Annotated in this window: 52 protein-coding genes and 1 tRNA gene; 35 read left to right on the top strand and 18 right to left on the bottom strand. The window is 32.0% G+C overall.

Annotation, left to right across the window (positions count from 1 at the left end; genetic code table 11):
- Positions 1-206: 206 nt before the first annotated feature.
- The 3 genes from K8Z87_RS11535 to rseP all read right to left on the bottom strand — a co-directional run bounded on the left by K8Z87_RS11535 (position 207) and on the right by rseP (position 2,058).
- Positions 207-280: transfer RNA gene (locus K8Z87_RS11535), tRNA-Asn, on the bottom strand.
- Positions 281-283: 3 nt separating this feature from the next.
- Complete coding sequence (locus K8Z87_RS11530; protein ID WP_227477716.1) at positions 284-568, bottom strand: GIY-YIG nuclease family protein; 285 nt, start codon at positions 566-568, stop codon at positions 284-286.
- Between the two features lie 149 nt (positions 569-717).
- The gene (gene rseP / locus K8Z87_RS11525) at positions 718-2,058 is read right to left on the bottom strand and encodes an RIP metalloprotease RseP (protein ID WP_227477715.1); all 1,341 of its coding nucleotides are present in this window, start codon (positions 2,056-2,058) and stop codon (positions 718-720) included.
- A gap of 200 nt (positions 2,059-2,258) precedes the next feature.
- Here rseP and K8Z87_RS11520 point away from each other — a divergent pair, with 200 nt between their 5' ends.
- The 4 genes from K8Z87_RS11520 (at position 2,259) to K8Z87_RS11505 (ending at position 5,543) form a co-directional block, all read left to right on the top strand.
- Positions 2,259-2,939, top strand: coding sequence for an SCO family protein (locus K8Z87_RS11520; protein WP_227477714.1), 681 nt, complete (start codon positions 2,259-2,261; stop codon positions 2,937-2,939).
- 89 nt (positions 2,940-3,028) lie between these two features.
- A complete protein-coding gene (locus K8Z87_RS11515; protein WP_227477713.1) occupies positions 3,029-3,265 on the top strand; it encodes a FeoA family protein in 237 nt (78 codons plus the stop codon).
- The gene (gene feoB / locus K8Z87_RS11510) at positions 3,258-5,351 is read left to right on the top strand and encodes a ferrous iron transport protein B (protein WP_227477712.1); all 2,094 of its coding nucleotides are present in this window, start codon (positions 3,258-3,260) and stop codon (positions 5,349-5,351) included. The genes K8Z87_RS11515 and feoB overlap by 8 nt, the downstream gene beginning before the upstream one ends.
- Before the next feature lie 54 nt (positions 5,352-5,405).
- Positions 5,406-5,543, top strand: coding sequence for a FeoB-associated Cys-rich membrane protein (locus tag K8Z87_RS11505; RefSeq protein WP_227477711.1), 138 nt, complete (start codon positions 5,406-5,408; stop codon positions 5,541-5,543).
- Positions 5,544-5,546: 3 nt separating this feature from the next.
- Here K8Z87_RS11505 and K8Z87_RS11500 read toward each other — a convergent pair whose 3' ends face one another.
- Positions 5,547-5,966: a hypothetical protein gene (locus tag K8Z87_RS11500; protein ID WP_227477710.1), complete on the bottom strand. Its 420-nt coding sequence runs from the start codon at positions 5,964-5,966 to the stop codon at positions 5,547-5,549.
- 124 nt (positions 5,967-6,090) lie between these two features.
- On the opposite strand from K8Z87_RS11500, the gene K8Z87_RS11495 reads away from it, so the two are divergent.
- The 7 genes from K8Z87_RS11495 (at position 6,091) to K8Z87_RS11465 (ending at position 12,019) form a co-directional block, all read left to right on the top strand.
- Positions 6,091-6,750: a metal-dependent transcriptional regulator gene (locus tag K8Z87_RS11495; protein WP_227477709.1), complete on the top strand. Its 660-nt coding sequence runs from the start codon at positions 6,091-6,093 to the stop codon at positions 6,748-6,750.
- A complete protein-coding gene (locus tag K8Z87_RS11490; RefSeq protein WP_227477708.1) occupies positions 6,737-7,534 on the top strand; it encodes a transporter in 798 nt (265 codons plus the stop codon). The genes K8Z87_RS11495 and K8Z87_RS11490 overlap by 14 nt, the downstream gene beginning before the upstream one ends.
- Before the next feature lie 10 nt (positions 7,535-7,544).
- Positions 7,545-8,453, top strand: a complete 909-nt coding sequence (locus K8Z87_RS11485; RefSeq protein ID WP_227477707.1) for a metal ABC transporter solute-binding protein, Zn/Mn family — start codon at positions 7,545-7,547, stop codon at positions 8,451-8,453.
- Positions 8,454-8,557: 104 nt separating this feature from the next.
- Positions 8,558-9,295, top strand: coding sequence for a metal ABC transporter ATP-binding protein (locus tag K8Z87_RS11480; RefSeq protein WP_227477719.1), 738 nt, complete (start codon positions 8,558-8,560; stop codon positions 9,293-9,295).
- A gap of 107 nt (positions 9,296-9,402) precedes the next feature.
- Positions 9,403-10,530, top strand: a complete 1,128-nt coding sequence (locus K8Z87_RS11475; RefSeq protein ID WP_227477706.1) for a metal ABC transporter permease — start codon at positions 9,403-9,405, stop codon at positions 10,528-10,530.
- The gene (locus K8Z87_RS11470; protein WP_227477705.1) at positions 10,523-11,683 is read left to right on the top strand and encodes a metal ABC transporter permease; all 1,161 of its coding nucleotides are present in this window, start codon (positions 10,523-10,525) and stop codon (positions 11,681-11,683) included. The genes K8Z87_RS11475 and K8Z87_RS11470 overlap by 8 nt, the downstream gene beginning before the upstream one ends.
- 186 nt (positions 11,684-11,869) lie before the next feature.
- The gene (locus K8Z87_RS11465; protein WP_227477704.1) at positions 11,870-12,019 is read left to right on the top strand and encodes a hypothetical protein; all 150 of its coding nucleotides are present in this window, start codon (positions 11,870-11,872) and stop codon (positions 12,017-12,019) included.
- Between the two features lie 2 nt (positions 12,020-12,021).
- On the opposite strand, the gene K8Z87_RS11460 is transcribed toward K8Z87_RS11465, so the two are convergent.
- Entirely contained in the window at positions 12,022-12,810 is a 789-nt protein-coding gene (locus K8Z87_RS11460; protein WP_227477703.1) for a TerB family tellurite resistance protein, read from the bottom strand.
- Between the two features lie 196 nt (positions 12,811-13,006).
- Here K8Z87_RS11460 and K8Z87_RS11455 point away from each other — a divergent pair, with 196 nt between their 5' ends.
- The 4 genes from K8Z87_RS11455 (at position 13,007) to K8Z87_RS11440 (ending at position 15,890) form a co-directional block, all read left to right on the top strand.
- A complete protein-coding gene (locus tag K8Z87_RS11455) occupies positions 13,007-13,417 on the top strand; it encodes a BrxA/BrxB family bacilliredoxin (protein WP_227477702.1) in 411 nt (136 codons plus the stop codon).
- A gap of 72 nt (positions 13,418-13,489) precedes the next feature.
- On the top strand, positions 13,490-14,227 hold the full coding sequence (locus K8Z87_RS11450) for a lysophospholipid acyltransferase family protein (RefSeq protein ID WP_227477701.1): 738 nt from the start codon (positions 13,490-13,492) through the stop codon (positions 14,225-14,227).
- 9 nt (positions 14,228-14,236) lie between these two features.
- Entirely contained in the window at positions 14,237-15,220 is a 984-nt protein-coding gene (locus tag K8Z87_RS11445; RefSeq protein ID WP_227477700.1) for an acyl-ACP desaturase, read from the top strand.
- A gap of 13 nt (positions 15,221-15,233) precedes the next feature.
- Positions 15,234-15,890, top strand: coding sequence for an HD domain-containing protein (locus K8Z87_RS11440; protein ID WP_227477699.1), 657 nt, complete (start codon positions 15,234-15,236; stop codon positions 15,888-15,890).
- A gap of 103 nt (positions 15,891-15,993) precedes the next feature.
- Here K8Z87_RS11440 and K8Z87_RS11435 read toward each other — a convergent pair whose 3' ends face one another.
- The 8 genes from K8Z87_RS11435 to hemH all read right to left on the bottom strand — a co-directional run bounded on the left by K8Z87_RS11435 (position 15,994) and on the right by hemH (position 26,928).
- Complete coding sequence (locus K8Z87_RS11435) at positions 15,994-17,067, bottom strand: PA0069 family radical SAM protein (protein ID WP_227477698.1); 1,074 nt, start codon at positions 17,065-17,067, stop codon at positions 15,994-15,996.
- A 118-nt stretch (positions 17,068-17,185) separates the two neighbouring features.
- Positions 17,186-17,746 (bottom strand): hypothetical protein, encoded by a 561-nt coding sequence (locus K8Z87_RS11430; RefSeq protein ID WP_227477697.1) that lies wholly within the window; start codon positions 17,744-17,746, stop codon positions 17,186-17,188.
- Positions 17,747-17,935: 189 nt separating this feature from the next.
- A complete protein-coding gene (locus K8Z87_RS11425; protein ID WP_227477696.1) occupies positions 17,936-18,718 on the bottom strand; it encodes an enoyl-CoA hydratase/isomerase family protein in 783 nt (260 codons plus the stop codon).
- 55 nt (positions 18,719-18,773) lie between these two features.
- On the bottom strand, positions 18,774-20,228 hold the full coding sequence (locus tag K8Z87_RS11420) for a sensor histidine kinase (RefSeq protein WP_227477695.1): 1,455 nt from the start codon (positions 20,226-20,228) through the stop codon (positions 18,774-18,776).
- Between the two features lie 355 nt (positions 20,229-20,583).
- The gene (locus K8Z87_RS11415; RefSeq protein WP_227477694.1) at positions 20,584-21,135 is read right to left on the bottom strand and encodes a CopD family protein; all 552 of its coding nucleotides are present in this window, start codon (positions 21,133-21,135) and stop codon (positions 20,584-20,586) included.
- Complete coding sequence (locus K8Z87_RS11410) at positions 21,135-24,221, bottom strand: WD40/YVTN/BNR-like repeat-containing protein (RefSeq protein ID WP_227477718.1); 3,087 nt, start codon at positions 24,219-24,221, stop codon at positions 21,135-21,137. Before K8Z87_RS11410 ends, K8Z87_RS11415 begins: the two co-directional genes overlap by 1 nt.
- 320 nt (positions 24,222-24,541) lie before the next feature.
- Positions 24,542-25,888 (bottom strand): MATE family efflux transporter, encoded by a 1,347-nt coding sequence (locus tag K8Z87_RS11405; RefSeq protein WP_227477693.1) that lies wholly within the window; start codon positions 25,886-25,888, stop codon positions 24,542-24,544.
- A gap of 2 nt (positions 25,889-25,890) precedes the next feature.
- Positions 25,891-26,928 carry a ferrochelatase gene (gene hemH / locus K8Z87_RS11400; protein ID WP_227477692.1) on the bottom strand — a complete coding sequence of 346 codons (1,038 nt, stop codon included), beginning with the start codon at positions 26,926-26,928 and terminating at the stop codon, positions 25,891-25,893.
- 520 nt (positions 26,929-27,448) lie between these two features.
- Between hemH and K8Z87_RS11395 the strand changes: the two genes are divergently transcribed.
- From K8Z87_RS11395 to K8Z87_RS11375, 5 genes are all read left to right on the top strand, one after another.
- Positions 27,449-28,576 (top strand): hypothetical protein, encoded by a 1,128-nt coding sequence (locus K8Z87_RS11395; protein WP_227477691.1) that lies wholly within the window; start codon positions 27,449-27,451, stop codon positions 28,574-28,576.
- Positions 28,577-28,603: 27 nt separating this feature from the next.
- Positions 28,604-29,209, top strand: a complete 606-nt coding sequence (locus tag K8Z87_RS11390; protein WP_227477690.1) for a hypothetical protein — start codon at positions 28,604-28,606, stop codon at positions 29,207-29,209.
- Positions 29,210-29,612: 403 nt separating this feature from the next.
- The gene (locus tag K8Z87_RS11385; protein ID WP_227477689.1) at positions 29,613-30,410 is read left to right on the top strand and encodes a GLPGLI family protein; all 798 of its coding nucleotides are present in this window, start codon (positions 29,613-29,615) and stop codon (positions 30,408-30,410) included.
- Complete coding sequence (locus tag K8Z87_RS11380; protein ID WP_227477688.1) at positions 30,407-31,219, top strand: GLPGLI family protein; 813 nt, start codon at positions 30,407-30,409, stop codon at positions 31,217-31,219. The genes K8Z87_RS11385 and K8Z87_RS11380 overlap by 4 nt, the downstream gene beginning before the upstream one ends.
- A complete protein-coding gene (locus K8Z87_RS11375) occupies positions 31,216-33,846 on the top strand; it encodes a TonB-dependent receptor (protein ID WP_227477687.1) in 2,631 nt (876 codons plus the stop codon). The genes K8Z87_RS11380 and K8Z87_RS11375 overlap by 4 nt, the downstream gene beginning before the upstream one ends.
- Before the next feature lie 8 nt (positions 33,847-33,854).
- On the opposite strand, the gene K8Z87_RS11370 is transcribed toward K8Z87_RS11375, so the two are convergent.
- Complete coding sequence (locus K8Z87_RS11370) at positions 33,855-34,754, bottom strand: AraC family transcriptional regulator (RefSeq protein ID WP_227477686.1); 900 nt, start codon at positions 34,752-34,754, stop codon at positions 33,855-33,857.
- Positions 34,755-34,953: 199 nt separating this feature from the next.
- Between K8Z87_RS11370 and hemA the strand changes: the two genes are divergently transcribed.
- From hemA to hemB, 7 genes are all read left to right on the top strand, one after another.
- Positions 34,954-36,204, top strand: coding sequence for a glutamyl-tRNA reductase (gene hemA, locus K8Z87_RS11365; protein ID WP_227477685.1), 1,251 nt, complete (start codon positions 34,954-34,956; stop codon positions 36,202-36,204).
- On the top strand, positions 36,197-37,771 hold the full coding sequence (hemC, locus tag K8Z87_RS11360) for a hydroxymethylbilane synthase (protein ID WP_227477684.1): 1,575 nt from the start codon (positions 36,197-36,199) through the stop codon (positions 37,769-37,771). Before hemA ends, hemC begins: the two co-directional genes overlap by 8 nt.
- Before the next feature lie 88 nt (positions 37,772-37,859).
- A complete protein-coding gene (hemE, locus tag K8Z87_RS11355; RefSeq protein ID WP_227477683.1) occupies positions 37,860-38,885 on the top strand; it encodes a uroporphyrinogen decarboxylase in 1,026 nt (341 codons plus the stop codon).
- Positions 38,886-38,969: 84 nt separating this feature from the next.
- Positions 38,970-39,752, top strand: a complete 783-nt coding sequence (locus K8Z87_RS11350) for an EI24 domain-containing protein (RefSeq protein ID WP_227477682.1) — start codon at positions 38,970-38,972, stop codon at positions 39,750-39,752.
- 3 nt (positions 39,753-39,755) lie between these two features.
- Positions 39,756-40,295, top strand: a complete 540-nt coding sequence (locus K8Z87_RS11345) for a GNAT family N-acetyltransferase (protein ID WP_227477681.1) — start codon at positions 39,756-39,758, stop codon at positions 40,293-40,295.
- Between the two features lie 663 nt (positions 40,296-40,958).
- On the top strand, positions 40,959-41,861 hold the full coding sequence (hemF, locus tag K8Z87_RS11340) for an oxygen-dependent coproporphyrinogen oxidase (RefSeq protein WP_227477717.1): 903 nt from the start codon (positions 40,959-40,961) through the stop codon (positions 41,859-41,861).
- A 63-nt stretch (positions 41,862-41,924) separates the two neighbouring features.
- Positions 41,925-42,917, top strand: coding sequence for a porphobilinogen synthase (hemB, locus tag K8Z87_RS11335; RefSeq protein ID WP_227477680.1), 993 nt, complete (start codon positions 41,925-41,927; stop codon positions 42,915-42,917).
- A gap of 94 nt (positions 42,918-43,011) precedes the next feature.
- On the opposite strand, the gene K8Z87_RS11330 is transcribed toward hemB, so the two are convergent.
- The 3 genes from K8Z87_RS11330 to K8Z87_RS14025 all read right to left on the bottom strand — a co-directional run bounded on the left by K8Z87_RS11330 (position 43,012) and on the right by K8Z87_RS14025 (position 43,827).
- Positions 43,012-43,188, bottom strand: a complete 177-nt coding sequence (locus K8Z87_RS11330) for a hypothetical protein (RefSeq protein ID WP_227477679.1) — start codon at positions 43,186-43,188, stop codon at positions 43,012-43,014.
- Between the two features lie 67 nt (positions 43,189-43,255).
- Entirely contained in the window at positions 43,256-43,777 is a 522-nt protein-coding gene (locus K8Z87_RS11325) for a ferritin (RefSeq protein ID WP_227477678.1), read from the bottom strand.
- A complete protein-coding gene (locus K8Z87_RS14025; RefSeq protein WP_407704201.1) occupies positions 43,759-43,827 on the bottom strand; it encodes a hypothetical protein in 69 nt (22 codons plus the stop codon). The genes K8Z87_RS11325 and K8Z87_RS14025 overlap by 19 nt, the downstream gene beginning before the upstream one ends.
- A gap of 135 nt (positions 43,828-43,962) precedes the next feature.
- Here K8Z87_RS14025 and K8Z87_RS11320 point away from each other — a divergent pair, with 135 nt between their 5' ends.
- The 8 genes from K8Z87_RS11320 (at position 43,963) to K8Z87_RS11285 (ending at position 51,670) form a co-directional block, all read left to right on the top strand.
- The gene (locus K8Z87_RS11320) at positions 43,963-45,363 is read left to right on the top strand and encodes a sensor histidine kinase (protein WP_227477677.1); all 1,401 of its coding nucleotides are present in this window, start codon (positions 43,963-43,965) and stop codon (positions 45,361-45,363) included.
- Positions 45,364-46,062 (top strand): response regulator transcription factor, encoded by a 699-nt coding sequence (locus K8Z87_RS11315; protein WP_227477676.1) that lies wholly within the window; start codon positions 45,364-45,366, stop codon positions 46,060-46,062.
- Between the two features lie 100 nt (positions 46,063-46,162).
- Complete coding sequence (locus K8Z87_RS11310; RefSeq protein ID WP_227477675.1) at positions 46,163-47,125, top strand: alpha/beta hydrolase family protein; 963 nt, start codon at positions 46,163-46,165, stop codon at positions 47,123-47,125.
- Positions 47,126-47,229: 104 nt separating this feature from the next.
- Complete coding sequence (locus K8Z87_RS11305) at positions 47,230-48,048, top strand: hypothetical protein (protein WP_227477674.1); 819 nt, start codon at positions 47,230-47,232, stop codon at positions 48,046-48,048.
- Positions 48,049-48,178: 130 nt separating this feature from the next.
- Positions 48,179-49,297: a CNNM domain-containing protein gene (locus K8Z87_RS11300; RefSeq protein WP_227477673.1), complete on the top strand. Its 1,119-nt coding sequence runs from the start codon at positions 48,179-48,181 to the stop codon at positions 49,295-49,297.
- A complete protein-coding gene (locus tag K8Z87_RS11295; protein ID WP_227477672.1) occupies positions 49,297-49,770 on the top strand; it encodes a methylated-DNA--[protein]-cysteine S-methyltransferase in 474 nt (157 codons plus the stop codon). The genes K8Z87_RS11300 and K8Z87_RS11295 overlap by 1 nt, the downstream gene beginning before the upstream one ends.
- 32 nt (positions 49,771-49,802) lie before the next feature.
- Positions 49,803-50,945, top strand: coding sequence for a serine hydrolase domain-containing protein (locus K8Z87_RS11290; protein ID WP_227477671.1), 1,143 nt, complete (start codon positions 49,803-49,805; stop codon positions 50,943-50,945).
- An 11-nt stretch (positions 50,946-50,956) separates the two neighbouring features.
- Entirely contained in the window at positions 50,957-51,670 is a 714-nt protein-coding gene (locus K8Z87_RS11285) for a 3'-5' exonuclease (protein WP_227477670.1), read from the top strand.
- 60 nt (positions 51,671-51,730) lie between these two features.
- Here K8Z87_RS11285 and K8Z87_RS11280 read toward each other — a convergent pair.
- The coding region (locus K8Z87_RS11280) for an immunoglobulin-like domain-containing protein (RefSeq protein WP_227477669.1) at positions 51,731-53,300 on the bottom strand (1,570 nt) is incomplete at its 5' end.

Here is a 53,300-nt window from a genome sequence, read left to right as displayed (position 1 = left end):
TTTACTCTCTGAACAAGACAAACTAAAATGGAAGAAAGAATTTAAAGGGTTCTTTATTATATCTATGGAATAAACTTTTAAAATTCCTTATAAGGAATGATTTATTTTAAAAATGCTTTGGACGTAGAAGGGCTACGCTCAATATAAACTTCTCGCCCAATTCTTTCCACAAAAAAACCCAACACTTTCGTGTCAGGTTTTATTTGCTCCTCTTCTTGGGCTCGAACCAAGGACCCTCTGATTAACAGTCAGATGCTCTAACCAACTGAGCTAAAGAGGAAGGTTAATTATATTTATTTTTAAGCTTCTCGATAATTTCAGGATACTTTTTTAAGTTCTGAATATATCTTTTGCTTTTCATTTTCTTTATATGTGTTTCTATTTTTCTAGCTTGTGTTCTTGAATTACATTCAATTTTATAATACAAAATCCAATCTTTTGTTTGTTTTGTATAGCCTGTTTCATAGAAACTCTCATTGTGTTGTTTAATTCTACTTTCAATATCTATTGTCTCTCCTATATAGAACGAATCAATAGTTTTAGAATAAATGATATAAACACAATACATTTCAAAATTTAAAGAACTTCTTTTACTCTAACCTCCCGATAGTTATCGGGATGAGCTAAAGAGGAAAATTTTTTCGCTTTAGCGAGCGCAAATATAAAATATTTTTTTAATCCTAACCAAACGATACTATACTTTTTTAGAACAATTGTTTAATTAGTTATCGCCTTAAAAATATCATTACCATTAGCAAATAATACTAAAGCTATTAAAATAAAGAATCCTATAACTTGTGCACGCTCTAAAAACTTTTCGCTAGGCTTACGTCCAGATACCATTTCAAACAGTAAAAACATAACGTGTCCACCATCTAACGCCGGTATTGGCAATAGATTAAGAATAGCTAACATTATAGATAAAAATGCCGTTATACCCCAAAAATAAGACCAGCTCCATACACTCGGAAACTGATCATATATGGCTTTAAAACCTCCTAAGCCTTTCACAGCTTCAGTTTTAGGCGTAAAAATTGCTTTTAGCTGAGCTCCATAATTTACTATGGTTTTTACAAATTTGTCTGCGCCAGCACCAAAGCTTTCTCCAAAAGTATATTCTCTTCTTATAACATCGTAATACCCTAGCTCTTGAAACTTATTAGGGTTAATCGATCTAAATACTCCTACAGTTCCATCGTTACCTACTTTTAATGCTCTAGATAGAGTTTCATCTCCTCTAAGCACGTCTACATTTACTGTTTGACCCTTGTAGTTTTTTAATTCATTTTTAAATTGATCAAAAAATGGTAACTCTTTCCCGTTTATACCTGTTATAATATCATCTTTAATTAAGTCTGCAGATTTGTTTAAGGAAGTATCTGCCACTTTACTTACTATAAATGGGTAACGGTATTCAAACAAATCTTTATTCCCTGAACTTGATAATTGCCCTAAAAAGTTATCAGGTAAATCAATGACTTGTTGAGATCCGTTACGTTCTATGGTTATAGTCTCAGCAGAAATAATATACTGACCTATTTCAGAATCATTTTCTATAGAATTATCATTAATGGCTATAACTTTATCTCCTGTTTTAAAACCTAGATCAACCAAAACAGGGTTTTCAATCCAATAACCACCTTTTAAGCTATCTATTTTAATATCTGTATCACCATAAATGAACGACATAAAAACATAAATAACATAAGCTAATATAAAATTCACCGTAACACCACCAAGCATTATAATAAGGCGTTGCCATGCTGGTTTAGAACGAAACTCCCAAGGTTGTGGCGGTTGAGCCATTTGCTCCTTATCCATACTCTCATCAATCATCCCAGCTATTTTAACATAACCTCCTAACGGTAACCAACCAATACCATATACTGTTTCTCCTATTTTCTTTTTAAACAGTGAATATTTTACATCAAAAAAGAGATAAAATTTTTCAACTTTAGTTTTAAATAGTTTTGCAGGTATAAAATGTCCTAACTCATGCAGCACAATAAGCAAGGATAAACTAAGTAAAAATTGAGATATCTTTATTACAAATTCCATGTATTCATTTTCAAATTTCGATTGACAAAAGTAAGCTTTTCAATGCATTTAGAAAACAGTAATGTCTCTATTCATCATTTTTTTAACTTGGTTTTAATGTGCTTTATATTAAATACTTAAAATGCCTTGTAATTACTGTTAAAAATAACGTTGTAATTATAGATTCATTGTAACTTTGCAGCTCTATAAATTGTCTGTTTATGTCATTTTTAGCATTTTTTAAAGGTTATAAATATTTTGCCATTGCATTCTCTGTATTATGTGTTGTAATTATTGCTGTTATTTATACTATTTTAAATGTAGAACAACCATTACCTATATTTCAACCTGAGATGGTTAATGATGAAATGGTTGACGAAACTATTAGGCACAAAAGCAAGTACCATACTATTTCTGATTTTAGCTTAACAAATCAAAACGGAGAAACGATAACTCAAGAGACTTATAAAGATAAAATATACGTTGCTGATTTTTTCTTTACGACATGCCAAACGATATGTCCTATTATGACAGATCACATGTATCAAATACAAAAAGAAATTATGGACGATGATGAGGTAATGCTATTATCGCACTCCGTAACTCCGACTGTAGATAGTGTCCCTGTTTTAAAATCATATGCTAAACTCAAAGGGGTTAACGATACTAAATGGAATTTGGTTACAGGTAATAAAAAACAAATTTATGAGCTTGCCCGTAAAAGTTACTTAGCTGTAAAAACGGCTGGTAATGGAGATACTTATGATATGATACATACCGAAAACTTTATGCTCATCGATAAAAAACGACAAATTAGAGGCTTCTATGATGGTACTAATCCTGAAGATATTGATCGCCTTCTAGATGATATTGAAACTTTAAAATCTTTTGGAGGGTTTTAACAAAACTTTACTTTAAAAAAAAGCTCCTGCCTTTCTCTTACTGAATAATTTCGTTTATTTTTGCTTCTTTAAAATCAGTCTAAATAAAGATGGGATTAACAATTGCCGATTTAAAAAAAGGAGAACGTGGAATAATTACTGATATTTCCTCTAATGATATTCCTCTAAAACTCTTAGAAATGGGTTGTTTACCTGGCAACGAAGTGCAGTTAGTTCAAGTAGCTCCTTTTGCAGATCCCATGTACCTCAATATAAACGGAAGCCACCTAGCCATAAGAAGAGAGACTGCCGCATTAGTATTAATTGATAAGTTATTAAATGAGTAAACAGATTAATGTTGCTTTAATTGGTAACCCTAATACAGGAAAAACGTCAGTGTTTAATGCGCTTACTGGCTTAAATCAAACCGTTGGTAATTATCCCGGTATTACTGTTGAGAAAAAAGAAGGACTTTGCAAGTTGCCTCGTGGTGTAAAAGCACATATTCTAGATTTACCTGGAACCTATAGCCTTAATGCGTCATCTTTAGACGAAAATGTTGTTATTGAACTTTTACTTAACAAAAACGATAAGGATTTTCCAGATGTTGTAGTATTAGTTAGTGATGTGGAAAATCTTAAGCGAAATTTATTGCTTTTTACACAAATAAAAGATTTAGAAATCCCTACTATTCTGGCAATAAACATGTCAGATGTAATGAAAAACAAAGGTATTTCTTTAAACATTCCTGAGCTTGAAAGACAATTAAACACCAAAATTGCATTAATCAGTACACGAAAAAACACAGGTATTGATGACTTAAAACACCTTATTTCAAATTATAGAGATCTTTCAATTGAACCCTGTTTAAATGCTTCAACAATTGATGTTGAATATTTTGAACGTTTACAAAAAGCATTTCCAAACCAACAACTCTACAAACTTTGGCTAGTCATTACTCAAGATGTAAATTTTGGGAAAATGACACGTCAAGAGATGGACGTGTTTCAGTTTAAAACAAAATCTGAAGTCGAATTAAAACGTCTTCAACAAAAAGAAACGATAAAGCGCTACCAGTTTATTAATGGAGTTTTAAAAGAAGGACTAACAATTGACGCTTCTAAAGCTACAGGATTACGCGCAAAATTCGATCGTGTTTTAACGCATAAGATTTGGGGTTATGTTATTTTCTTTGCTATTCTATTAACTATTTTTCAGGCCATTTACGATTGGGCAACTGTGCCCATGGATTTTATAGATGCGCAGTTTGCTAATCTATCGGAATGGGTAAAACACACTTTACCATCTGGTGTATTAACAGATCTTATTGCCGAAGGTATTATTGCTGGTATTGGTGGTGTGGTTATTTTTATTCCACAGATTGCATTTCTATTTCTGTTCATTGCCATTTTAGAAGAAAGCGGTTATATGAGCCGAGTTGTATTTCTTATGGATCGTATTATGCGTCGATTTGGCTTGAGTGGTAAAAGTGTTGTGCCTTTAATTTCTGGTACGGCTTGTGCTATTCCGGCTATTATGGCCACGCGTAATATTGAAAACTGGAAAGAGCGTTTAATCACTATTCTTGTCACTCCATTTACAACCTGTTCTGCGAGATTACCTGTTTATATTATTATTATAGGTTTGGTGATTCCTAACAACTATTTTTTTGGATTAAGTTATCAAGCTTTGGCACTTATGCTCTTATATATTATAGGGTTTTTAATGGCCATATTTTCGGCTTACGTTTTAAATAAAATTCTAAAAACAAAAAGTAAATCTTTTTTCGTCATAGAAATGCCGAGCTACAAACTACCGCTTTTAAAAAATGTAGGCCTAACTGTACTTGAAAAAACAAAGACTTTTGTCTTTGAAGCTGGACGAATAATCTTAGCTATTTCTGTTATTATTTGGGGTCTTGCTTCTTACGGACCAGGAGAATCTTTTAATAATGCAGAAACCATTGTTGCTGCCGAAAATCCTGAATTAAGCGGAATAGCTCTAGACGATGCTATTGCTTCCCATAAACTAGAACATTCATTTATAGGTATAATAGGAAAAACTATAGAACCCGCAATAAAACCTTTAGGCTACGATTGGAAAATAGGGATTGGTATAGCAACCTCATTTGCTGCTCGCGAAGTCTTTGTTGGTACTTTGGCAACTATATATAGTGTTGGTAGCTCAGAAGAAGATGAAAATACCATACGAAATAGAATGGCATCAGAAGTTCATGCCGATGGCAGCAAAATTTTTACCTTTGCTTCTGGTATTTCCTTGCTATTATTTTATGCTTTTGCTATGCAGTGCATGAGTACTTTAGCCATTGTAAAACGCGAAACTAACAGTTGGAGATGGCCAATGATACAATTAGGAAGCATGACAGTCATTGCTTATTTAGCTGCTTTAGTTGCATTTCAATTTTTAAAATGATTATCTTGTTAATCCTTAAATGAAAGCAATTCTATCCATAACGACCAATATATTATGAATGATATTATTCAAACCATATTAGTAGTTCTTATTATTGGTTATGCCACTTGGTCTATAATCCGCAAATTCTTTTGGAAACCTAAGCGTAAAGCTTCTAAAAACTGTGGTAACGACGGTTGCGGTTGCCATTGAGTTTTATTCTTTATGATCTACAATAGAAATTTTAAGTTTATAATCCTGTTTTAAAATGACTTCTGTAGCCTTTGGATAAGGTTCTAAGTCAAAAGCAGTTATTTTTAAGTCTTCTGAATTATATAAATTTCCACTATTTGGCATATAACCTGAAGGAGTAAAGGTCAATTGTTGTTCTAAAATTCTTTTTCCTAAATAATAGACCTCAACATCGACATCTACCTCTCCTGTCCTAATACATGTAACTTCTTGTGGACACCTAGAGTCAACTCCAACTGAGGCCATTTTTATTTCAAAATCATTATATGTAAAATGCTCTTTTATAGAGATCTCATAAACTTTCCCTTTATCTAGTGATTGATATTCTTGTGCAGAAATAGTAACACAGAAAAAATATAATATGTTAAGTAATACGTTCTTCATACTTAAAAGACTTTAAATCTATATAAATGTCACAAAATATTCAATAAAATCAATCTAATATATATTTTTAGTTACATTTGCAAAATATTTAAGCAAGCTTAAAAATTAAATCAAGCAAATAAAAATGTCTGTAGCTATTGAGAATTTTGTAAAGGCCATTTACAATAACGAAAAACAAGATATTACCAATACCAAACCTGGCAATATTGCTAACAAATTAGGGATATCCAACGCTGCTGCCACTGATATGGCAAAAAAGTTAGCTGCTAAAGGTTTACTTAATTATGAAAAATATCAAGCGCTGCAATTAACAGATGCTGGTGAAAAAATGGCATTAAATATTGTCCGTAAACATCGGTTATGGGAAGCATTATTACATAAAATGTTTGATATGTCGCTTCATGAAATTCATCGTGAAGCTGAACTACTAGAACATGAAACTTCAGATTTTTTAGCCGAAAAAATTAGTGAATATCTCGGCCATCCAAAGTTTGATCCGCATGGAGATCCTATACCAAATGCCAATGGCGAAATTACCACCATAGATACTTCTATTGCATTAATAAATGCTGAAGAAAATAAAACTTATGTCATTTCTCGATTAATGAGTGAAGACAAAGAATTCTTTGAGTTTTGTGCTTTAAATGGCATAAAATATGGGAATAAGATTTCTATTGTCAAGCAATTTCAAAATTCTAAAATGACACAAATTATCATTAATACAAATACTATTATTCTAAACCAAGATTTTACCCAAATTATTTACGTCAATGAAATCAATTAAACTTTTAATAGTTGTAATCTCTTTTATTGCAAGCTTTTCGAGTTTTGCTCAAACTGATAATCAAGCAGATTTAGGCCCACTAATTACTGATCGACCAGATGCAACGGAATCGCCAACTGCTGTCCCTATCGGATTTTTTCAAGTAGAAACCGGGGCATTTTATGAGAGTTTTAAAGACAATAATATAGAGTTAAGCGACTTTACGTATAACACCATGTTAATTCGCTATGGTCTAATTAAAAATTTAGAATTACGTTTAGGCTGGGATTATACTAATAGCTCTGTAGAATTAAATGGTAATGAAATTTTTTCTGAAAGCACATTTTCACCCTTACTTCTCGGAGTAAAAGTTGGTATTGCTGAAGAGAAAGGATTCCTTCCTGAAGTTGGTTTATTATTGCATCTAAACTTACCTTTTACAGTAAAAGACGAATTTAGACCAGATAATACTGGTGTTAATTTTAGATTTTCTTTTGCACACACTTTAAATGAAAAATCGAGCTTATCTTATAACATCGGTGCTGCATGGGGAAATGATTCACCAGAAGCTACTTACCTATATACTCTAGCTTATGGCTATAGTATTACCGATAAAATTGGTGCTTATGTTGAGGTTTATGGCGATTTTCCTGAAAACAGTTCCGCCAATCATTTATGGGATGCTGGTCTCACGTATTTAGTATCCAACAGCGTGCAATTAGACGCTACAGTCGGAACTAGTTTTACTGAAGGACAAGACATACTACTAAGTGCTGGTATAAGTTTTAGAATTCCTAAAAAATAAAATTTAAAAAATGAAAAAAATACTAATTATAGTCCTACTTAGTTTAGTTTTTACTTGTAAAAACACAACCGAATCAAACGGAAAACCTAATGTTGTTACCACAACAAGTATGATTACTGATGTTGTAAAAAATATTGGTGGCGATGCCATTAATTTACAAGGCTTAATGGGAAGCGGTGTAGATCCACACTTATATAAAGCGAGTGAAGGAGATGTTTCAAAACTAGCCAATGCAGATCTCATTTTCTATAACGGACTTCACTTAGAAGGTAAACTCGTTGAAGTTTTTGAAAAAATGGAAAGCCAAAATATTACAACAAAAGCCATCGCTGAAGTTATTGATAAAAATACTTTAATAGGGTCTGACTATTTTCAAAGTAATTACGATCCTCATATTTGGTTTAATGTTGCCTATTGGAAACAAGCTGCTGAGTTTGTAACTAGCGAATTATCCACTTTAATTCCTGAGCAAAAAGTGTTGTTTAATACTAATTTAGAATCATACATAGCTAAACTCAATGCATTAGAAAACGAATTAAAAACAAAAATTGAAGAACTTCCTCAAGACAAAAGAATATTAGTTACCGCACATGATGCTTTTAATTATTTTGGAAAAGCATTTGGTTTTGAGGTCGTTGGATTACAAGGTTTATCTACAGCTACAGAAGCTGGTGTTCAAGATGTACAAAAATTAGCGGCTTTTATCATTGAAAAAAAAATCAAAGCTGTTTTTGTAGAAAGCTCTGTTCCTAAACGTACAATTGAAGCTTTACAAGCTGCAGTAACGTCTAAAGGTCATGATGTAACTATTGGAGGCACTTTATATTCTGATGCACTTGGCAATGCTGGCACAATTGAAGGCACGTATATAGGCATGTTTAAATATAATGTGAATACAATTGTAAATGCGTTGAAATGAATTAGCAGTTAGCAAAAAAACACATTTCGACATAGTCGAGAACTATTTACAGTAGTTTATTGAATAAAGAAGGTCTCTACTACACCTTAACAGACGAAACAATTATGAAAGATAAAATAGCAGTAAAAGTAGATGATTTAACTGTAGCATATAACTACAAACCTGTGCTTTGGGATATCGATTTAGAAATTCCCGAAGGTGTGCTTATGGCTATTGTTGGACCTAACGGAGCTGGTAAATCAACACTTATAAAATCTATTTTAGGGATTTTAGATCCTATAGCTGGTAGCATAAGCATCTACGACAAACCCTATGAAAAACAACGTGCGTTAGTAGCTTATGTTCCACAAAAAGGAAGCGTAGATTGGGATTTTCCGACTACTGCACTAGATGTTGTAATGATGGGAACTTACGGGAGTTTAGGTTGGATAAAACGTCCAGGTCAAAAACAGAAAAAAGCGGCGCTTGAAGCTTTAGAAAAAGTAGGCATGCTACCTTTTAAAGGTCGCCAAATCAGTCAACTTTCAGGTGGGCAACAACAACGTATATTTTTAGCTAGAGCATTGGTGCAAAACGCTTCCATTTATTTTATGGATGAGCCTTTTCAAGGAGTTGATGCTACCACCGAAATTGCAATCATTAATATTTTAAAAGAATTACGAAAAGCAGGAAAAACAGTTATTGTTGTTCATCACGATTTACAGACTGTACCCGAATATTTTGATTGGGTAACTTTTCTAAATGTAAAAAAGATTGCTACTGGTCCCGTAAAGGATATTTTTAATGATGATAATTTAACGAAAACCTACGGTATTAATTATAAAGTAAGTGTGCAAGAATAGCTTTTTAGTTAACAGTAAAAGCAGTCTCAGTATACAATAAATCTAATAATGTTACTTAGGATAAGATTTCTTCTCGATAGATATCGGGATTCACAGGAATAACAAAAATGGATATAAAAGAATACATACAACTAGTTTTTTCGGATTACACACTCCGAACCATTACGCTCGGCACAGCAATTCTAGGCGCTGTTTGTGGTATGCTAGGCAGCTTTGCTGTACTGAGAAAACAAAGTTTATTAGGTGATGCTATTTCGCACGCAGCACTTCCAGGTATTGCCATTGCGTTTTTAATTACTGGAGCCAAAGACAGCAATACACTTTTAATTGGAGCTTTAATCAGCGGGCTTATTGGTACATTTTGGATTAGAGGTATTATTACCAAAACACACTTAAAATCTGATACTGCCCTAGGTTTAATATTATCACTGTTTTTTGGTTTTGGAATGTTATTATTAACCTACATCCAAAAACAACCCAATGCCAATCAAGCAGGTTTAGACAAATACCTTTTTGGTCAGGCAGCAACATTATTAGAAAGTGATGTCTGGATGATGGCTATTGTTACAGGGATTTGCTTATTGATTATGCTTCTATTTTGGAAAGAATTTAAAATTCTATTATTTGATGCCGACTATACCAAAACCTTAGGATTTAATACTAAAATCATTGATATCTTAATTACTAGTTTTATTGTATTGGCCATTGTTTTAGGATTACAAACAGTCGGTGTTGTATTAATGAGTGCTATGCTTTTAGCACCTGCGGCTGCTGCAAGGCAATGGACCAATAGTTTAGCGGTAATGGTATTTTTAGCTGCCGTTTTCGGAGCTTTTTCAGGAGTGTTTGGCACTGCTATAAGTGCGAGTCAAAACAATTTATCTACCGGACCAGTCATTGTATTAGTTGCTGGAGTATTCGTGATTTTTTCATTTATCTTTTCCCCAAGTCGTGGGTTATTATTTAAACAAATACGATTTATTAAAAATCGTCGCGATTTACAACTTCATAAAACGTTAGCTTTTATGTATAATATTGCTGAAACACATGAAGATATTTCGCATCCGCATGCTATTAGAATCTTAAATAATTTTCAAGGCTATACTAAAGGCACACTTCAAAAATTGGTAGAAAAAGATTATGTGAAATTAAATGGAAACCTATGGAGTTTAACTGACCTAGGATTCAAAACCGCTGCAAATCTCTATAACCAACAAACCAGAAACAATGAGTAGCGCACAAATAGAAATACAAATAATAGCGAGTTTGGTAGCCATTGCCTGTGCTATTCCTGGTACGTTTTTAGTACTCCGTAAAATGGCAATGATTAGTGATGCTATTAGCCATTCTATATTACCAGGGATTGTGGTTGGATTTTTCATTACTCACGATTTAAATTCTCCAGTACTAATTTTACTAGCTGCATTAACAGGCATCATTACTGTTGTTCTTGTGGAATACATTCAAAAAACAGGATTGGTAAAAGAAGACACTGCTATTGGCTTGGTATTTCCTGCATTGTTTAGTATTGGTGTTATTCTTATTGCAAAAAATGCCAATGATGTGCATTTAGATGTCGATGCGGTATTATTAGGCGAATTGGCTTTTGCACCTTTTGATCGTTTAGTTATTGGAGGCACAGACATAGGGCCGAAATCTCTATGGATTATTGGCTGTATACTATTAGTAACAATAACTTTATTATTTGCCTTTTTTAAAGAACTTAAAGTGAGTACGTTTGATAAAGGATTAGCAGCTTCTTTAGGGTTTTCTCCCGTGATACTGCATTACGGTTTAATGTCTGTTTCGTCTGTAACTACTGTTGGTGCTTTTGATGCTGTAGGTGCTATACTGGTTGTAGCTTTAATGATTGCTCCAGCAGCGACTGCCTATCTATTAACTACTGATTTAAAGAAAATGTTAGGATTAGCCATTGGGTTTGGTGTGTTTAGTGCTATACTTGGGTATTGGGTTGCGCATTGGCTAGATGCGTCTATTGCGGGTTCTATTACTACAGTTCTTGGATTACTGTTTTTAATGGTCTATCTATTTGCGCCTAGCAAAGGCATTATTGCTGTGTTGTATAGAGAAAAACAACAACGTATAGAGGTTTCTTTATTAACATTTTTATTACATTTAAAAAACCATAATGAGGAAGAAGAACGCCATGTTAATCATCTCAACGAACACATTAACTGGCAAAAAGTTCGTTCTAAAAGTGTTTTAGAATTGGCACAAAAAAATAATATGATTTCTATCACTGAAAACATTGTTTCATTAACTGAAAAAGGGAACGAATTTACCTCTAAAGCCATCGATTATATCATTACTAATGAAGATACTCAAATCGAAGACATGAAAGATGATTTCTTTTTGTTTAGAGGGTAATTATCTAGCACAATTAGCACATAGTAAACTCTACCTAAAAGAGTTTTAGTTTTAATTATTTTAGGATCTATTTTTGTCCCTGTTAGTTTAATAGCTAATACTCAAACATATCGAAACTTAATGTCTAAATTAAAAAAGCAAGGCTTTTTCTCTAATCTCGACTATTATTTTTTATAATATTGTATTATGGAACTATTTGATTACCTAACAGGAAAGATCGGATTGATGATCTTAGGGTTAATCGCCCTATTTGCTTTGCTTTATAGAAAGTATAAAACACAACGTTATTTTAAATATATAGAAAAGCAACGAAAAGATAAAAATGGTAAACCTTAAGTTTACTTAAATCCGCGCTCTTTTTGTATATGCTCATAGGCTTCTTGTACCTGCCTAAACTTGGCTTCTGCTCCTTCTTGATGTTCTTCTCCTAAATGGCCTAAACGATCTGGATGATATTTCTTAGCCATCTTTCGATATGCTTTCTTCACCTCATCATCAGAAACCGATTTATCAATTTCTAAAACCTTATACGCATTATTAATACTGCTATAAAACATGGCTTTAATACTCTCATAATCTCTATTATTAATACCTAAGTAACCAGACATGGTATAGATTTGGCGTAACTCATCTTCTGTAACAATACCATCAGCTTTAGCTATCCCAAACAAAAAGTGAAGCAATTGCAAACGCGATGCGTGATCCATCATTTGTTTTATTTGCATACAAACCTGACGCATAGAAACATTCTGCTTACTTACACGCTTAAATAACTCAAAAGCATGATTAGCACGCTCTTTGCCATACATGTTGGTAAACTGTTGACGTACAAAATCGAGTTCGCGTTGATCTTGTTTACCATCGGCTTTAATAATTATAGATGCTAAAATAAGTAGGCTAACTTCAAAGTCGCCAGACTGTGTTCTAGGACGTTTCTGTGGCCTATTATACGGATGAGATTGTCTTGTTCGTTGTCTAGATCTCCCTGTTTGACGTTCACCAATTAATGGACCTTTATTATCTGTAGCATTATCCACAAAACTACCTAATGCCATACCAATTATAGCACCAATTGGCCCACCAAACGACCAACCTAATGCCGCTCCTATCCATTTTGAAAAACTCATTCTTTTACCGATTTTTTATCAATGTGTAAATATACTATGTTAGTCTGTATTTTTGAATTTTGTTACTTTTTTAATGTTTAAAAATCAATAGAAAACACTAATGATACCATTTAAACTGTTAACTAAACTCATAGCATTAAGGTCTAATTTTTACATATCTTTGCATCATTAAACATGATTATAAAAAAATAAAAATATGTATCCAGCAGAATTAGTAAAACCAATGCGCGAAGATTTAACTAACGTAGGTTTTGAAGAATTACAGACAACAGATGCTGTAGATAATGCCATTGCAAAAGAAGGAACAACTTTAGTTGTTGTAAACTCTGTTTGTGGATGTGCTGCCGCAAATGCTAGACCAGGAGCTCGTATGAGTTTAGAAAATGCAAAACGTCCTACAAATTTAGTCACTGTTTTTGCAGGTGTAGATACTGAAGCTACAAACCAAGCAAGACAACATATGATTCCTTTTCCTCCAAGCTCACCGAGCATTGCTTTATTTAAAGATGGAGAGTTAGTACATATGTTAGAGCGTCATCATATTGAAGGTCGTCCTGCAGAATTAATTGCAGAAAACCTTACTGATGCTTATAACGAGTATTGCTAAAAAAATAAGAAAATATCTTAATTTTTAAAGAATTAAACCACGGTTTTTATCGTGGTTTTTTAATTTTACGGCATGGTAAAACTAATTGCTTATCCACTAACTGTTATTTACTTTCTATGCTTTGGCTTAACCTTAGTCATCTTTCATCCTATCCAATGGTTTTGTTTTAATGTTTTTGGATATAAAGCGCATAAAATTAGTGTAGATGCTTTACAGTTTTTCTTAATTCGCTGCCTTAATGTTCTTGGTACGCGCATTACATTTAACAATCCGCATAGTATCTCTACAGAGCATTCTTTAATTGTAGTCTCTAATCATCAAAGTATGTATGACATTTCGCCAATAATGTGGTACATGCGCAAGCATCATATTAAATTTGTAAGTAAAAAAGAATTAGGAAAAGGGATTCCGAGTGTGTCTTACAATCTACGCCATGGAGGTTCGGTACTGATTGATAGAAAAAACCCAAGGCAAGCTATTGTGGCGATTAGTAAATTTTCAAAATATATTGCTTCAACCAATAGAGCTGCCGTTATTTTTCCTGAAGGAACTCGAAGCAAAGATGGCGCTCCTAAAAAGTTTCAAAACAAAGGTTTAATTACACTTTTTAAAGGCATTCCTAATGCTTATGTTGTGCCAATTACTATTAATAATTCATGGAAATTACTTCGTTATGGCAAGTTTCCGATGGGAATTGGTGTACATGTGAAATTTAAAGTGCATTCCCCTATTAAAATTGATACCTTTGCTGACCCGCAAGAGTTAGCAAACCTTGTTGAAAAAACCATCACTGAAGATATTCAGTACTAAAACCTATTTATGTCCTTAAAAAATGTTCGTTTAGAAGTTATGCAACATCTCGAAAAAGATGTTGATGGCTTAATTGAAAAATATTTAATTCCTATTGAAAAAATCTGGCAACCTACTGATTTTTTACCAAATTCTGAAAAAGATACGTTTACAGAAGAGGTAAAAGAAATTAGAGAATTGTCTAAAGAATTACCGTATGATTTTTGGGTCGTTTTAGTTGGAGATATGATTACTGAAGAAGCTTTACCGACTTACGAATCTTGGTTAATGGATGTTGAAGGTGTAAACCAAGTTGATAATGGCGGTAATAGCTGGAGTAAATGGGTAAAACATTGGACCGCTGAAGAGAACAGACATGGTGATGTGCTTAATAAATACTTGTATTTATCAGGTAGAGTTAACATGAAGGAAATTGAAAAAACCACTCAATATCTTATTGCTGATGGTTTTGATATCGGTACCGACAGAGATCCTTATAAAAACTTTGTATATACAAGTTTTCAGGAGTTAGCCACTTATATTTCTCATAACCGTGTTGCTAAAATGGCTAAAGAAAAAGACAATAAACAATTGGCTAAAATGTGTAAAATTATTTCTGGAGATGAGATGCGTCACCACCATGCATATTCAGAATTTGTAGAACGTATTTTTACTGTAGATCCGAATCAAATGATGATGGCTTTTCATTATATGATGAAACAAAAAATAGCCATGCCTGCTCATTTTTTAAGAGAATCTGGCAATAAAATTAGTACTGCTTTTGAAGAGTTTTCTAATACCGCACAACGTATTGGAGTTTATACCTCTTTAGATTATATAGAGATTTTACAAAAACTTATTGACCGTTGGGATATTAGCAATATTAACAATCTTAATGAAGAAGCAGAAAAAGCAAGAGATTATTTAATGAAATTGCCTTCACGTATGTTGCGTTTAGCAGATCGATTAGTTATTCCAGACAATTCATTTCAATTTAAATGGGTGAATCCTTAATAGTCAATGATAAATGGAACGCATTTCTATCATAGAGCACACTAAAACTTTTGTGAAAAACGCATTAAAAGATGCTGAAGGTGGTCATGATTGGTTTCATACTCTAAGAGTATTTAATAATGCTTTACTTATTTCTGAAAACGAAAACGTAGATATAGAAATTGTTTCACTTGCTGCTCTACTGCATGATATTGCTGATAGTAAATTTCATGATGGTGATGAAACTGTAGGTCCAACAATAGCACGTAAATTCTTGTTTAAACAAAATGTAGATAGCTTAATTATAGAGCATGTGGTTGCTATTATAGAAAATATGTCTTTTAAAAACTCTTTAGACTCAGAGGATAAATTTACCTCTTTAGAATTGCAAGTCGTACAAGATGCCGATCGATTAGATGCCATTGGAGCTATAGGTATTGCACGTTGTTTTAATTATGGCGGGTTTAAAAATAGAGCGCTTTATAATCCTGAAATTGTTCCAAACCTCAACATGAGTAAAACCGAGTACAAGGCATCTAAAGCGCCAACAATCAATCATTTTTACGAAAAGTTATTGTTAATTAAAGACCAAATGAACACTAAAACTGGAAAACGAATTGCTGAAAAGCGTCATGAGTTTATGGAAGATTATCTTAAACAGTTTTATGCTGAGTGGAATGGTGAAAAGTAGTTTCTCATTTTTCAGGAAGAAAGTATATTAAGATTCTTCGCTTTGCTATGAATGATATATGAAAATTTAAATACCGTTCTATTAAGGCTTTCAATCAGATAAATCAAAACAACCGCATCTGTCCTGTTTTATACTGCTCATGCAAATCGCAATTTAGTTTAGGCATTTGTTTTCCTTTAAAGTATTTTGATCTTGCTAGACGAACCATAGTGTTAATTTGTTCTGCTATTTTTCCTTCTCCTCGCATGCGTTTTCCGTAACGACTTTCATTAAGTGTTCCTCCATGGCAATCTTCTATTTGATGTAGTACTTTATCTGCACGGTCGGGCATAGTTTTTCTAACCCAATCTGTAAAAATTTCGCCAATGGCACCATTTAATCGTACAATAGTATGTGCAATAGATAATGCTCCGTGTTCAGCAACCGTTTTTGCTAATGGTAAAATTTCATGACTATTAATTGACGGAATAATAGGCGCTAACATCACATTAACAGGAATGCCGTTTTCACTTAAAATTTTTACCGTTTCTAATCGTTTTTTAATAGTTGCTGTACGTGGTTCTAAAACACGTCTGGTTGTTTCAGATAATGAAGTGATAGATATATTAACGCCTATAAGATTCTCTTTAGCTAATGCTTTTAAAAGGTCTAAATCTCTAAGAATAAGCGCATTTTTTGTAATAATACCAACTGGGTGTTTGTATTTTAAAAACACTTCCAAACATTGTCTCGTAATTTGAAACTGTTTTTCGGCAGGTTGGTAACAATCGGTATTTCCAGACATAACAATCGGATACGCTTTCCAAGTCTTCTTTTTCAAAAATGCTTCTAAAAGTTTTGGTGCATCTTTTTTTACAAGTATGCGTCGCTCAAAATCTAGTCCTGCACTATAGCCCCAATACTCATGGCTATTACGTGCATAACAGTAAATACACCCATGTTCGCAGCCTTGATACATATTCATAGAATACGCCATACCAACATCTGGACTCGTTACTTTATTGACAATTGTTTTTGGAAAAACAGGTAAGTATAGCGTTTTATTTTTATCGGCAAGTTCTCCTTCTTTTTGGCAATATTCTAAAAAATCATCGCGCATTTCGTAAGACAATTCAAAAAAACGATTGTGGACGTTCTGTTGGGCACCACGACCCTTAATTATAGATTTTGAGCTCATAAATGGACAATTAAAAAGTGAAACTTGAAAAAGTAGGACTTTAAAATTACCTATTATTAGTTCTAAATAGTGTTAATAACGGATTTGGTTATTCACAAGTTTTGTAGGAAGAATTGTGTTATTTTGGATTAGACACCTCTTTTCTAAAAAGAAGTAAGCTTATTCCTAAAGCAAGTAAAATATGTCCCACAACAACTAATATCCTATTATCAAGAGCAAACGAACCCAATGCATTTGTGATAAGACTTAAAAACACGAGAAAAACCCCTACAGGTTGTTTTTTAATTAATTTACTTGCATGAACTGCCAATCCTAAATAAAATAAAGCTGGACCAATAGTTACAAAGGGGATACGAATTGAAGGCTTACTCATAATTTGACGAATCAAGTTTTCCATTCCTGCATAGTCTGTCCCGTAACTCCACCATAAAAAATCAATAGTGGATTGACCTATAAGAGCAACTACTCCTAAAGAAGTTAAAATAGTCGCTGTATTACTAAACATATTATCTGAAAACACATGGTTTAAAGACAATGAAAAAAGAACTCCTAGTAGTAACAGCCAATGTGCATAATCAATAGGCTGCTGTGTTTGTATAAACTCGTTACCTTTTAAAAGTAATAACTGATTAATTATTAGAAAAATGAGTCCCGTTATTCCTATGATTTTTAGTTTCATATATTAATGTGATTTTATTAGATTCTAATTTAATCCAACAAGCTTTATATTAAAACTATTTCATCTTGAACTGTAAATATCTAATGATGAATTGTATTCTTTTTTGTCTTATTACATCTCTGTTAAGTCTGTATAGTTGTTGTTTTTATTACTAGCATTATAATTAGTAAAAAACAATTACAAAAGTGATCACTCTCCTGGAAACTCCGCTCTACGTTTTTCTAAAAAAGCCGTAGTGCCTTCTTTAAAATCAGCAGTGCCAAAACAATTACCGAATTCTTCAATTTCAGTAGTATAACCATTAACTCCATCTTTAAAGTTGGCATTAACTGCTTTAATCGCAGATCCAATGGCAACTGAAGAATTTCGCATAATCTTACTTGCAATCTTATTAGCAGTAGGTATTAAATCTGCTAGTTCAGTAACATGATTAACCAAACCATAACTCAGTGCTTGGTTAGCATCAATCATACCTGCTGTCATTACCATTTCCATAGCGCGACCTTTACCTACTAATTGCGGTAAACGTTGCGTACCTCCATAACCAGGAATAACCCCTAAAGACACTTCTGGTAATCCCATTTTAGCATTAGAGCTCGCTAATCTAAAATGACATGCCATTGCCAACTCTAATCCGCCACCTAGCGCAAAACCATTTACGGCTGCAATTACTGGCGTGCTTAAATTCTCAATAAAATCGAATAATAATTCTTGTCCTTTAGCTGCAAGTTGTTCTCCTTGTTTTACAGAAAAATCAGCAAATTCACTAATATCAGCTCCTGCCACAAATGCTTTATCACCACTTCCTGTAACAATAATAACCTTTGTGTTTTTATCTTTATCTGCTTCTGTAAATGCCTCGTTTAATTCATTTATAGTAGCTCTATTTAATGCATTTAATTTTGTAGGTCTATTGATTGTAACTGTTGTGATTCCGTTTTCTGTAACTGTTAAAATGTTATCGTAAATCATTGAAAAAATATTTTTTTATTTCCGTAAAACAGAAACCCATATTGATTAATTGTTATTATACTTTAGGAAAAGTTACCGTAAAGATTGTACCTTCTCCTAATTGAGATGTAAAGTTAATACTTCCTTGGTAGGTTTCCACAATATTTTTAATCATTGGCAAACCTAATCCCATACCACTAGATTTTGTTGTGAATTTAGGTTCAAATACTTTGGGTTTATTCTCTTCACTAATACCAGAACCATTATCCATAACTGTAATTTTTACAGTTGTTTCATCACTAAACACATTGACTTCTATTTTAGGGTTTTCTGATGTTTCTGGTATAGCTTGAATACCATTTTTAACCAAGTTTGTCACCACTCTAATTAGTTGAGTTCTATCAAAATTTGCTATAATTTCTTTTTCTTCTGTGATAAAAGAAATATAGTGTTCGTTAAAAATATCTAAGGCTAACTTTACAATATGAACGACGTTGAGTTCTTCACTTTGTTGCGCAGGCATTTTTGCAAAGTTTGAAAATGCAGAAGCTATAGAGCTCATCGTGTCTATTTGTTGAATTAGAGTATTACTATATTCTTCAACTTTTTTATGTATGTTTTCATCATCAGGATTAAATTTTCGTTGAAAACTTTGCACACTCAAACGCATTGGAGTTAACGGGTTTTTAATCTCGTGTGCCACTTGTTTTGCCATTTCCCTCCATGCTTGTTCTCGCTCACTTGTAGCCAATTGTACGGCACTCTCTTCAAGTTCATCAATCATGCTATTATAAGAATCAACTAACGTTGCAATTTCTTGACTAGAAGATTCTATCTCTATTCTTTTATTGCGTCGCTCTAACCGTGTCTGATTCATTTTATCACTAATGGTCTTCAATGACCGTGTTACATATTTTGATATAAAATAGGCAAATACAATCGCAGCCAAGATCATAAACAGATAGGCATAACCTAAACGTCTTAACAGTTGATTCCGTTCTTTGTTAAAGAAATCATCGTCTTCTAAATAAGGTAAATTTAAAATGGCTATATTCTTGAACTTTTCGTCTGTAATATAAGTGTATGACGATTGAAATGTCTGTCCGTTTTCTTCATTTTTAATAACATATCGATGCTCTACAGTGTTAGATAATGCATTAAGCACATCGGCATTAAGGCAATTATTAATAGAATCATCTAAAAGGATACCCTTAGATGTTTTTAGCAAATCGCCTTCTAAATCGTATAAGTTAATTTGAAGCTTGTGAATGGTTGCAATATCAAAAATTTCCGTCTTAAAAATAAGTGGAATATTTTCTTTGCTAACAGGGTATGTTGTTTTCCTAATCGCTAAATTAATACTTCGCTGTATTGCTGCCTCTTTACGCAATAAACGTTCTCTATGGTAGTCCGTAGCTTCTTCATTATATTGGTATATCGTTACAGCCGCAATAAGTACAGATGCAATAAATACTAGAAGTATCATTGCTATAAAAATACGTGCTCGTAAAGACAGTTTTTTCATTTTCATTGAAATGCCCGATAAACGGGTAGCATTAAATTTTTAGTTTTTAAAAAACTAAATATAGCAATAATCAAACCAAAAAACATTGCGTGTAAAACTCAAATACCAAATAATCTGAGTTTGACTAATACACTTCAAAATTTTCAGATAATAAGCTGCATATCGGTTAAAAATATAATTATTTTAATCCTACAAGGTCTCTTTTTGAACTTGTTAGGTTTAGACTTGACTAATATAAATACCTACAAGGTATTATAAACCTTGCAGGATATAGTAGTTATTTTAAAATTAAGTCATTAATAATCAAACCCTGATAAATACAAATATCTTGGAATTTAAAATTTGAAAATTGATGCTTTTCTTATGCTTCTGGATTTTTAGCTCTTATGTTTTTATAAATTTTAAACCCTAGCATTAAAAGAACGCCTAAAACAATAATACCTATCACTCCAAAAATCCAATTTATTGCATTTTTAAGAATCACCAGAAAAACAACTGCGAATAAGATAAATGTGGCTCCTTCATTCCAGATACGCATAAAGCTTGATGATTTTTTTACAACATCATTTTGAAGTTGTTTAAAATAGTGGTGCGTTTTTATATGGTAGATGATTAACAATAAAACAAAACCTAATTTTACATGCATCCATGGTTGTTCTAACCAAAATGGCCTTATCCAAATTAATAAAATAGCAAATATGGTAGCTAGAACAGCTGACGGCCATGTGATAATATACCACAGCCGTTTTGTCATTAATTTTAGTTGTTTTCCTAAGATTTGTTTATCTGGTGATGGTTTATGAAATGCTTCTATTTGATATACAAACAAACGTGGTATATAAAATAATCCTGCAAACCAAGTGACCACAAAAATAAGGTGCAATGATTTTATGTAATCATAATATTGTGCCATTAATCTTCTACAAATAAATAGTTTAATTGTTTACCATTAAATGCGTTATTAAATGCTTTAATTTCATCATTCAAAATTTTATTAAACGCTTGCAATTGTACATTTATCTTTCCTGTTAATTCATTTTTAACGGCTATGTCTTGTGCAGTCGGCGCAAAATCTCCTCTCCCTACCAACGAATTTAAATGCCCTAATTTATTGGTTAACTTAATTGGGAAATTTAGCGGGTCTTGCCCACTTCTATTTTTGGTTTGATATAATGCCTTTTCTATATCTGAAAGTTGCTCTTTTAAAGTTTTAGCTTTTTCTACCAAATCTTTGACACTTTCATCATCCTTATATTGAGTTTCAAATGCACTTAATTGCTTATTGATATTTCTAATTTTCTTAATCGATTTATGTGCATCATCCATAGTTTTATTAACGTCTTTAATAAACTCAAACTGTTGTTTCATCTCAGCTAATGTGCTTTCTGCTCTTGGATCTGCTAATACTGTAAATGGTTGAGATTGCTCTTCTCCATTAACATTAAGAGATACTTTATAAGTCTCAGGAATAGCTCTTGGACCTTGTAAGCTTGCTGCCCATAAAATCATCCCTGGTAGGCGTTCTGCTCCATCATATGTCATATTCCAAACAAATTGATTTGCTCCTTTTTCAACCGTTAATTTATTCTTTTTACTTTTTGTAGAATATGTTTTTATGGTATCCCCTTTAGTATCAAAATAGGTTAAAGACACTTTATCATCGTCTTTATAATCTTTTAAATTAAAATACGTCATTACACCATTTGGGTGATTTGTTCCTGTAGTTCTACTTCCGCTTCTACTTCCTCCTCGCATTCTATACGTGTCTTTTGGCTGAAAGAGTACATCTTTACTTAAATCTGCATTATACAGTTGATGAATTACGGATAAATCATCAATAATCCATAGACTTCTTCCTTGTGTAGCAACAATTAAATTATTGTCTTTAATGGTTAAATCTGTAATCGGTACAATAGGTAAATTGAGTTGAAACGGTTTCCAATTTTTTCCGTCATTAAAAGAAATATACATTCCTGTTTCAGTCCCTGCATATAATAACCCTTTACGTTTTGGATCTTCTCTAACTACTCTTGTAAAATGTTCTCCACTAATACCATTTGTTATTTTCGTCCAGGTTTTTCCATAATCTGTAGTCTTGTATAAATACGGAGTAAAATCACCTGTTTTGTATTTAGTACCTGCTACATAACATGTGCCTTCGTCAAAAGCGCTAGGTTCAATACTGTTAATCATCATCCATTTAGGCATCCCTTTCGGTGTTACATTCTCCCAGTTTTGACCTCCATTTCTTGTAACGTGGATTAATCCATCATCACTTCCTACCCAAAGTAAACCTTCTTTTAATGGAGATTCTTGTGCTGCAAAGATAGTACAGTAGTATTCTACTGCCGTATTATCTTGTGTGATTGGTCCGCCTGAAGATTTTTGCTTTTCTGGATCGTTTGTTGTTAAATCTGGACTAATGACATTCCATGACTGTCCTTCATTTTCAGACACATGTACACTTTGCGAAAATGTATATAATCGATTAGGGTTATGTCTTGAAAATAGTATCGGAAAATTCCATTGAAAGCGATACTTCATATCCTCAGCTCCATGACCCATTGGGTTATCTGGCCAAACATTAATAGCTCTTGTAGTACCTCTTTTATGATTAACACGTGTTAAATAGCCTCCATAGCTACCACCATAAACAATATCATTATTCTTTGGATCTACTGCAATATGAGCCGATTCACCACCGGCTGTAGGTTCCCAATCGTCTTCAGTAATAGCTCCGCCATCCGTACGATGCGGAATACGTATTGTAGAATTATCTTGTTGCGCTACATAAATACGATACGGAAACGCATTGTCTGTTGTTACTCTATAAAACTGAGATGTTGGCTGATTATAATAAGTACTCCAGGTTTCTCCACCATCGTAAGTTACCTGCGCGCCACCATCATCACCAATAATCATTCGGTTAGGGTTTTCTGGAGCTATCCACAAATCATGATGGTCTCCATGAGGTGCGTTATAAGTGCTAAATGTACGTCCTCCATCAGTACTTTTATGATAGCGTACATTTAAAACATAAACTGTATTGACATCTTTTGTGTCTGCATATAAACGTGTATAATACCATGCGCGTTGACGTAATTTACGTTCGCTATTGACCTGCGTCCATGTTTCACCTCCATCATTACTTTGGTACAAACCTCCTTTATCTTTATTTTCTACTATAGCCCAAACACGTTGATTATTTACAGGAGAAACTGTGACGCCTATAATGCCTAACGTGCCTTTAGGGAATCCTTTTTTTGTTGATATTTCTGTCCATGTTTCACCGCTATCTGTACTTTTCCATAGTGCTGAACCTTCACCACCAGAACTTAAGCTATAAGGTGTTCGTTGAACACGCCATGTCGATGCATATAAAATTCTTGGGTTTGTAGGATCCATTATTAAATCTACAACACCTGCATTGGCATTAGAGAATAATGTTTTTCTCCATGTTTTTCCGCCATCAGTACTTTTATAAACTCCGCGATCATCTGTTGGTTTATAGATATTTCCTAAAACTCCTGCGTAAACAATATTATGGTCATTAGGATCAATAGCTATTCTTGGGACATGCCTAGAGTTCTTAAGTCCTGAAGCTTGCCAAGTTTTACCAGCATCTACACTTTTCCAGATGCCATACCCAGAAGATACATTGCCTCTTACTGTTTTTTCGCCTCCTCCAACATATAAAACATTTGGATCGCTTTTAGACACCGAAATTGAACCAATACTTCCTCCAAAATAACCATCAGAAATATTCTCCCATTCTCGACCTCCATTAGTAGTTTTCCATATGCCACCTCCTGTAGCTCCAAAATAATATAAGTTTGGTTGATTAGGAACACCAGTTACTGCAGCGCTTCGACCACCTCTAAAAGGACCAATAAGTCGATACTCTAAAGCCGAATAATCAGATTCATTAAAATTTTGAGATTGAAGGTTTAAACTAAAAAACGATAGCAGAACAACTGCTAGAGTGTTAAAAAATCGCATCATATTTTATAAAGGTTAGTTAGAAGATTTAAAATTACGGATTAAACCCAAATCATGCAATAGAAAATCTATTCCATCTTGAAAGCTCTTCAAAATATACCGCTACACTACATTTTTGAGTTTAACCGTAGCCATGCTATGCTGAAACTTATAAAATGTCATATTTTATTGTGCTTTCAATTTTCATTACAAAGTTCTATTACATAATTCGGGTTAAAAATTTAGTCTTCCATATTTCACTGTAATTTTAACTCGATAATCAAATTTTAAATGTCTCAAAACTTGTTTCAAAACAACTAACGCTTCACCTTCACAAGGTTTTATATGTTTTTCTCAAGGGTATTTAATTCTCGCCTTAAAAAATAATAAGTAACCATAGTCGCCAATACATCCGCTATTGGGAATGAAATCCAAATTCCAATTTCACCAAAGAAAACAGGCATTATATATAGTAATGGAATAAAGAAAATAGCTTGTCTTGTTAAGGTTAAAATTAAAGCAGGAATGGCTTTACCAATGGCTTGAAAATAAGCAGATCCTATAAGCTGTAATGCTAGTACAGGAATGGCTGCAAAAGCAATTCGCATATTATTTGGAGTCACTTCAGTTACAGCTTGATCTGTAGTAAACCATTTTGTAATAAATTCTGGAAAAACCATCAACACTACAAAAATAATTGCCGCTAAAACTGTAGCATATTTAATTGCAGTATAGATAACTTCTTTAACACGCTGGTACTTCTCAGCTCCATAATTAAAACCTGCAATAGGAATAAACCCTTGCGTAATACCAAATACAGGAAATAATGCAAACATTGACATACGGCCTACAATAGCATAAGCCGTTACAGACGTTTCTCCTCCAAAATTATATAATGCATTATTCACTAATAAGAATGTAACACTCACCACAGCTTGTCTTGATAAGGTTACAAACCCCAAAGCTCCAATTTCAGAAACGATAGCTTTGTCTAATCTAAAGTGCGAAGTGTTTATTTTTAATTCTGAATGCTCTGAAAGAAAATACCAAAGAATAAATAAAAACGACACAATATAAGAACCTGTTGTTGCCCATGCTGCTCCTGCCATTCCAAAATCTAATAGGTTAATAAAAATATAATCGAAGACTAAGTTTCCTATTGAAGGAATAAGCATCGCATACATGGCAAACTTAGGTTTTCCTTCTGCTCTAATGACGTTATTACCCATCATAACAAAACCCAATACAGGAACTCCGTAAAGAATAATTTCGTAATACACTTTTGCAGGTTCAAAAATGTTGCCTTTTCCGCCAAATGCCGGAATAAGTGTGTCTACAAAATACAAGCCGAGTATTGCAAATGTTATTGTAAATAGAAGTGTTAAAGTCAGCTGATTGCCAAAAGTTTTGAGTGCTTTTCCTTTTTGATTTGCTCCAAGTGCTCTAGAAATAATTGAAGATCCACCAACACCGATAGCCATACCTAATGCAGCGATAAAGAATGACACAGGCAAAACAACATTTATAGCAGCAATTGCAGTAGACCCAATCCAGTTACCTACAAAAATAGTATCTACTAATATATTTAGCGACATCACTAAAATGCCAATAGATGCAGGTACTGCTTGCTTTACTAATAGTTTTCCAATAGGTTCTGTTCCTAAATCTTTAGAGGATATCTTAGTCATTATTACACCGTAGTCGCTTCAGGTGTTTCTGCCCATTCATTTGCTATATTTACTAGTACTTGCACAAAATCATCTCTATCGTTAAGACATGGAATAACTGTAAATTCCTTACCACCAACTTCATGGAAAATTTCTTCGCCTTCCATAGCAATTTCCTCCAACGTCTCTAAACAATCGCTAACAAATGCAGGAGTAACAATAGCCATTTTTTTAGTCCCATTTTTACCCATGCGTTCTATGGTGCGATCTGTATATGGTTTTAACCATGGATCAAAACCAAGTCTGGATTGAAATGTTGTTGAATACGTACCATTTTTTAAACCTAACTTTTTAGCAACGTTTACCGTTGTAATTTCGCACTGGTGGCGATAACAAAACTCGTGTTGCTCACTACCCTTTTTAAAACAACATTTGCCATTCATTTTACAGTTTCCATTAGTAATATCACTTTTGCGGATATGTCGCTCCGGGACACCATGGTAACTAAACAAAATATGCTCATAATCTAAATCTTCTAAAGTTTCTGATATACTTTTAGATAAAACATTGATGTAATCTTCGCGATGATAAAAAGCAGGTGTTCTTGTAATAGTAACTTCTGGGAAATATTCAGTAACCAATTCATCAACCTTAACATCTATGGTTTCTGTTGTTGCCATAGCAAATTGTGGATAAAGCGGAATGGTTTTTATATGCGTACATCCTTTATCTACAAGTTCTTGTAATCCTTTTTTAATCGTCATACTACCATATCGCATCGCTAATGCTACAGGATTATTTGTTCTTTTTTGAATTTTACTTTGTAAACGTTCGGACAAAACAATTAAAGGTGAACCTTCTTCCCACCAAATTTTTTGATAGGCTTTGGCTGATGCTTTTGGTCTTGTATTTAAAATTATCCCTTTTACTAAAAGTGTTCTTGCCAATACTGGTAAATCAATTACCCGTTCATCCATTAAAAATTCACCTAAATATGTTTTTACATCCTTTGGAGTTGGACTATCAGGTGATCCTAAATTAACTAGTAGTATGCCTTTCATAGTGAATTTATTTCAGTATCTCTTTAATTAGTATTGTAATTCTTTACAAAAATACAACCCAATTCTAAAATAAACACTTCTATTACTATTGCATTTTGTAATACAGCTATCTATGATCTCTAAAAACCCAACATTAAAAATAATATCATGCCAAACTAAACTTTAAAATTGTTAAAATTCTATCTATTTTTTAATTGCAATTACGGTTTTTCCGTAATTAAAATTTTTTCAAAAAATTCTTACATTTTTTTGTTTGTTCTATTTTTTTTTTTCTAATTTAGTGGTGTTGAATCATTTACAGAGATGTATGCAAAGGCATTAAAGTAAGTGTTTTAGCAGTATTAATACAAAACCAGTGCTGGTTTATTATAATGAAACTCATTTTTGGTCAGCTTTGCTAAACCTAATCAAAAGTGTATTTATTTAAACATATTTGCATCCCTCTTTGCTATTTTTCTTTGCACAACATCTTTGCGTAATTATTAACCATACCTATATAATAGGTTTAAAATTTAAAATTATGAAAAGGCAACTAATTATACTTTTAACTCTTCTAACAGTTTCATTTTTTTCATGTGAAAATGAACAAGTTAATGTAGAAAATACAAATATTAATTTAAGAGCAGAACTTTGGTTTCAAAATAATCATAATAATAGATTAGATAACAACCCTAATTTCTACGGAGAGCCTGATTGGGATAACAATTTTAAAATCAATAATAGTCATTATTTCCCTTTAATTCCTGTAATTAAAGATGGTTTTAAAACAAACACAAATCTTAGATCATATCTTCAAGGAAGTAATGAAGTTTATGCTCGTTCTTTTCTTGTACTTACTGAAAACGATAATAATGAATTTACAGAGACACTCGAGGTTTTTGTTACTCGGGACAATGAAAATTTTGAAATAAATGATGATATAATAAAGAAATCCTCCCTTAAGTACAATTCTAATAATCAATTGTTCAATTACTTTTCAACTGAAGATATTTCTATAAACATAGGTTATCCTAATCAAGATAATAATGCTACAGCTTCTAGAGATGATGGATGCCAAACTATAGGTGTTTTTTTAATTATTACTTATGATGATGGAACCGAAAATAAAATATTACTTCACACCTATGAAGAATGTCCCCCTGAGATTTCAGATGAAGAAGAAGATGGCGGAGGAGGAGGTGGCGCTGGTGATGGTGATGGATCTGCTGATGATGGACCCAGTTGTGAAAGTTTCAATTTTATAAATACTACTTCAAATTGGCAAGAAGCTTCTGTTGCTGGAATTCGTTTTAACATTGTACTAATAAACCCTACTACCCTTGAAATAGGAATAAATACTATAATATTTCCTCAGCCTATAAAATTCGGGTTGCCTTCTGATTATTCTTTAGGTGGTAATTTAGGTGGTGATTCTGCAGCAGAATTATCTGCAGATATACTAGATTTAACAATGAAAGAAATGGCTAGAGAATTTGGCAGGCAACAATTAACAGATGCTTATATACGAGTACAATTTAGAGAAAGATTAATTAAAAATTACAGAGATTATACTGGAGGTGGAGGCAGGGTTCAATTTAACTTTACTGGGTTAGTCCCACCGCCAAGTCCTTATAAAACAAAATTCTTTGGCACAGGAGACTGTGATTAATAATAAACCTGTATAATTCGAAAAAATATGTTTCTAGACAATTATTTATATTATTTCTATCCCAGAGGCATAATAGATGCTTATTCTGAAGCATATAGAGAATCAAGAGAATACAGATACTTGAAAAACAAGATAAAGTTTGCAAGTGAAAGTTGGGATATTATGCCGTTGTTTCATGAATTAAGCGATTTAATTACAAATTTGAAAATACAAAACTGCTACTTAGTCGATGTAACCAATTTTAGCTTTAATGATAGATGTTTTAATTTTCAATATAGATTTGAAGACTCAAACTCTATGATAATTAAATCAATATGTTGTAATCTAAGCATATTATTTCCTACATATTGTATATATTATATTGAAAGAGATTATAGTAATATTGAAATTGGTGTAAAAACAGATGAAAAGTTTTTTAATAATCACTTTTCTTTTTTCCCAGCAGAATATAATTATTTGAGAAAGGAAATTGATTTAATATTAAAAAGTAAAGGTTTATTTAAAATTATTAATGAAGATCTTGACAAAATTATTCCAAAAATAGCTTTTGACATAATTAAATTCGATAAAATGAGTATGTTTAATTGTTTGTTCTTAAATGAGCCTTACATAACGCCAAAATTAAATAAATGAAAAAAAAATCTTTTTTCTTGTTATTAGCTAACCTAATATTAGTTAGTCTTTGGTTAATGTTTCCAAATAAATTATTTACCATAAATTTATATTATGATTATTATTTGTTTGGCTTTGATCTAATTAGTTTATTTTTTTTAGTTATAACATTATCAATTATTGGATTAAATTTTTTGGGGAGGTTTTTAAAAAAGGTTAAAAAATAATTATTAATTATCATATCACTTTTAACTTACCTTCAAAATATACTTTTTATGTGTAGTACCATATTTTTCTTAAACGCTGTAATAAAATGATTGGTGTGGACCTCGCGGTGGTGGCGGAGAAGAAATAGGAGGCTAATATATAACTTAACAAACCCTAAAGAGATTATACTTTTTTAGGGTTTAAAATATGTAACACTATGCAAGTATCAAGGTTAATAAAAATTGCTTTTTTATTTTTAGTTGTTTCTTCAACATCCTTTTCTCAAATTAATGAGCCTTTAGATTATAAAATAACATACCATTTAGATTTTAAAGCATTAAAAAACTCTGAAGAACGGCAAAATGAAAACATGTTCCTATTCGTTTCTAAAAACTATTCTAAATTTATTAGTGAAGGTAGATTTAACGTAGATTCATTAAGCCAAGCTAAACCTAGAACTACACTTCCTTCAAAGTTTATGTTTTTTGTTATAAACGAATTAAGCACGGATAAAATATGGTTTCAGAAAGATGTATTTAGAGACAAACTTTTATACCAAGAGGCTATAAAATTAGATTGGGTTAACCATCAAGCCACTAAATCAATTTTAGGGTATACTTGTAGAAAAGCAACAACGCATTACCAAGGCAGAAATTATACGGCTTGGTATACTAGTGAGATTCCTATAAATAGCGGGCCATACAAATTCTCTGGATTACCAGGTTTAATTCTTGAAATCTATGATGATTATAAAGAGTATCACTTTTTAATTAAAGGTATTGAGTCTTTACCAAAAGGTACTACCTTAACATTCAATACTAAAAACTTTATTAATGTAAGTAAAAATACGTATAAAGAAACATTACAAAAATTTAATAAAAACCCATTTAGAATTGCTGAACAGTATGGAATGATTGTGCATTTAGACGAGCGCCAAAAAAAAGCATTTATTAAAAGAGGTCAAGAGGAAAGGAAAAATAAAAATGTAATAGAATTAAAAGAAAGTAAAGAATGAGACTATTTTTGCTTACAGGGTATATTTTTTGTTTTATTTCACTAGGCCATTCTCAAATTAATGAGCCTTTAGATTATAAAATAACATACAATTTAGAATTTAAAGCATTAAAAAACTCAGAAGAACGGCAAAATGAAAACATGTTCTTATTCGTTTCTAAAAACTATTCTAAATTTATGAGTCAAGGTAAATTTAATCTAGATTCATTAATGAATGCTAAAAAAAAATTAGGCTTTAATAGGTTTATGAGCAGCTTACCTCAAACTAAGTTTCTGTTTTTTGTTATAAACGAATTAAGCACTGATAAAATATGGTTTCAGGAAAAAATAGCTACCGATAAATTTCTATACGAAGAAGTTATAAAATTCAATTGGACTAACCATCAAGCCACTAAGTCAATTTTAGGATATAATTGCAGGAAAGCAATAACGCATTACCAAGGTAGAAATTATACGGCTTGGTATACTAGTGAGATTCCTATAAATAGCGGACCATACAAATTCTCTGGATTACCAGGTTTAATTCTTGAAATCTATGATGATAAAAAAGAGTATCACTTTTTAATTAAAGGCATTGAGTCTTTACCAAAAGGTAATACCTTAACATTTAATTCTAAAAACTTTATTAATGTAAGTAAAAACACGTACAAGGAAACATTACAAAAATACATTGAAAACCCATTTAAAAGTTTTGAACAGAAAGGAGGAAGTGTGGGTTTCAACAAGCGCCAAAAAAAAGCATTTATTAAAGAGTATCGAGAGCTATCGAAAAATAAAAATGTAATAGAATTAAAAGAAAATGATGAATGAAATTATTCCTGCTTCTAGGTTGTTTTTGTTTTATTTCACTGGGTTTTTCTCAAGCTACAATTAGTGGTAGCTTAAAAACACAGCTAGATCAACCTATCTCTGCGGCAAGTATAACACTAACCGAATTAAACACCGATAATATTATAAGTTATGATATTACTGATGATAAAGGGTTTTTCTCAATTTCATTAAGTAGTCAACTTAAAAAAATACAACTCAACATAAGGTCTATGGGTTATAAAACAGTTGTTAAAACCATTGACAACAAAACCCAAACCATAAATTTTGTTTTAGAAGAAGAAATAACCAAGTTAAAAGAGGTTCTTGTAAAATCTACCCCAATTACGCGCAAAGGTGATACCATTAATTATTCCGTTAGTGCATTTACCAAACAACAAGACAGAACCATTGCAGATGTTTTAAAAAACATCCCAGGAATTGAAGTTTTAAGTGATGGTAAAATATTTTATCAAGGCAAACCCATTAATAAATATTACATTGAAGGTTTAGATTTACTTGAAGGTAAATATAACCTTGCTAATAATAATTTACCACACAAAGAAGTTTCCAAAATACAGGTTTTAGAAAATCACCAACCCATTAAACTTTTAGACAGTTTAGTATTTTCTGACCAAGCTGCGCTAAATATAAAACTTAAAAATAGTTTCACTTTTACGGGCCAAGCAAAATTAGGCTCAGGGTTTTCACCATTACTTTGGGACGCTAACATAACCCCAATATTATTGTCAAAGAAAAAGCAAATGCTTAATTCATATCAAGCCAATAACACCGGTAATAACGTAGCATCTCAACTCAAAACATTGACTTTTGAAGATTTTATAGATCGGTTTGAGCGCAATGACCAAAAACAAGATTGGCTAGCCATACAGAAATTGAACGTGCCTAATTTTGCAGAACAACGCTGGTTAGACAATAACATTCATTTAATTACAACCAATTATTTGCAAACCCTAAAAAACGATTACGAACTGCGTTTAAATGCATCTTACATCAATGATTATCAACAGCAAAGTGGCTCTACCAATACGCAGTTTTTTACTGCAAATGATACTATTGCATTATTTGAAAATAACAACAATCAGTTTTATATAAACACTTTAGAAACCAACTTAACACTTCAAAAAAACACAAAGAAAAAATTCTTTAAAAACAGCTTGAAATTTCAAGGGTTTTGGGACAGTCAAAGAGGTAATATTCAATTAAATACTAATACTGTAAATCAAAACTTAAATAATCGGTATTTTAAGCTATCTAACGATTTAAAAACCTTGTTCCCATTAGGGAAACAAATTGCTACTTTAAAATCTTACATTGGCTATAGTAAAACACCGCAGTCTTTAACTGTTAATCCAGGTCAGTTTAACGCTATACTAAACAATGGAAATCCTTTTGATGAAGTAACACAAGATATTGAACTGAATACGTTTTACACCAATAACACATTAGGATTTACAAAAGGGTGGAAACAATTTAGTTTTAGTCCAAAGATTGGTTTTCAGTTTGAAAAACAAGATTTACAGAGTACTATTTTTACACCAAACACTAACGAAACTTTAAATCTTGAAAATAATTTAGATTGGACACGATCTAAATTATATGTTAACTTGAAAACACAATACAAAAAAGAAAAATGGCGATTAGAATTAACAACACCAATCAATCTACATAATTACCAATTAGAAGATGCGCCTTTACAAGAACGTCAAAATTTAAACCGTGTTACTTTTGAGCCACGCGTTTCGATCAATTATGATTTAAATTCATTTTGGAGCATAAGAGGAAGTGCAAACCTAAACAATCAATTTGGCACTATCAACCAGGTATATTATAACTATATTCTCCTAAATTACAGAAATATACGGCGTATAGACGCACCATTACCACAACTGCAAAATTTTAGTTACTCGGGTTCTATTAGCTATAGAAATCCTGTTAATGCACTTTTTTTTAATTTAATTTACAACAATACAACAACTGATAATAATTTATTATATAATAATCAAATCTTAGACAATGGAGCAACAGAATTACAAGCTATTGAACAAGACAATAAACGTTTCAGACATAGCATTTCAACAAGAGTAAGTAAATATTTTAGTGACTTTAATACCAACCTTACACTAAGTGCTAATTATAGCCTACAAGATTTAGAACAAATAATAAATAGTGAAATTACTGATATTACAAATGAAAACTGGAGTTTAAATGGTAAAGTAGATGTTGATATAAATGATTGGCTAAATACAGAATTAGAATCTACTTTTCAATTTTCAAATAATGAAATTCAAGGCCAAGAAAACCAGACTATAACGCAACAATTTCATAAATTCAATATTAATATTTATCCAAAGGACAATCAATTCTTAGGATTAAAAACGGAGTATATTAAAAATGATTTATTCTCAGAAAATACAGAAAACTTTTTTGCGGACTTGGTTTACCGTTTCACTTGGAGTAAGAAAAATATTGATTTTGAATTGCAATGGAACAATATTTTTAACACCGAAAATTATAGAACGATAACAATCAACAATTTTCGTTATCTAGAAACTAATTTTAGGTTAAGACCAAGTCAAGTATTATTTAAGATTAGTTTCTCTTTATAATCTCTTACTCAACTCACCCCTAAAACATACTTCTTAGGAGTAGTTCCATATTTCTTTTTAAATGCTGCAATAAAATGACTTGCTGTACTATAACCTACTTTTAAGCCTACCTCATTAACATTATAAGTGCCCGACTCTAAAAGTTTGCGTGCGACTTCCATTTTATAATCGAACAAAAAGCTATAAACCGTATCGCCATAGATTTGTTTAAAACCTTCCTTTAATTTCTTTAGACTTAAACCTATAGTATCTGCCAACTCTTGTAAGCTTGGTGGCTCTGCCATTTGCGCAGTAATAATATCTTTTGCTCTTTTAAGTTTGGCTACATTAACCTCATCTACAAGAAATGGACATTGCTCTATATCGGCATCTTCACTTCTATTAAAAAAGAGGCTTAATAGTTCGTAAGCTTTACCTTTAAAATAAAGCTGTTTAATTGAGATGTTTAAACTAAAACTCAATAATTGATTTAAAACTATCGCCATTGATGGAGAAATTTTTCCATCTTTATAATACTTTTTATTTCTGTTGTCATCGGTTAAGAATGTTACATAATTAGCATCTTCAGAAAATAATCCATGAAATTTTTTAATTGAAATGACTAACGATACTAAATATGAGTTTGGTTCTGTTTCTAAATGAATCGGCAAGTCACGCTCAGGATTATATAATAGTAACGATGTATCTGCTTTAATATCTAAACGATATCGTCCTTCATTAAACACAAATACAGCTTTGCCTTTAGTGCAAAAATGAAATTGAATATAACTATTATCAATAGCGCGTTCTAAAATTTCAACAGCTTCTGTTTCGTTTTTATATGCTAATACAAAAAAGCCTTCTTCAATATAGGTTTCATTAAAAGCACTTGTAGCGATACTTTTTTTAACAATACTTTCAGATTTCATATTGATGTTATTTAGATTCGTTCTAAACAAAAATTAGAAAAACCCTTGTTAACACTACAAAAATATAAGATTTATTGTATTCTATTAAAAAAGAAACTTAAAAAACCACAAACGACACTAAAAGTTCTTTAAGCGTTATTTTTATCTGAATAACAAAATTATTTTTGCGTGGTTAATTCTATTGATAGATAAACGAAAAATGCAACAACAAAAGCGCACATACTTCTATGCTATAGGTCTCAGCTATAAAAAAGCAGATGCTGAAGTGCGTGGTCATTTTAGTTTGAGTGAGACAGCAAAACTTAACTTGTTATCTCAAGCAAAAAATAATGGTATTGAGAGTGTTTTAGTAGTTTCTACATGTAACCGTACTGAATTGTATGGATTTGCAGAGCATCCATATCAATTAATTCATCTCTTGTGCGAAAACACAAAAGGTACTGTTGAAGCCTTCCAAGAGGTTGCTTATATCTACAAAAATAAAGATGCTATTTCGCATATGTTTAGAGTAGGTTCTGGTTTAGATAGTCAAATACTCGGAGATTTTGAAATCATAGGTCAACTAAAACATGGAGCTAAACAAGCTAAAAAAGAAGGTTTGCTAAACTCGTATTTAGAACGTTTAGTAAATTCTGTAATCCAAGCGAGTAAACGTATTAAAACAGAAACCGAATTGTCTTCTGGTGCTACTTCTGTATCCTTTGCTTCTGTTCAATATATTATGAATACGGTTCTGAACATTTCAGAAAAAAATATTTTACTTTTTGGTACTGGCAAAATAGGAAGAAACACTTGTGAAAACTTAGTAAAACATACTAAAAATTCTCATATTACATTAATAAATAGAACTAAAGATAAAGCTGAAGCCATTGCGGGTAAGTTTAATTTAATCGTTAAAGATTACCAAGATTTAGAAACAGAAATTATTAATACTGATATTCTGATTGTTGCTACAGGTGCTGAGAATCCCACCATTTCTAAATCGATTTTACAATCTAAAAAAGCATTATTGATTCTAGATTTATCGATTCCTAAAAATGTAAATGAAGATGTAAAAACATTAGATAATGTAACTCTAGTGCATTTAGATGATTTAGCTAAAATTACCGACAATACTTTAGAAAAACGCAAAACATACATCCCAGAAGCTGAAGCTATTATCTCTGATGTTATGTCTGAGTTTAATACATGGTTAGCGACTTTGAAATTTGTACCTACTGTACAAGCTATAAAACATAAGCTTACGCATATAAAAAACTCTGAATTAAATACGCAGCGCAAAAAAATCACAGATTTTAACGAAGAACAAGCTGAGTTAATTAGCAATAATATCATTCAGAAAATCACCAATCATTTTGCACATCATTTAAGAGAAGATGGCAATACTTCAGATGAGAGCATAGAGCTCATCAAAAAAATATTTCAGTTAGAAACAACCAACAATGTCTAAAATTATTCGCATTGGTACTCGCGATAGCCAATTGGCTCTATGGCAAGCAAAAACCGTACAATCACAACTAGAACATTTAGGGCATAAAACCGTTTTAGTTCCTGTAAAATCCACTGGAGATCTTGTATTAAACAAACCTTTATATGAGCTTGGTATTACTGGTATTTTTACTAAAACTTTGGATATTGCTATGCTTAATGAAGATATTGATATCGCTGTACACTCACTAAAAGATGTTCCTACAGTTTTACCAAAAGGCATTGTACAAACTGCAGTACTTAAACGTGGCAACGTTAATGATACTTTGGTTTTTAAACATAATGAGGAGTTTCTTTCTGCCAGAGATGCTGTAATTGCAACAGGAAGCTTACGTCGACGTGCACAATGGTTAAATCGCTATCCTACGCATACTGTAGTTGGTATACGAGGTAATGTAAACTCACGGTTACAAAAGCTTGAAGATAACGATTGGAATGCTGCCATTTTTGCTGGCGCTGGTATTGGACGTTTAAATTTAACTCCTGAAAACTCAATTAATCTCGGTTGGATGATTCCTGCACCTGCACAAGGAGCTATTATGATTACTGCACTTGAAGCTGATGAAGAAATTAGAGCAATTTGTGCTGAACTTAATCATGAAGAAACAGACATCTGTACCCGTATAGAACGTGAATTTTTAAATCGTTTAGAAGGAGGTTGCACAGCTCCGATTGGAGCTTTGGCATATATTAAAAATGAAGAAATTAATTTTAAAGGCATCCTACTAAGTAAAGATGGCACTAAAAAAATTGAAGTTTCTAAAGTTGCTCCCTTAAATAAAAAGGATGATATCGCAGAATTCTGTGCTGATTATATTATAGGAAAAGGTGGAAAAACGCTTATGGACCAAATAAAACAAGGAGACAAAGCGACCAATATCTATTCTACTAAAAAACTAACAGAAGGTCAATCCGCCTTATTTCATAATACCGTTGTTGCAGAAAGTAATGATGCCATAAAGATTAGCTTAAACCGTATTTCAAAACATACTATTAAAGCTGAAATTAAAAATGTAATTATCACTAGTAAAAATGCTGTAGAAGCCTTACTAACTAACTTTTCGCCTGAAGAATTGCAGTTTAAAAACATATACTGTGTAGGCCGACGTACAAAACGAATGGTTGAAAAACGTATCGGTAAAGTAACGCATACAGAGCCTAATGCTAAAAAACTTGCTGACTATTTAGTGGATTATATTGAAGGTACTGAAGTGACTTACTTCTGTAGTGATTTACGATTAGATGATTTACCAAATACATTAGCTGAAAATCATATAAAAGTCAATGAAATAGAAGCATACCAAACTAAGTTTGATGCTGATAAAGTTGAAAATAGTTTAGATGGTGTAATGTTTTACAGTCCATCTACGGTTGAAAGTTTTTTAAAACAAAACAAAGCCAATGGTATCGCTTTTTGTATTGGTGAAACCACAGCAAAAGTAGCTCAAAAGCATTTTGAAGATGTACGTATTGCTAAAGTACCAACTGTTGAAAGTGTTATTGAATTAGTGAATGAGTATTATATTTAGTTGTCATTCCTGCCTTCGCAGGAATCCACAAAAAAAGTTATAAAGTTCAATTAAAAAAGATTCCTGCCTTCGCAGGAATGACAGATAAATGATAAAAAACGATTTATTTTTAAGAGCACTAAAAGGAGAAACTGTTGAGCGTCCACCTGTTTGGATGATGCGTCAAGCTGGGCGTTATTTACCAGAATTCATGGAAATAAAAGCCAAATACGATTTCTTTACACGTTGTCAAACCCCAGAACTTGCCAGCGAAATTACAGTACAACCTATACGTCGGTATGGTATGGATGCCGCTATTTTATTTTCGGATATTTTAGTTATTCCGCAAGCCATGAATATTGAGGTACAAATGAAACCTGATTTCGGCCCTTACTTACCAAACCCTGTACGCTCACAAAAAGATGTAGATAATGTGATTGTTCCTGATGTAAAGGAAGCTTTAAATTACGTTTACGAAGCTATAAAAGCAACCAAAGAAAAACTAAATAATGAGATTCCATTAATTGGCTTTGCTGGTTCTCCATGGACTATTTTATGTTATTGCGTGCAAGGGCAAGGCAGTAAAAACTTTGATAAAGCTAAAGAGTTTTGTTTTACAAATCCAATTGCGGCACATCAATTATTACAGAAGATTACAGATACAACTATAGCGTATTTAAAAGAAAAAGTGAAAGCTGGTTGTAATGCGGTACAAGTTTTTGATTCTTGGGGAGGTATGTTGTCTCCTGTAGATTATCAAGAGTTTTCTTGGCAGTACATTCAGCAAATCATTGATGCTCTAAAAGACGATGCTCCAGTGATTGCTTTTGGTAAAGGCTGTTGGTTTGCTTTAGATGTAATGGCAAAATCTGGGGCTTCTGCCTTAGGAGTAGATTGGACTTGCTCAGCACGTAATGCCCGTTATTTAACTGGTGGAAATATTACATTACAAGGTAATTTTGATCCTACACGATTATTTTCTCCTCCTTCCGAAATCAAAAAAATGGTCACTCAAATGATTAACGATTTTGGAAAAGATAAATACATTGTAAATTTAGGGCATGGTATTTTACCTAATATCCCGTTAGATAATGCTAAAGCGTTTATTGATGCTGTAAAAGAATATAAGTCTTAAATTGTTAAGACCTATTACGTAACACATTATCGTTTTATGCGTCTTGTTTAGTAGACAAGTTCTATTAATCAAAAACTAAAAGAGATGATTCAAAATATAATTAGAGGACTTCAAGTTTATACTGGTGCTTATGGTTTAATTTCAAAACTGAAATTATGGAAGTACTTTGTTATTCCTATGATAATTAGTTTTGTGGTATCCATACTTATTCTTATTGCGGCTTATAGTCTATCCGATAATCTTGGTGAATGGATAGCTAGTGTTTGGGTATGGGAATTTGGAAAAGAAACGTTTACCTTCATTTCAACAATAATAGCGGCAATAATTATTTTCTTTATTGGAGCTTTTCTATTCAAGCATATAATAATGGCGCTGTCTTCACCATTTATGAGTCCTGTTTCAGAAAAAATAGAGAGTTTTTATACAGGGCAACCTGCTAAAAATTATATAAAAACTTCGTTTACAAAACAACTGCTTAGAGGCATTAGAATAAGTTTAAGAAACTTGTCTCAAGAACTATTATTTACCATCCCTATTTTACTTCTAAAATTTATACCTGTTGTAAATATATTTTCTACAGCTTTGTTATTTATAATGCAAGCCTACTATGCTGGTTTTGGAAATATGGATTACACGTTAGAACGCCATTTTACATATAAAGAAAGTGTTGCTTTTATTCGTAAAAATAGAGGGTTAGCCATAGGTAATGGTATCGGGTTTTTACTACTACTGTTTATCCCTGTAATTGGTGTTATTTTGGTTTTACCTTTAAGTGTTACCTCAGCATCTGTAATTGCTGTTGATTTACTGTATGAGCCTGATGATGATTATATTGGTTTTGAACCTTTTGAAAAACTAAAGGCTTAATTTATGATTGCACAATTTGAAGGTTTTGAGATTAATTCAATCCATCAAGGAGATGCATGGAAAATTTGCAATTTCGCTGTATCAAATGCAGATCGTTTAAACCCTTATTTTCCAATAACGTTAGAGCAAAATCTAAATCCAACATTATCTAAATTATTTGTAGATAAAAAAGTAAAAGCATTTATAAATAAAGAAGAATTCTTATTCACACTTAAACATTCTGAAACTAGAGAGCTTGTTGGTTTAATCTATATTAAAGAACTAGATTGGGATAAAAAACAAGGTGAATTTGCCTATTGTATTGGATATCCATTTGAAGGAAAAGGACTAATCTCTAAATCTATAGGTCATTTATCTACTTATGCTTTTACTACTTTAGGTATAGAAACGCTTCAAATTATAACACATAAAGATAATTTAGGAAGTGTTCAAGTAGCGAAAAAGAATACTTTTGAGTGGCAAAAAACACTACTAAAAGAATACACACCTCCGGGCAAAGATCCATTAGATATGGAATTATACGAATTATATAAAAAGCAATAATCCTGCAAGGTTTTTAAAACCTTGTAGGTATTTAATCATTAACCATAAATGAAACTCGAACGCTTAGAAAAAGATCATTTCTACCATATTTATAACAGAGGAATTAATGGAAATCCCATTTTTCTTACTGACGAAAATAAAAGGTATTTTCTAGAGCTTGCAGGGAAGTATTTAAATGGTAACGTTTCTATTATTTCGTTTTGCCTCTTAAACAATCATTATCATTTTTTAGTAAAAATAATAGATAGCCCAGATATTGTAACTCAAGCATTTTCAAATCTTTTTAATGCTTATGTTAAGGCTTTTAATAAACAAAATAATAGAACAGGAAGTTTATTTGAAAAACATTTTAAACGAAAAAAAATCGATTCAGAAAGTTATTTAAAAACACTGTTTTGTTACATACACCGTAACCCTTCTAAGAATTGGGAAGGCTTTCGTTATTCATCATATCATTATTATGTAAATTCTAATTCTACAAATTATTTTGAATTGAATAAAACTTATGTTTTAAGTTTGTTTGATGATTTAGAAAATCTGAAAATTTCTCATTATAATTTTAAGAATGGAGACCTACAAGGTTTTGAAAACCTCGCAGATCAAATGCAGAATAAAAAAGATAATTTGGAAGATTATAATGATTCTGATTTAAATACTACTTCAATGAAAGATAAATTCTTTAAATACATACAAGACCTTCAAAACACGATTACATCTAAATTAGAAAGCATTGATGGTAAAGCAACGTTTCAAGAAGACATTTGGAAACGTCCTGAAGGCGGTGGAGGTCGAACACGTGTTATAGAAAACGGTAAAGTATTTGAAAAAGGAGGTGTAAATATTTCTGGCGTACACGGAAAACTACCAGAGAGTATGCAAAACTATTTTGGTGTTAAAGACGCTGATTTTTTTGCTTGTGGCTTAAGCTTGGTCTTACACCCTAAAAATCCTATGGTGCCAACTGTACATGCCAATTGGCGTTATTTTGAAATGTATAATTCGCAAGGTGAAATCGTTGATAGCTGGTTTGGTGGCGGTCAAGATTTAACGCCTTATTATTTATTTGAAGACGATGCCAAACACTTTCATAAAGTATGTAAAATTGCTTGCGATAAACACAGTGCTGAGTTTTATTCAACATATAAAACAAAGTGTGATACTTATTTTTATAATGCACACCGAAATGAAGCTCGTGGTATAGGTGGCTTGTTTTTTGATTATTGTAAAAAAACAGAGGCCATGAGTATGGAAAACTGGTACGACTTTGTAACCGAAGTTGGCAATAGTTTTTTAGAAAGCTATGTGCCTATTGTAGAAAAACGAAAAGCACTATCTTATACAGAAGCACAACGCAATTGGCAAGAAATTCGTCGTGGACGTTATGTAGAATTTAATTTAGTACATGATAAAGGCACTTTGTTTGGTCTAAAAACCAATGGTAGAATAGAAAGTATACTCATGAGTTTACCTCCGCATGTACAATGGGTTTACAACCATCATCCAGAAGAAGGCAGTGAAGAAGAAAAATTAATTAAAATATTGCAAAATCCTATTGATTGGGTATAAATAAAGTTAAATGTCAGGTTGAGCGCAGTCGAAACCTCTTTGAATTACTAAAAATATAAATTTATGTTCCCACTAAAAAGAAATAGACGCCTAAGAACTAATGAAACTATTAGAGGTTTAGTTCGTGAAAATCATATTACTGCAAATGATTTTTTAGTACCGCTTTTTATTGTAGAAGGTAAAGGTATTAAAGAAGAAATTGCATCTATGCCTAACTACTATCGGTACAGTTTAGATCAATTAGAAACTGAGTTGCATGAGCTTTGGTCTCTTGGTTTAAAATCGGTTTTACTGTTTGTAAAAGTCCCTGATAATTTAAAAGATAATGAAGGTAAAGAAGCTATAAATCCTAACGGATTGATGCAGCGCTCTATTAAATACATTAAAAGTCTATACCCTGAAATGCTGGTTATGACAGATGTGGCTTTAGATCCATATTCTGCTTATGGGCATGATGGTATTATTGATAAAGGAAAAATTGTAAATGATAATACTGCAGATTTTCTAGCACAGATGAGTTTATCTCATGCTGAAGCAGGTGCTGATTTTGTAGCGCCAAGCGATATGATGGATGGTCGTATTCTTTTGATTCGTGAAACTTTAGAGGATAACGGATTTACAGATGTTGGTATTATGAGTTACTCTGCTAAATATGCCTCTGCGTTTTATGGTCCTTTCCGTGATGCTCTAGATTCTGCTCCGGTTGATATGGCAGATATTCCAAAAGACAAAAAAACCTATCAAATGGATTCTGCTAATCGTATAGAAGCGCTTAGAGAAACTGAAATGGATATTGATGAAGGTGCAGATATTGTGATGGTAAAACCAGGCATGCCTTATTTAGATATAGTCCGTGATGTTAAAAATGAATTTGATGTTCCTGTTGCTGTATATCAAGTCTCTGGAGAATATGCCATGTTAAAAGCAGCTGCAGAAAAAGGATGGCTTAACCACGATGAAGTTATGTTAGAAAGTATTATTGCGTTTAAACGTGCTGGTGCAGATATTATAGCTTCCTATTTTGCAAAGGATATACTTAAAATTATAAATATATAACAGAAGTTTCAACACATTTATAAAATTTGTCACCTTGAGCGTAGTCGAAAGGTTGCTAAAGATGTTATGAAGCTGATATCTTAAAAACAACTATTTAAGCTACTTTCTTAATTAAATCGAAACAAGGGCATTTTTTGCAGCGTTTGCATTCTGCCTTTTTATATTTTTTACAACATTTAGACTTAACATCTCCAAGTCCGTCTACCCCAATAGTTTTAATATTAGCTATACGTGCTTTTTTAAGTTTTTTCGCTTTCTTTTTTTTGCCCACGACAATGTTTTCTAAATCGTATGCAAAAATAGTTGTTTATATTTAATCTAAATAAAATTTAACATTTTTAAACTTGAGGATCTAGTCCTGCAGCAGAATTAACAGTTAACTGTTGTATATCTCTATCAAAAAGATAAAGTCCACCTTTGTCATCACCAATCATGTTTACTTTATCTAGTATTGTTCTCGCTACTGCTTCTTCTTCAATTTGCTCTGACACATACCATTGTAAAAAGTTATGCGTAGCGTAATCTCTTTCTTGAAGTGACGTATGTACTAATTCGTTAATACTTTCTGATACAAAAATTTCATGCTTTAACAATAACTCAAACATCTCTTTAAAAGAAGTAAATGAAATACTTGGAGCACTTAATTCTGAGATTAACGCGTGTCCTCCTCGTTCGTTTACAAACTTTATTAGTTTAAGCATGTGTTCGCGTTCTTCATCCGATTGGTCGTACATAAAATTAGAAATACCTTCTAATCCTTTTACTTCAGCCCAAACTGCCATAGCTAAATATACTTGAGAGGATTCTGCTTCGATACGTATTTGCTTATTTAACGCCTGTTCTATAGTTTTTGATAACATGTCTTTTTTATTTTTTCAAAAGTAAAGATACTATTTTGATGAAATTTAATTATTAAAATAACCTTAAGTTTATTACTGTCTCTTAAAACATGAGTTGTTTAGGTTTCTTCTTTTTCTATAAGTTAATGCAAGGTTAATATTCTTCTTTTTTAAAAAAATATAGGGTTTTCTTCTATTTTTGAAGCATGAATACTAAGATCAAAGCCTTAATTACGCTTTCCATTCTAGGGCTTGTTGCGCTATCTTATATACAAGGCTATTTAATAAATAACACATACAAACTCAAAAAAGACACGTTTATTGAAAACACTAAGCGTTCTATTTCTGGATTTAATGAAGATGATGTTTTTGATCCTTTTAATGATCTACTATTTGAACATCTAATTAAAAAAATATCAGATTATAAGCTAAACAACATCAGCAAATCTGATCTATTTAACGATTACCAAAATTTTAAAGATTCAATTAATTCTAATTATATCTCAGCTTATAAGGCTGTTTTTAGAGATAGAAACATAGGCTATGATTTAAAATTTCATCGTCGTTTAAAATCAATTGTCATTTTTAATGATAATTCTAATGATACCATCTACTCTGAATCAGAACCTTTAAACATGATCCATATTATTGGTGAAGATTTTAATCCAAAAAAAGGCTATGTTACCAATAGATCTAAAACGCAAACCGATTACAATTCAGATTATATAGATACTAATGGTGTATGGCAGAGTTTAAATATAAATTTTGAAGTCGCCCGAGAAGATTATATTGTTGCAAACGATTGGAATAGTATTGTCTTAAGTCAAATGACAGGGCTTTTAGTATTATCTATACTCATCTTTATTTTGGTAATTAGTTTGCTTTATTATTCTATTAAAAATTTAATTACGCAAAAGAAAATTGCAGATATCAAAACTGACTTTGTTAATAACATTACACACGAATTTAAAACTCCTTTAGCCACATTAACTCTAGCAACTAAAATGTTAGAGAAAGATCAAGTAAAAGCAAAGCCTGACGTAATTGACACTACTATAAAAACCATTAACAGGCAAAGTAGTCGTTTACAAAAACTCTTAGACCAAGTTTTAGATAATAGTTTAGGTGCTGAACAACTTATACTTAATAAAACATCGCTAAACGCAAACGCATATGTCACTAATGTCTTAAATGATTTTATGCTATCTACAAAAGATCATACCGTTGAATTAACCAAAGATTTAGATACCAATATTACAATATCAGTCGACACGTTTTATTTTACAACGGCACTAATTAACATATTAGAAAATGCTATTAAATATGCTACTGATACTCCTAAAATTCATTGTAATTTATCTGCATCAGCAACACATTTTACAGTTGCAATAACGGATAATGGCATTGGCATTTCTGAACATCATAAAAAGCAAATCTTGGACAAGTTTTTTAGAATTGATCAAACTCAAATTCATAACGTTAAAGGCCTCGGCTTAGGACTATATTATACCAATGAAATTGTAAAAGCACATGACGGCAATATTAGTATTCAAAGTCAATTAGGCAAAGGTAGTACGTTTAATATCTCAATTCCATTAAAGTCGTAGATGAATACTAAAAAACATATTTTATTAGCAGAAGACGATCAAGATTTTGGAAATCTTTTAAAGCAATTTTTAGAGATTTCAGGGTTTAAAGTCACTTGGGTTAAACATGGCGAAGCTGCTTTAAACGCTTTTAAAACTAATACTTTTAATATCTGTGTTTTAGATGTAATGATGCCAAAACTAGATGGTTTTACTCTGGCTGAACATATTATAGAAGAACATCCTGAAGTTCCTTTTATTTTTTTAACGGCTCGTAAATTAAAAGAAGATAAAGTTAAAGGGCTGAAACTAGGAGCTGACGATTACATTGTTAAGCCTTTTGAAGCTGACGAATTAGTACTTCGATTGCATAATATTCTAAAGCGTAGTTCAAAAACACAAGTACAAAATATCTCTAAAGAACATAGTATTCAAATCAATGAATATACATTTAATTTAAAACGTTTAGAATTAGTGCATAAAGATTATAAGCAGCAACTTACAGAGAAAGAAGCTGCTTTAATTTTGTTTTTATTTCAACATAAAAACCAATTACTAAAACGCGAAGAAATTTTAAATGCAGTTTGGAAACAAGATGATTTTTTCTCTGGTCGTAGTATGGATGTTTTTATTAGTAGAATCCGTAAATACTTTAAAGAAGATGCTTCCATTTCTATTGAAAGCATTCGAGGAATCGGCTTAGAATTTAAAGTCCGTTAACAACACTATTAACTTAGGTTAATCATAAGTTAACAATGGTTTTTAACTGTTTTTTCAATAAAAGAAAATATACGTTTAATATTCTTTAATTCTAATTATTATGAAACAACGCTCTATCCATATTTTCTTTTTATTTATCAATACATTGGTAATTGCACAAATAACACCTGAAGAAAAAGGGTTTGTAGCTCATCAAATTATCGAAGCAAATGATACTATTAATTTTTATATCAAATACCCTAAAAATTCTATTCCTTCAGACTTATTTATACATATTGAAGGCTCATATGCTGGTCCTCTTTGGATAGAAACTGATCCTTGTTGTGTCTCATTAGATCCATTTAATCACGATTTGATTCCTGAAAATTATGCATATTTAATTTTCTCGAAACAAGGGTTTAAGTTTAGCGGAAAACCTAACGAGATACCAAAAAACTATTGGAAAAAGCAAACTCTAGATTTTAGAGTCAATCGTGTTGATGCTATAATTAAATATGTCAAAACACATATTTTTAATCCTAAAAATTTGGTTGTAATAGGAACTTCACAAGGAAGTGATGTTGTTGCCAAACTAGGTACAATAAATAATGATATCACTCATATAGGATTTTGGGGCAGCGGTGGACATAATCAGCTTGCTGATTTTATTATTAAATCTAGAAAAAATGTTTATAGAGGTAAAATCACCGAAGAACAATCAAAAATAATAATTGATTCCCTTTTAAATTTATTTCATGAATTTTATAAGAATCCTTCTCCAGACAAATTTTGGGATGATAATAGCTATTTAAGTTATGTTAGTTTTTCTAAACCACCTCTAGAAAGTCTTCTTAAAATCGATATTCCAATCTTTGTCGCTATAGGAACAAAAGACGAAAATGTCCCTATTGAAAGCTCATATGCTATTCCATTAGAATTTTGGAGAAAAGGCAAAGATAATCTCACATTTAAACATTACCCTCACTATGACCACAATTTCATTAGTATAAATGATGATGGTTCTGAAACTGATCATATTGATGAAGTCACAGCTGAATTTTTTGAATGGGTTAAAAAACATTAAATAAATTAACGGTTAATGCTAGGTTAACAATCCATGCTTCTTCTGTTTTTATGAAATCATCCTATATTTTTGTATCAGCATAAATCATTAAAAATCGAACAGTTATGAAAACTTTATTTCAAATTCTATGTATTACCTTTTTTTCGCTAAGTGTTAGCGCTCAATCTACAACACCACCAGATCCACCTGCACCACCGTCAAGCAGCTCAAATGGCTCTAGCTCTGTTTCCACAAGTAAATCTGATAACAGCTTACGTTTTAAAGCAAAATGGTCTAATAAATCACGTTATGATATATTAAAAAACTATTTATTAGATCAACTAGGCGAAGACGGATTAACTGTAAGTGGCAATACATACAAATGGTCTAAAGAATCTAATGCCTTTAATTGTAAATTAACTAGTAAAACTATGAATCTTTTTCTAGATTATAATGAAGCTAGTAGATCATTAAAGCAACAGGTTGATGATATGATGGACAATCTAAAATATGCGGCAGGCAATGGTAAACCTGAAGATAAAGTTAAACGTGCTCAAAAAGAAATTGAAAAACATGAACTTAAATACAGGAAAGCAGTAATTGAAATTGAACGCGCAAAAAAAGAGCTCGAAAGAGCAAAACGTGAACTAGAACGAAAAGAATTACTTAAAGAAAGAAAAGAGAAGTTTAAAAAGGAGTACAAAGAGCAGAAAGATAAGAAAGAGGGAAAATCTAATAATTTTGAACAACGAAGAGAAGCACTCGAAAAAAGAAATATCGAAAGAAAAATGGCTTTTAAAGAGCGGAAAGAAGCATTAGAACAGAGAAGAGAGGAAATCATTAAAGAGCGAAAGGTTAGAAAAAAAGAAATTCTTGAAAAACGAAAAGAATTGCTTAAAGAAAGAAAAGAGGAGATTGAAAAAGAAAAGGAAAAATCTATTTAAGTCTCTTAATAAAATTATTATCCCAAAGCTCTAATAAATTAAATTTATTAGAGCTTTTTTGTTTAAGGTATTCGTAATTATTTCTATCGCACTTGTTTTTTAACTATTTTAGCATAAACCAATATATTTAATGGCTTTATTAATTTTTTACGCTGTCATTTCCATTTTCTTTTCATTTTTATGTTCTATACTAGAGGCTGTGCTATTGAGTATTACACCTACATTTTTAAATCTAAAAAAGAATGAAGGTAAAACTTATGCTAAAGATTTAGAAGCTCTTAAAAAAGATGTAGACCGACCATTAATTGCAATACTTACTTTAAATACTATTGCCCATACTGTTGGTGCAATATTAGTTGGTGTACAAGCTAAAGTGGCTTATGTTGATTTATATGGCTCAGAAACACGTTCTGTTTTAGGGTTCGAATTTACAGAAGAAGCTATGGTGGCTGTTGTTTCTACTATAATGACTATTTTAATATTAGTTGCTTCTGAGATTATACCAAAAACAATCGGTGCTACATACTGGAAACAATTAGCAAATTTTACAACAAAAGCATTACATGTTTTAATTTTTCCACTAAAATGGACAGGTATTCTGTGGGTTTTACAACTCACAACAAAGTTAATTGGTGGTAAAGGTCATGGTAGTGTTTTAAGCCGTGAAGGTTTTGTTGCAATGACCGAAATTGCACATGAAGAAGGTGTATTTGAAGAAAACGAAAGCAAGGTTATTAAAAACTTACTTAACTTTAAAGATGTACAAGCTAAAGATGTAATGACGCCTCGAACAGTTATGAAAACTGAGAATGAAAGCATGACTATTGAAACATTTTTTAAGGCTAACTCTAATATTCGGTTTTCTCGCATTCCAGTATACACTGAAGACGCTGATAATATAACAGGTCTTGTTTTAAAAGACGATGTCTTTAAGGAAATGGCTCTTGGTAATGGCAATAAATTACTATCTGATGTAAAGCGGGATATTATTATTATAAGCCGAAGCCTACCAATACCTAAACTTTTTGAACAACTTGTTGCTAGTAGAAATCATATGGCATTGGTCGTTGACGAATACGGATCTGTCAGCGGATTAGTAACTATGGAAGATGTTATTGAAACTCTACTTGGATTAGAAATTATGGACGAAAGCGATAATGTTTCGGATCTGCAAATGCTTGCCAGAAAGAGTTGGGAAACTAGAGCCAAACGCTTAGGCTTAATTGATAATGAGAATCCTGAAAACTAATGGAAACCTGTTATATTGAAACTCCTCTTGGACATGCTGAAATTGTCGGTGATAAAGATGGAATTATATCTGTTTCAATATTAAATACTAACCAAGAGCTAAGCGAAACTATACCTGAATCACTTCTAGATTGTGTAACACAACTCAAAGCATATTTTAATGAAGAACGGAAAAGTTTTGATTTAAAACTAAATCCTAAAGGTACTGTTTTTCAGCAACGGGTATGGAAAGCTTTAGAGACTATTCCATATGGTAAAACCATATCTTATCTGCAATTATCTAAGCAACTTGGCGATCCAAAGGCAATCCGTGCTGTCGCCAGTGCTAATGGTAAAAATCCATTTTGGATTGTTGTGCCTTGTCATCGTGTTATTGGTAGTGATGGTAGTTTAACAGGATATGCTGGTGGTTTACATAGAAAACAATGGTTGCTTAACCATGAAAGTGAGTATAAACAACAATCTCTTTTTTAATTTGTTATATTTATTAGTATAAAACTCCATTTATGAAATTTCTAAAAAAGCTTTTAAAATGGATTATTGGCATTCTAGGTGTTATTATAATCTCAGCGTACATATTTGATTACGAATATATTCTTAAAGGTGTAAGAGTCGTTTATTTTACTGGCCATGTTTCTGCATTTATTGACGATTATCCTTATTTTGAAAATGACACTATAAAAAAAGGGACTCAAACCGATGCCTGGCCTTTTCATGAAAACTACAATACGGTTAATGCTACTCAAAAACTAAAAGACACCAATGAAGAACTAGGTTCCGTGGCTTATCTTATCATAAAAAATGATAGCCTATTTTATGAATGGTATGCAGATAATTATAGTAAAGATTCTAAAACAAATTCGTTTTCAATGGCTAAAAGCATAACGACGTCGCTTTTAGGCAAAGCTATTATGGAAGGTCATATTAAAAGTTTGGATCAACCTATCAGTGATTTTTACCCACAGTATTTAAAATCAAAAACTACGGTTGGTGATTTGTCTTCCATGGCATCTGGTTTAGATTGGGTAGAGCATTATACAAGTCCGTTTTCTATTACTGCAAGAGCAAATTATGATGATGACTTAGCAGAAACTATTTTAAACCAAAAAGTTGTAAAAACCCCAGGAAAATCCTTTGAATATCTAAGCGGAAGTACCCAATTATTAGGAATGATTATTGAAAAAGCAACTGGCAAAACATTAGCTAATTATCTGTCTGAAAGTTTTTGGCAACCTTTAGGCTGTGAAAGTGATGCCTTATGGCAATTAGATGATGACGAAAACCGATTAGCTAAAGCATTTTGTTGCATCTCTAGTAATGCTAGAGATTTTGGACGTTTCGGCAAATTATACAAAGATGGTGGTCAATGGAATGGGCAGCAAATTTTAGATTCTACTTTTGTAGCTAAAGCGATACAACCACGTTTTAAAGGTGAGCCTTATGGTTATGGATTTTGGATTAGTGATTACAAGGACAAACACATATTTGCAATGCGAGGTATATTAGGGCAATACGTCATTACTATCCCAGAAGACAATCTTATTATTGTTCGTTTGGGTCATCATATAGGTAGAGGTTTTGTTAATTCATTTTCTACAGATTTTTATACTTATATTGATGAAGCATATGCGATGTTGAATAATAACTAATTTCATGTGAAATGATTTCTAAATTAAATCTTGAGAACATATTATTTCTAGATATAGAAACAGTTCCAGAAACCGAGAATTTCTCCGATTTAGATAATACAAAACAAGACCTTTGGGAAGCAAAATCTAGATACCAACGAAAAAAAGACTTTACACCAGATGAATTCTATGATCGTGCTGGTATTTGGGCAGAGTTTGGAAAAATTATATGTATTTCTGTTGGGTATTTTAATATTGAAGGCGATATACGAACATTTAGAGTGACTTCGTTTTATGGTGATGAAATTAAAATTCTAAAAGATTTTAAAAACTTATTACTTTTTCATTTTAGTCAAACAAAACATTTACTCTGTGCGCATAATGGAAAAGAATTCGACTTTCCATACATTGCAAGACGCATGATTATTCATAATATAGAGTTACCCTATAAATTAAATCTTTTCGGCAAAAAACCTTGGGAAGTACCTCATCTAGATACTTTAGAATTATGGAAATTTGGAGATTATAAAACTTATACTTCTCTAAAATTACTCACTAATGTTTTAGGTATTCCTTCCCCAAAAGATGATATTGATGGTAGTGAGGTTTACAATGTTTATTATAAAGACAATAACATTGATCGTATTATCACCTATTGTGAAAAAGATACTATTGCTGTCGCTCAAATTTTCTTAAGGTTACGAGGAGATGATTTACTCAATGATGATGAGATTAAACATATATAGAAAAAAGGCCTAGAGATAAATTTACCTCTAAGCCCTTTTATGGTCGCTATTAACCAAAATTTACTCTTTAATAAATCGTCTTATAATTGTTTGTTCTTCTGTATAAAAGCGTATAAAATATACACCAACTTCTAATGCTTGTACTTTAATTTCATTCGTTCTTAATTTTCCTGTTGATATTTTTTGACCTAATGCATTATAAATATCATAATCTAAAAGTTCTAAAGTTGAATTTATTTTAATTGTATTTCCTTTTACTGGGTTTGGGTAAAGGCTCAATTCATTATTAGAGAATACTTCATCTCTAATCGCTATTTTCTCCTTTGTTTCTAAATTTCTAGCTCCCGCATTTGTATTAAGATTAAGATTGTCAAGTGCAAAATCTGCTTGCCAAATACCTCCTGTAATTCTATTGAATCTCAGTTGTACACTATTACCAATATAAGTGCTTAAATCGATACTTTGCGATAACCATTGATCTCCTTGATTGCCTGTTAAACTCCATAATGTAACCCAAGATTGTCCATCATCATTACTCGCTTCTAAAGCGACACTCCCAAAATCATTAGAGCCAAACATATGATAATCAAAATCAAATGTAGCAGAAGTGGTATTACTCAAATCAAAGCATGGTGAGTTTAATATGGCTTGCATGTTAGGAAATCCTGTGCCATTACCTGAAGCTTCAACATAAACATAGAAGCTACCATCATTTGCAAAACTTGGTCCCGTACCACTTGATGGTGTTCCATTAGCATCTATAGTCCAATTAATATCATCATTTGCTTCCTGACTCCAAGCACCTAATGTGTTTTCAAAACTTTCTGAATATGGGAATGTATCAATACCTCCAGAACAACTTTCAGGTAGAACAGGAGCTCCTTCTAATACGCTAACATTATCAAACGCGAAATCAGCTTGCCAAATACCTCCGGTTACTCTATTAAATCGTAATTGAACTCCACCTCCTACATAAGGTGTTAAATCTATAGCCTCTGTTAGCCATTGATTCCCTTGATTTCCTGTCCTATTCCATATACTTCTCCAAGTTTGCCCATCATCATCACTAATTTCTAAATCTATACTACCAAAATCATTTGAGCCAAACATATGATATTGAAAACTAAATGTGGCTTCATCTAAACTAGATAAATCAAAACATGGAGAGTTAAATATTGCTCGCATATTAGGGAAACCTGTTCCATTCTCTGAAGCTTCTACATACATATAAAAACTACCATCGATTGCCGCAGAAGGACCCGTTCCTTGAGACGGTGTAGTCCCTGAGTTTCTTGTCCAATCAATGTTGTCTACAGAAGATTGAGCCCAAGATCCAATTCCTCCTTCAAAACTTTCATTATATGGAAAAGTTGAAATTCCATTTGCACAACCATTAGCTACTTCATTAACATTAACTGTTCTGTCGACTGATGCACTGTTCCCTGCAGCATCACTAACACTATAAGTTACTATGTACACTCCTGCTATTGATGTATCTACTGAACCTGTGATAATTATATTCGGTGTTAAATCATCATCTATATTATCTGTTGCCGTTGCACCTAATTCTGTATAAGTATCTCCTACATTTAAATCAACTATTGATGATCCATTTAAAGTTATTACTGGT

This window comes from Winogradskyella immobilis (assembly GCF_021887715.1).
GTDB classification, from domain to species: Bacteria; Bacteroidota; Bacteroidia; order Flavobacteriales; family Flavobacteriaceae; genus Winogradskyella; species Winogradskyella immobilis.
This window is presented reverse-complemented; position numbering and strand designations above follow the sequence as displayed.

Excerpts from the sequence above, each read along its gene's own strand:
- K8Z87_RS11505 (WP_227477711.1), top strand. The coding sequence starts at position 5,406 with ATGAATGATATTATTCAAACCATATTAGTAGTTCTTATTATTGGTTAT.
- K8Z87_RS11480 (WP_227477719.1), top strand. The coding sequence starts at position 8,558 with ATGAAAGATAAAATAGCAGTAAAAGTAGATGATTTAACTGTAGCATAT.
- K8Z87_RS11425 (WP_227477696.1), bottom strand. The coding sequence starts at position 18,718 with ATGATTTACGATAACATTTTAACAGTTACAGAAAACGGAATCACAACA.
- rseP (WP_227477715.1), bottom strand. The coding sequence starts at position 2,058 with ATGGAATTTGTAATAAAGATATCTCAATTTTTACTTAGTTTATCCTTG.
- K8Z87_RS11410 (WP_227477718.1), bottom strand. The coding sequence starts at position 24,221 with ATGCGATTTTTTAACACTCTAGCAGTTGTTCTGCTATCGTTTTTTAGT.
- K8Z87_RS11375 (WP_227477687.1), top strand. The coding sequence starts at position 31,216 with ATGAAATTATTCCTGCTTCTAGGTTGTTTTTGTTTTATTTCACTGGGT.
- K8Z87_RS11300 (WP_227477673.1), top strand. The coding sequence starts at position 48,179 with ATGGCTTTATTAATTTTTTACGCTGTCATTTCCATTTTCTTTTCATTT.
- K8Z87_RS11305 (WP_227477674.1), top strand. The coding sequence starts at position 47,230 with ATGAAAACTTTATTTCAAATTCTATGTATTACCTTTTTTTCGCTAAGT.
- K8Z87_RS11350 (WP_227477682.1), top strand. The coding sequence starts at position 38,970 with ATGATTCAAAATATAATTAGAGGACTTCAAGTTTATACTGGTGCTTAT.
- K8Z87_RS11485 (WP_227477707.1), top strand. The coding sequence starts at position 7,545 with ATGAAAAAAATACTAATTATAGTCCTACTTAGTTTAGTTTTTACTTGT.
- hemB (WP_227477680.1), top strand. The coding sequence starts at position 41,925 with ATGTTCCCACTAAAAAGAAATAGACGCCTAAGAACTAATGAAACTATT.
- K8Z87_RS11450 (WP_227477701.1), top strand. The coding sequence starts at position 13,490 with ATGGTAAAACTAATTGCTTATCCACTAACTGTTATTTACTTTCTATGC.
- K8Z87_RS11405 (WP_227477693.1), bottom strand. The coding sequence starts at position 25,888 with ATGACTAAGATATCCTCTAAAGATTTAGGAACAGAACCTATTGGAAAA.
- K8Z87_RS11515 (WP_227477713.1), top strand. The coding sequence starts at position 3,029 with ATGGGATTAACAATTGCCGATTTAAAAAAAGGAGAACGTGGAATAATT.
- K8Z87_RS11320 (WP_227477677.1), top strand. The coding sequence starts at position 43,963 with ATGAATACTAAGATCAAAGCCTTAATTACGCTTTCCATTCTAGGGCTT.
- K8Z87_RS11285 (WP_227477670.1), top strand. The coding sequence starts at position 50,957 with ATGATTTCTAAATTAAATCTTGAGAACATATTATTTCTAGATATAGAA.
- hemH (WP_227477692.1), bottom strand. The coding sequence starts at position 26,928 with ATGAAAGGCATACTACTAGTTAATTTAGGATCACCTGATAGTCCAACT.
- K8Z87_RS11310 (WP_227477675.1), top strand. The coding sequence starts at position 46,163 with ATGAAACAACGCTCTATCCATATTTTCTTTTTATTTATCAATACATTG.
- K8Z87_RS11440 (WP_227477699.1), top strand. The coding sequence starts at position 15,234 with ATGGAACGCATTTCTATCATAGAGCACACTAAAACTTTTGTGAAAAAC.
- hemF (WP_227477717.1), top strand. The coding sequence starts at position 40,959 with ATGAAAGATAAATTCTTTAAATACATACAAGACCTTCAAAACACGATT.
- K8Z87_RS11490 (WP_227477708.1), top strand. The coding sequence starts at position 6,737 with ATGAAATCAATTAAACTTTTAATAGTTGTAATCTCTTTTATTGCAAGC.
- feoB (WP_227477712.1), top strand. The coding sequence starts at position 3,258 with ATGAGTAAACAGATTAATGTTGCTTTAATTGGTAACCCTAATACAGGA.
- hemA (WP_227477685.1), top strand. The coding sequence starts at position 34,954 with ATGCAACAACAAAAGCGCACATACTTCTATGCTATAGGTCTCAGCTAT.
- K8Z87_RS11460 (WP_227477703.1), bottom strand. The coding sequence starts at position 12,810 with ATGAGTTTTTCAAAATGGATAGGAGCGGCATTAGGTTGGTCGTTTGGT.
- K8Z87_RS11420 (WP_227477695.1), bottom strand. The coding sequence starts at position 20,228 with ATGAAAATGAAAAAACTGTCTTTACGAGCACGTATTTTTATAGCAATG.
- K8Z87_RS11465 (WP_227477704.1), top strand. The coding sequence starts at position 11,870 with ATGGAACTATTTGATTACCTAACAGGAAAGATCGGATTGATGATCTTA.
- K8Z87_RS11445 (WP_227477700.1), top strand. The coding sequence starts at position 14,237 with ATGTCCTTAAAAAATGTTCGTTTAGAAGTTATGCAACATCTCGAAAAA.
- K8Z87_RS11295 (WP_227477672.1), top strand. The coding sequence starts at position 49,297 with ATGGAAACCTGTTATATTGAAACTCCTCTTGGACATGCTGAAATTGTC.
- K8Z87_RS11315 (WP_227477676.1), top strand. The coding sequence starts at position 45,364 with ATGAATACTAAAAAACATATTTTATTAGCAGAAGACGATCAAGATTTT.
- K8Z87_RS11520 (WP_227477714.1), top strand. The coding sequence starts at position 2,259 with ATGTCATTTTTAGCATTTTTTAAAGGTTATAAATATTTTGCCATTGCA.
- K8Z87_RS11385 (WP_227477689.1), top strand. The coding sequence starts at position 29,613 with ATGCAAGTATCAAGGTTAATAAAAATTGCTTTTTTATTTTTAGTTGTT.
- K8Z87_RS11325 (WP_227477678.1), bottom strand. The coding sequence starts at position 43,777 with ATGTTATCAAAAACTATAGAACAGGCGTTAAATAAGCAAATACGTATC.
- K8Z87_RS11470 (WP_227477705.1), top strand. The coding sequence starts at position 10,523 with ATGAGTAGCGCACAAATAGAAATACAAATAATAGCGAGTTTGGTAGCC.
- K8Z87_RS11475 (WP_227477706.1), top strand. The coding sequence starts at position 9,403 with ATGGATATAAAAGAATACATACAACTAGTTTTTTCGGATTACACACTC.
- K8Z87_RS11395 (WP_227477691.1), top strand. The coding sequence starts at position 27,449 with ATGAAAAGGCAACTAATTATACTTTTAACTCTTCTAACAGTTTCATTT.
- K8Z87_RS11370 (WP_227477686.1), bottom strand. The coding sequence starts at position 34,754 with ATGAAATCTGAAAGTATTGTTAAAAAAAGTATCGCTACAAGTGCTTTT.
- K8Z87_RS11345 (WP_227477681.1), top strand. The coding sequence starts at position 39,756 with ATGATTGCACAATTTGAAGGTTTTGAGATTAATTCAATCCATCAAGGA.
- K8Z87_RS11430 (WP_227477697.1), bottom strand. The coding sequence starts at position 17,746 with ATGAAACTAAAAATCATAGGAATAACGGGACTCATTTTTCTAATAATT.
- hemE (WP_227477683.1), top strand. The coding sequence starts at position 37,860 with ATGATAAAAAACGATTTATTTTTAAGAGCACTAAAAGGAGAAACTGTT.
- K8Z87_RS11435 (WP_227477698.1), bottom strand. The coding sequence starts at position 17,067 with ATGAGCTCAAAATCTATAATTAAGGGTCGTGGTGCCCAACAGAACGTC.
- hemC (WP_227477684.1), top strand. The coding sequence starts at position 36,197 with ATGTCTAAAATTATTCGCATTGGTACTCGCGATAGCCAATTGGCTCTA.
- K8Z87_RS11500 (WP_227477710.1), bottom strand. The coding sequence starts at position 5,966 with ATGAAGAACGTATTACTTAACATATTATATTTTTTCTGTGTTACTATT.
- K8Z87_RS11530 (WP_227477716.1), bottom strand. The coding sequence starts at position 568 with ATGTATTGTGTTTATATCATTTATTCTAAAACTATTGATTCGTTCTAT.
- K8Z87_RS11495 (WP_227477709.1), top strand. The coding sequence starts at position 6,091 with ATGTCTGTAGCTATTGAGAATTTTGTAAAGGCCATTTACAATAACGAA.
- K8Z87_RS11415 (WP_227477694.1), bottom strand. The coding sequence starts at position 21,135 with ATGGCACAATATTATGATTACATAAAATCATTGCACCTTATTTTTGTG.
- K8Z87_RS11380 (WP_227477688.1), top strand. The coding sequence starts at position 30,407 with ATGAGACTATTTTTGCTTACAGGGTATATTTTTTGTTTTATTTCACTA.
- K8Z87_RS11455 (WP_227477702.1), top strand. The coding sequence starts at position 13,007 with ATGTATCCAGCAGAATTAGTAAAACCAATGCGCGAAGATTTAACTAAC.
- K8Z87_RS11290 (WP_227477671.1), top strand. The coding sequence starts at position 49,803 with ATGAAATTTCTAAAAAAGCTTTTAAAATGGATTATTGGCATTCTAGGT.
- K8Z87_RS11390 (WP_227477690.1), top strand. The coding sequence starts at position 28,604 with ATGTTTCTAGACAATTATTTATATTATTTCTATCCCAGAGGCATAATA.